Source organism: Pseudomonas sp. R37(2017), from assembly GCF_002113375.1.
In the GTDB taxonomy this organism is placed as follows: Bacteria; Pseudomonadota; Gammaproteobacteria; order Pseudomonadales; family Pseudomonadaceae; genus Aquipseudomonas.
The window spans coordinates 283,895-339,698 of sequence record NZ_NEHO01000002.1 but is presented as its reverse complement, the minus strand read 5'-3'; the positions used below and the strand labels follow the sequence as shown (position 1 = coordinate 339,698).

At 60.9% G+C, this 55,804-nt stretch carries 57 protein-coding genes, 1 other RNA gene and 1 pseudogene (2 of these 59 cut by a window edge); 23 read left to right on the top strand and 36 right to left on the bottom strand.

What is annotated here, in order from left to right; translation table 11 throughout:
- The 6 genes from CAG47_RS04725 to CAG47_RS04700 all read right to left on the bottom strand — a co-directional run.
- Positions 1-1,183: the 5' portion of an iron ABC transporter permease gene (locus tag CAG47_RS04725; protein WP_085723772.1), read on the bottom strand. It extends 434 nt beyond the left edge of the window; 1,183 of the gene's 1,617 nt are visible here — the first part of the coding sequence; its start codon is at positions 1,181-1,183; the stop codon falls past the left edge of the window.
- A 155-nt stretch (positions 1,184-1,338) separates the two neighbouring features.
- A complete protein-coding gene (locus tag CAG47_RS04720) occupies positions 1,339-2,343 on the bottom strand; it encodes an extracellular solute-binding protein (protein ID WP_085723771.1) in 1,005 nt (334 codons plus the stop codon).
- Between the two features lie 222 nt (positions 2,344-2,565).
- A complete protein-coding gene (locus CAG47_RS04715; protein ID WP_177408915.1) occupies positions 2,566-3,783 on the bottom strand; it encodes a 2-octaprenyl-3-methyl-6-methoxy-1,4-benzoquinol hydroxylase in 1,218 nt (405 codons plus the stop codon).
- Between the two features lie 118 nt (positions 3,784-3,901).
- The gene (gene ubiH, locus CAG47_RS04710) at positions 3,902-5,089 is read right to left on the bottom strand and encodes a 2-octaprenyl-6-methoxyphenyl hydroxylase (protein ID WP_085723769.1); all 1,188 of its coding nucleotides are present in this window, start codon (positions 5,087-5,089) and stop codon (positions 3,902-3,904) included.
- The gene (gene pepP / locus CAG47_RS04705) at positions 5,086-6,420 is read right to left on the bottom strand and encodes a Xaa-Pro aminopeptidase (protein ID WP_085723768.1); all 1,335 of its coding nucleotides are present in this window, start codon (positions 6,418-6,420) and stop codon (positions 5,086-5,088) included. Before pepP ends, ubiH begins: the two co-directional genes overlap by 4 nt.
- A gap of 27 nt (positions 6,421-6,447) precedes the next feature.
- Positions 6,448-7,005 (bottom strand): YecA family protein, encoded by a 558-nt coding sequence (locus tag CAG47_RS04700; protein WP_085723767.1) that lies wholly within the window; start codon positions 7,003-7,005, stop codon positions 6,448-6,450.
- 207 nt (positions 7,006-7,212) lie between these two features.
- On the opposite strand from CAG47_RS04700, the gene CAG47_RS04695 reads away from it, so the two are divergent.
- The 4 genes from CAG47_RS04695 to CAG47_RS04680 all read left to right on the top strand — a co-directional run bounded on the left by CAG47_RS04695 (position 7,213) and on the right by CAG47_RS04680 (position 8,637).
- On the top strand, positions 7,213-7,422 hold the full coding sequence (locus tag CAG47_RS04695; protein ID WP_007940359.1) for a TIGR02449 family protein: 210 nt from the start codon (positions 7,213-7,215) through the stop codon (positions 7,420-7,422).
- On the top strand, positions 7,419-7,736 hold the full coding sequence (locus CAG47_RS04690) for a cell division protein ZapA (protein ID WP_008055229.1): 318 nt from the start codon (positions 7,419-7,421) through the stop codon (positions 7,734-7,736). Before CAG47_RS04695 ends, CAG47_RS04690 begins: the two co-directional genes overlap by 4 nt.
- A 30-nt stretch (positions 7,737-7,766) precedes the next feature.
- Positions 7,767-7,945, top strand: a non-coding RNA gene (ssrS, locus tag CAG47_RS04685) — 6S RNA.
- A gap of 86 nt (positions 7,946-8,031) precedes the next feature.
- Positions 8,032-8,637 carry a 5-formyltetrahydrofolate cyclo-ligase gene (locus CAG47_RS04680; RefSeq protein WP_085723766.1) on the top strand — a complete coding sequence of 202 codons (606 nt, stop codon included), beginning with the start codon at positions 8,032-8,034 and terminating at the stop codon, positions 8,635-8,637.
- A gap of 35 nt (positions 8,638-8,672) precedes the next feature.
- Here CAG47_RS04680 and CAG47_RS28640 read toward each other — a convergent pair whose 3' ends face one another.
- Positions 8,673-8,828, bottom strand: a complete 156-nt coding sequence (locus tag CAG47_RS28640) for a hypothetical protein (RefSeq protein WP_007982896.1) — start codon at positions 8,826-8,828, stop codon at positions 8,673-8,675.
- A gap of 195 nt (positions 8,829-9,023) precedes the next feature.
- Here CAG47_RS28640 and CAG47_RS04675 point away from each other — a divergent pair, with 195 nt between their 5' ends.
- Positions 9,024-9,476 carry an EVE domain-containing protein gene (locus tag CAG47_RS04675; RefSeq protein ID WP_085723765.1) on the top strand — a complete coding sequence of 151 codons (453 nt, stop codon included), beginning with the start codon at positions 9,024-9,026 and terminating at the stop codon, positions 9,474-9,476.
- A gap of 125 nt (positions 9,477-9,601) precedes the next feature.
- On the opposite strand, the gene CAG47_RS04670 is transcribed toward CAG47_RS04675, so the two are convergent.
- Positions 9,602-10,012, bottom strand: coding sequence for a flagellar basal body-associated protein FliL (locus CAG47_RS04670; protein WP_085723764.1), 411 nt, complete (start codon positions 10,010-10,012; stop codon positions 9,602-9,604).
- Between the two features lie 150 nt (positions 10,013-10,162).
- Here CAG47_RS04670 and CAG47_RS04665 point away from each other — a divergent pair, with 150 nt between their 5' ends.
- On the top strand, positions 10,163-11,140 hold the full coding sequence (locus CAG47_RS04665) for an NADPH:quinone oxidoreductase family protein (protein ID WP_085723763.1): 978 nt from the start codon (positions 10,163-10,165) through the stop codon (positions 11,138-11,140).
- Between the two features lie 51 nt (positions 11,141-11,191).
- Here the strand turns inward: CAG47_RS04665 and CAG47_RS04660 are convergent, their stop codons facing one another.
- Positions 11,192-11,806, bottom strand: coding sequence for an energy transducer TonB (locus tag CAG47_RS04660; protein WP_085723762.1), 615 nt, complete (start codon positions 11,804-11,806; stop codon positions 11,192-11,194).
- A 326-nt stretch (positions 11,807-12,132) separates the two neighbouring features.
- Here CAG47_RS04660 and glpT point away from each other — a divergent pair, with 326 nt between their 5' ends.
- Positions 12,133-13,482, top strand: a complete 1,350-nt coding sequence (gene glpT, locus CAG47_RS04655) for a glycerol-3-phosphate transporter (RefSeq protein ID WP_085723761.1) — start codon at positions 12,133-12,135, stop codon at positions 13,480-13,482.
- On the opposite strand, the gene CAG47_RS04650 is transcribed toward glpT, so the two are convergent.
- The 5 genes from CAG47_RS04650 to trxA form a co-directional block, all read right to left on the bottom strand.
- Positions 13,458-14,126 (bottom strand): gamma-glutamylcyclotransferase, encoded by a 669-nt coding sequence (locus CAG47_RS04650; protein WP_085723760.1) that lies wholly within the window; start codon positions 14,124-14,126, stop codon positions 13,458-13,460. The genes glpT and CAG47_RS04650 overlap by 25 nt on opposite strands.
- A gap of 310 nt (positions 14,127-14,436) precedes the next feature.
- Positions 14,437-15,405: a CDP-6-deoxy-delta-3,4-glucoseen reductase gene (locus CAG47_RS04645; RefSeq protein ID WP_085723759.1), complete on the bottom strand. Its 969-nt coding sequence runs from the start codon at positions 15,403-15,405 to the stop codon at positions 14,437-14,439.
- A complete protein-coding gene (gene ubiD / locus CAG47_RS04640; protein ID WP_085723758.1) occupies positions 15,405-16,871 on the bottom strand; it encodes a 4-hydroxy-3-polyprenylbenzoate decarboxylase in 1,467 nt (488 codons plus the stop codon). The genes CAG47_RS04645 and ubiD overlap by 1 nt, the downstream gene beginning before the upstream one ends.
- 143 nt (positions 16,872-17,014) lie before the next feature.
- Complete coding sequence (gene rho / locus CAG47_RS04635; protein WP_003206716.1) at positions 17,015-18,274, bottom strand: transcription termination factor Rho; 1,260 nt, start codon at positions 18,272-18,274, stop codon at positions 17,015-17,017.
- A gap of 249 nt (positions 18,275-18,523) precedes the next feature.
- A complete protein-coding gene (gene trxA / locus CAG47_RS04625) occupies positions 18,524-18,853 on the bottom strand; it encodes a thioredoxin TrxA (protein ID WP_003206727.1) in 330 nt (109 codons plus the stop codon).
- A gap of 352 nt (positions 18,854-19,205) precedes the next feature.
- On the opposite strand from trxA, the gene CAG47_RS04620 reads away from it, so the two are divergent.
- Both CAG47_RS04620 and ppx read left to right on the top strand, forming a co-directional pair.
- Positions 19,206-19,856: an amino acid ABC transporter permease gene (locus CAG47_RS04620; protein WP_085723756.1), complete on the top strand. Its 651-nt coding sequence runs from the start codon at positions 19,206-19,208 to the stop codon at positions 19,854-19,856.
- Positions 19,857-19,968: 112 nt separating this feature from the next.
- Positions 19,969-21,471, top strand: coding sequence for an exopolyphosphatase (gene ppx, locus CAG47_RS04615; protein WP_085723755.1), 1,503 nt, complete (start codon positions 19,969-19,971; stop codon positions 21,469-21,471).
- A gap of 120 nt (positions 21,472-21,591) precedes the next feature.
- On the opposite strand, the gene ppk1 is transcribed toward ppx, so the two are convergent.
- On the bottom strand, positions 21,592-23,814 hold the full coding sequence (gene ppk1, locus CAG47_RS04610; protein WP_085723754.1) for a polyphosphate kinase 1: 2,223 nt from the start codon (positions 23,812-23,814) through the stop codon (positions 21,592-21,594).
- Between the two features lie 18 nt (positions 23,815-23,832).
- On the bottom strand, positions 23,833-24,846 hold the full coding sequence (gene hemB, locus CAG47_RS04605; protein WP_085723753.1) for a porphobilinogen synthase: 1,014 nt from the start codon (positions 24,844-24,846) through the stop codon (positions 23,833-23,835).
- 207 nt (positions 24,847-25,053) lie between these two features.
- Between hemB and CAG47_RS04600 the strand changes: the two genes are divergently transcribed.
- On the top strand, positions 25,054-25,686 hold the full coding sequence (locus tag CAG47_RS04600; RefSeq protein ID WP_085723752.1) for a DedA family protein: 633 nt from the start codon (positions 25,054-25,056) through the stop codon (positions 25,684-25,686).
- Here CAG47_RS04600 and CAG47_RS04595 read toward each other — a convergent pair.
- Positions 25,667-26,902, bottom strand: a complete 1,236-nt coding sequence (locus tag CAG47_RS04595) for a sterol desaturase family protein (protein WP_085723751.1) — start codon at positions 26,900-26,902, stop codon at positions 25,667-25,669. The genes CAG47_RS04600 and CAG47_RS04595 overlap by 20 nt on opposite strands.
- Before the next feature lie 115 nt (positions 26,903-27,017).
- Between CAG47_RS04595 and elbB the strand changes: the two genes are divergently transcribed.
- Positions 27,018-27,686, top strand: a complete 669-nt coding sequence (elbB, locus tag CAG47_RS04590) for an isoprenoid biosynthesis glyoxalase ElbB (RefSeq protein WP_085723750.1) — start codon at positions 27,018-27,020, stop codon at positions 27,684-27,686.
- A 171-nt stretch (positions 27,687-27,857) separates the two neighbouring features.
- On the opposite strand, the gene CAG47_RS04585 is transcribed toward elbB, so the two are convergent.
- From CAG47_RS04585 to CAG47_RS04570, 4 genes are all read right to left on the bottom strand, one after another.
- Complete coding sequence (locus CAG47_RS04585) at positions 27,858-29,756, bottom strand: cytochrome c/FTR1 family iron permease (RefSeq protein WP_085723749.1); 1,899 nt, start codon at positions 29,754-29,756, stop codon at positions 27,858-27,860.
- A 162-nt stretch (positions 29,757-29,918) separates the two neighbouring features.
- A complete protein-coding gene (rhtB, locus tag CAG47_RS04580) occupies positions 29,919-30,551 on the bottom strand; it encodes a homoserine/homoserine lactone efflux protein (RefSeq protein ID WP_085723748.1) in 633 nt (210 codons plus the stop codon).
- Positions 30,552-30,787: 236 nt separating this feature from the next.
- Positions 30,788-31,369 (bottom strand): mechanosensitive ion channel family protein, encoded by a 582-nt coding sequence (locus tag CAG47_RS04575; RefSeq protein WP_085723747.1) that lies wholly within the window; start codon positions 31,367-31,369, stop codon positions 30,788-30,790.
- Positions 31,369-33,279 (bottom strand): ATP-binding cassette domain-containing protein, encoded by a 1,911-nt coding sequence (locus CAG47_RS04570; RefSeq protein ID WP_085723746.1) that lies wholly within the window; start codon positions 33,277-33,279, stop codon positions 31,369-31,371. Before CAG47_RS04570 ends, CAG47_RS04575 begins: the two co-directional genes overlap by 1 nt.
- 50 nt (positions 33,280-33,329) lie before the next feature.
- Between CAG47_RS04570 and CAG47_RS04565 the strand changes: the two genes are divergently transcribed.
- Positions 33,330-33,794, top strand: a complete 465-nt coding sequence (locus CAG47_RS04565; protein ID WP_085723745.1) for a TIGR02444 family protein — start codon at positions 33,330-33,332, stop codon at positions 33,792-33,794.
- On the opposite strand, the gene CAG47_RS04560 is transcribed toward CAG47_RS04565, so the two are convergent.
- On the bottom strand, positions 33,791-34,906 hold the full coding sequence (locus tag CAG47_RS04560) for an AlgP family protein (protein ID WP_085723744.1): 1,116 nt from the start codon (positions 34,904-34,906) through the stop codon (positions 33,791-33,793). The genes CAG47_RS04565 and CAG47_RS04560 overlap by 4 nt on opposite strands.
- 192 nt (positions 34,907-35,098) lie before the next feature.
- Between CAG47_RS04560 and CAG47_RS04550 the strand changes: the two genes are divergently transcribed.
- A complete protein-coding gene (locus CAG47_RS04550; RefSeq protein WP_085723740.1) occupies positions 35,099-35,764 on the top strand; it encodes an FKBP-type peptidyl-prolyl cis-trans isomerase in 666 nt (221 codons plus the stop codon).
- Between the two features lie 60 nt (positions 35,765-35,824).
- On the opposite strand, the gene rsd is transcribed toward CAG47_RS04550, so the two are convergent.
- The 8 genes and pseudogenes from rsd to CAG47_RS29275 form a co-directional block, all read right to left on the bottom strand.
- Complete coding sequence (rsd, locus tag CAG47_RS04545; protein WP_085723738.1) at positions 35,825-36,283, bottom strand: sigma D regulator; 459 nt, start codon at positions 36,281-36,283, stop codon at positions 35,825-35,827.
- 176 nt (positions 36,284-36,459) lie between these two features.
- A complete protein-coding gene (locus CAG47_RS04540; RefSeq protein ID WP_085723737.1) occupies positions 36,460-37,011 on the bottom strand; it encodes a disulfide bond formation protein B in 552 nt (183 codons plus the stop codon).
- Positions 37,012-37,273: 262 nt separating this feature from the next.
- The gene (locus CAG47_RS04535; RefSeq protein WP_085723735.1) at positions 37,274-38,512 is read right to left on the bottom strand and encodes a heme biosynthesis protein HemY; all 1,239 of its coding nucleotides are present in this window, start codon (positions 38,510-38,512) and stop codon (positions 37,274-37,276) included.
- Positions 38,509-39,666 (bottom strand): uroporphyrinogen-III C-methyltransferase, encoded by a 1,158-nt coding sequence (locus tag CAG47_RS04530; RefSeq protein WP_085723733.1) that lies wholly within the window; start codon positions 39,664-39,666, stop codon positions 38,509-38,511. The genes CAG47_RS04535 and CAG47_RS04530 overlap by 4 nt, the downstream gene beginning before the upstream one ends.
- Before the next feature lie 16 nt (positions 39,667-39,682).
- Positions 39,683-40,450, bottom strand: a complete 768-nt coding sequence (locus CAG47_RS04525) for a uroporphyrinogen-III synthase (RefSeq protein WP_085723732.1) — start codon at positions 40,448-40,450, stop codon at positions 39,683-39,685.
- Positions 40,447-41,388 carry a hydroxymethylbilane synthase gene (gene hemC / locus CAG47_RS04520; RefSeq protein WP_085723730.1) on the bottom strand — a complete coding sequence of 314 codons (942 nt, stop codon included), beginning with the start codon at positions 41,386-41,388 and terminating at the stop codon, positions 40,447-40,449. Before hemC ends, CAG47_RS04525 begins: the two co-directional genes overlap by 4 nt.
- Before the next feature lie 138 nt (positions 41,389-41,526).
- Complete coding sequence (locus CAG47_RS04515; RefSeq protein ID WP_085723729.1) at positions 41,527-42,273, bottom strand: LytTR family DNA-binding domain-containing protein; 747 nt, start codon at positions 42,271-42,273, stop codon at positions 41,527-41,529.
- Positions 42,270-42,392: pseudogene (locus CAG47_RS29275) on the bottom strand (sensor histidine kinase); the annotation flags it as partial. The gene CAG47_RS04515 and the pseudogene CAG47_RS29275, both read right to left, overlap by 4 nt.
- A 344-nt stretch (positions 42,393-42,736) precedes the next feature.
- On the opposite strand from CAG47_RS29275, the gene argH reads away from it, so the two are divergent.
- Positions 42,737-44,131 carry an argininosuccinate lyase gene (gene argH / locus CAG47_RS04510; protein WP_085723727.1) on the top strand — a complete coding sequence of 465 codons (1,395 nt, stop codon included), beginning with the start codon at positions 42,737-42,739 and terminating at the stop codon, positions 44,129-44,131.
- Positions 44,132-44,255: 124 nt separating this feature from the next.
- Here argH and CAG47_RS04505 read toward each other — a convergent pair whose 3' ends face one another.
- Entirely contained in the window at positions 44,256-44,915 is a 660-nt protein-coding gene (locus CAG47_RS04505) for a glutathione S-transferase family protein (RefSeq protein ID WP_085723725.1), read from the bottom strand.
- Between the two features lie 124 nt (positions 44,916-45,039).
- On the opposite strand from CAG47_RS04505, the gene CAG47_RS04500 reads away from it, so the two are divergent.
- The 3 genes from CAG47_RS04500 to CAG47_RS04490 all read left to right on the top strand — a co-directional run bounded on the left by CAG47_RS04500 (position 45,040) and on the right by CAG47_RS04490 (position 48,821).
- Positions 45,040-45,324: a hypothetical protein gene (locus CAG47_RS04500; RefSeq protein WP_085723723.1), complete on the top strand. Its 285-nt coding sequence runs from the start codon at positions 45,040-45,042 to the stop codon at positions 45,322-45,324.
- Between the two features lie 216 nt (positions 45,325-45,540).
- Entirely contained in the window at positions 45,541-45,786 is a 246-nt protein-coding gene (locus CAG47_RS04495) for a TIGR02647 family protein (protein ID WP_085723721.1), read from the top strand.
- Between the two features lie 191 nt (positions 45,787-45,977).
- On the top strand, positions 45,978-48,821 hold the full coding sequence (locus CAG47_RS04490) for a class I adenylate cyclase (RefSeq protein WP_085723719.1): 2,844 nt from the start codon (positions 45,978-45,980) through the stop codon (positions 48,819-48,821).
- Between the two features lie 7 nt (positions 48,822-48,828).
- Here the strand turns inward: CAG47_RS04490 and rnk are convergent, their stop codons facing one another.
- The 3 genes from rnk to cyaY all read right to left on the bottom strand — a co-directional run bounded on the left by rnk (position 48,829) and on the right by cyaY (position 50,047).
- Positions 48,829-49,239, bottom strand: a complete 411-nt coding sequence (gene rnk / locus CAG47_RS04485) for a nucleoside diphosphate kinase regulator (RefSeq protein WP_008001484.1) — start codon at positions 49,237-49,239, stop codon at positions 48,829-48,831.
- A 249-nt stretch (positions 49,240-49,488) separates the two neighbouring features.
- Positions 49,489-49,710, bottom strand: a complete 222-nt coding sequence (locus CAG47_RS04480; RefSeq protein WP_085723717.1) for a DUF1289 domain-containing protein — start codon at positions 49,708-49,710, stop codon at positions 49,489-49,491.
- A 4-nt stretch (positions 49,711-49,714) separates the two neighbouring features.
- Positions 49,715-50,047, bottom strand: coding sequence for an iron donor protein CyaY (cyaY, locus tag CAG47_RS04475; protein ID WP_085723963.1), 333 nt, complete (start codon positions 50,045-50,047; stop codon positions 49,715-49,717).
- A gap of 207 nt (positions 50,048-50,254) precedes the next feature.
- Between cyaY and CAG47_RS04465 the strand changes: the two genes are divergently transcribed.
- The 6 genes from CAG47_RS04465 to CAG47_RS04440 are packed head-to-tail and all read left to right on the top strand — an operon-like array spanning position 50,255 to position 54,868.
- Positions 50,255-50,431 (top strand): lipoprotein, encoded by a 177-nt coding sequence (locus CAG47_RS04465; protein ID WP_007992225.1) that lies wholly within the window; start codon positions 50,255-50,257, stop codon positions 50,429-50,431.
- A 9-nt stretch (positions 50,432-50,440) separates the two neighbouring features.
- Complete coding sequence (gene lysA, locus CAG47_RS04460; RefSeq protein WP_085723716.1) at positions 50,441-51,688, top strand: diaminopimelate decarboxylase; 1,248 nt, start codon at positions 50,441-50,443, stop codon at positions 51,686-51,688.
- Between the two features lie 4 nt (positions 51,689-51,692).
- Positions 51,693-52,523, top strand: a complete 831-nt coding sequence (gene dapF, locus CAG47_RS04455) for a diaminopimelate epimerase (protein ID WP_085723714.1) — start codon at positions 51,693-51,695, stop codon at positions 52,521-52,523.
- 13 nt (positions 52,524-52,536) lie between these two features.
- Positions 52,537-53,262, top strand: coding sequence for a DUF484 family protein (locus CAG47_RS04450; protein ID WP_085723712.1), 726 nt, complete (start codon positions 52,537-52,539; stop codon positions 53,260-53,262).
- Positions 53,263-53,264: 2 nt separating this feature from the next.
- Positions 53,265-54,164: a tyrosine recombinase XerC gene (gene xerC, locus CAG47_RS04445; RefSeq protein ID WP_085723711.1), complete on the top strand. Its 900-nt coding sequence runs from the start codon at positions 53,265-53,267 to the stop codon at positions 54,162-54,164.
- Positions 54,161-54,868, top strand: coding sequence for an HAD family hydrolase (locus tag CAG47_RS04440; RefSeq protein ID WP_085723709.1), 708 nt, complete (start codon positions 54,161-54,163; stop codon positions 54,866-54,868). Before xerC ends, CAG47_RS04440 begins: the two co-directional genes overlap by 4 nt.
- Positions 54,869-55,054: 186 nt before the next feature.
- Here the strand turns inward: CAG47_RS04440 and sutA are convergent, their stop codons facing one another.
- Together sutA and CAG47_RS04430 are read right to left on the bottom strand one after the other, a co-directional pair.
- Positions 55,055-55,378 (bottom strand): transcriptional regulator SutA, encoded by a 324-nt coding sequence (gene sutA, locus CAG47_RS04435; RefSeq protein ID WP_085723707.1) that lies wholly within the window; start codon positions 55,376-55,378, stop codon positions 55,055-55,057.
- A gap of 101 nt (positions 55,379-55,479) precedes the next feature.
- Positions 55,480-55,804: the 3' portion of a secondary thiamine-phosphate synthase enzyme YjbQ gene (locus CAG47_RS04430; RefSeq protein WP_008015517.1), read on the bottom strand. It continues 101 nt past the right edge of the window; only the last 325 of its 426 coding nucleotides appear in the window; its start codon lies beyond the right edge, outside the window; it ends in the stop codon at positions 55,480-55,482.

The window sequence follows — 55,804 nt, the reverse complement described above, 5'->3', positions numbered from 1 at the left end:
TCGAGAGCGGGATCACCAGTTCGCGATCCAGATAACTGAACGCCAGCATGATCGACACCGCCAGCACCGAACCCGGCAAGGCGTAGCCCAGGTTGGCCAGACTGATCCCGGAACGAATGACCCGAGTAGGCGCCAGTCGTCGGGCAAACGCCAGTAACAAGGCAACGCTGACGGTGATCAACGCCGCCATCGCCCCCAGATACAGGGTATGAACGATCAACCCGGTGTAGCGCTCGTCCAAATCGAAACGCCCACGCTGCCAGAACCACACCGCCAATTGCAGCATCGGGATAACGAAAGCGCAGGCAAACACCAGCCCGCACCAGGTCGTGGCGGCCAGTGCCTTGAAGCCCCGCAGATGATAGAGCGCCTTGACCCGTGGTCGCTCGTTGCTCGCCCGGTTGGCACCGCGGGCACGCCGCTCTCCGTACAACACGAGCATCACCACCAGCAGCAACAGGCTGGCCAGTTGCGCAGCGGAAGACAGGCTGAAAAAGCCGTACCAGGTCTTGTAGATGGCCGTGGTGAAGGTATCGAAGTTGAACACCGACACTGCACCAAAATCCGCCAGGGTTTCCATCAGCGCCAATGCCACACCCGCACCGATGGCCGGCCGCGCCATGGGCAATGCCACCCGCCAGAACGCTTGCCAGGGCGATTGGCCAAGGACCCGCGCCGCTTCCATCAAACCTTTGCCCTGGGCGAGGAAGGCCGTGCGGGCCAGCAAATAAACATAGGGATAGAAGACCAGCACCAGCACCACGATCACACCACCCGTGGAGCGCACGCGCGGCAGCCGCAAACCACTGCCGAACCACTCGCGCAGCAGGGTTTGCACAGGCCCTGCGAAATCCAGCAGGCCAACGAAAACAAACGCCAGTACATAGGCCGGTATTGCGAAAGGCAACATCAGCGCCCAATCGAGCCAGCGCCGACCGGGGAATTCACAGAGGCTGGTCAGCCAGGCAAGGCTGACGCCCAACAAGGTGACACCCGCACCGACACCGAGCACCAGCGTCAGCGTATTGCCCAGCAGACGCGGCATCTGGGTGTCCCACAGATGGGACCAGATTTGGACATCGATGGCTTGCCAGGAAAGCAGCAGTACGCTCAGGGGCAACAAGACCAGCGCAGCGATGGCGAAGACGACTGGATACCAGCGGCGTTGGGCGGGATGGGCCACAGGCTTGGTTCTCTACTATCTGATGGATGAGGTCGACACACTGTAGGAGCGAGCAAGCTCGCGATTTTCGCGAGCTTGCTCGCTCCTACAGGGTCAGAGGCGTGTAGCGCAAAAACAAACGCCCCGCATAGGCGGGGCGCTGTGCATCGGGCAACTCAGTTCCAGCCAGCCTTGTCCATCAGGCGAATCGCTTCGGCCTGACGCTTGCCGGCAATTTCCACCGGCAAGGTGTCGGCGATGAATTTGCCCCAGGCCGCCACTTCTTCGGATGGCTGAACCGCGGGGTTCGCCGGGAACTCCTGGTTTACGTCGGCAAAGATTTTCTGCGCTTCGGGAGTGGTCATCCACTCCATCAGGGCCTTGGCCGCTTCCGGGTGCGGTGCATTCCTGGTCAGGCCGATGCCCGACAGGTTGATATGCACACCGCGGTCGACCTGGTTCGGCCAGAACAACTTCACCGGCAGATCCGGCTTCTGCTTGTGCAGGCGACCGTAGTAGTAGGTATTGACGATACCCACATCGCACTGGCCGGCGTTGATCGCTTCCAGTACGGCGGTGTCATCGGAGAACACGTCGGTGGAGAGGTTCTTGACCCAGCCCTTGAGGATGTCCTCGGTCTTGTCGGCGCCATGCACTTCGATCATGGTCGCGGTCAAGGACTGGTTGTAGACCTTCTTCGCGGAACGCAGGCACAGGCGGCCTTCCCATTGCTTGTCGGCCAGCGCTTCGTATGTGGTCAGCTCCCCCGGTTTCACCCGGTCAGTGGAGTAGGCAATGGTCCGCGCCCGCAGGCTCAGGCCGGTCCAGGCATGGGAGGCGGCCCGGTATTGCAGCGGAATGTTGGCGTCGATGGTTTTCGAGGTGAATGGCTGGAGGATACCCATCTGCTCGGCTTGCCAGAGGTTGCCGGCATCGACGGTGAGCAGAAGGTCGGCCGGCGTATTCGCGCCCTCGGCCTTGAGCCGCTGCATCAGCGGCGCTTCCTTGTCGGTGATGAACTTCACCTTCACGCCGGTCTTGGCGGTGTAGGCATCGAACACCGGCTTGATCAGCTCGTCGATTCGCGAGGAGTAGACCACCACTTCGTCAGCAGCCTGGGCGGCGGTGCTGCCGATCAGGGTCAAGGCCAGTGCGGTCAGTAGACGCTTCGGTGCCAACATGGGAGCGGTCCCTCGATTGAAAAAATGAGGCCAAATGATAAGGACTCACATTTGCCTTCTCAATCGAAGCTGGCTGTGGAGGAGTTACCAGATGTTGCACCAGCAGAAATAAAGGGCGAATGCGCCGCCGTATTCGCGAGCAGGCTCGCTCCCACATTTGAAATGCGTTACAGGGTGGGAGCGAGCCTGCTCGCGAAGAGGCCATCAGCCTCAACAGAAAACTCAGGGCTTGGCCAGCGCCGGCAAGTCCCCGGTCAACCCCAGCGCTTCACGCACGAACAACGCCTTGGCCTCGGGCATCTTCTCGACCATTTTCAACCCGGTGTTGCGCAACCAGCGCACCGGCAATGGATCGGCCTGGAACAACCGCTCGAACCCTTCCATCGCCGCCATCAGCGCAAGGTTGTGGGGCATGCGCCGACGCTCGTAACGGCTGAGAACTTTCACATCCGCCAGGCGTTCGCCACGGGTTGCCGCTTGTAGCAACACTTCGGCCAGCACGGCGGCATCGAGGAATCCGAGATTCACACCCTGCCCGGCCAACGGGTGAATGGTGTGGGCGGCGTCGCCGATCAACGCCAGGCCTTCAGCGACATAACGCTTGGCATGCCGCTGGCGCAGGGGTACGCACAGGCGCGGGTCGGCGCTCAGTACTTCACCGAGTCGCCCCTCGAAGGCGCGCTCCAGTTCCTTGCAGAAACCCTGCTCATCCATCGCCATCAGGCGTTCGGCTTCGCCGGGTGTGGTCGACCAGACGATAGAACACCAATCCTGCTGGCCGTCGCGTTCAAGGGGCAGAAACGCCAGCGGACCGTTGTCGGTGAAGCGCTGCCAGGCCGTCATTTGATGGGGTTTGGCGCAACGCACACTGGTGACGATGGCATGGTGCAGATAATCCCATTCCCGGGTCGCGACCCCAGCCAGGCGTCGCACCGCCGAGTTGGCGCCATCCGCCGCGATCACCAGTGGAGCGCGCAGGGTGCGGCCATCGGCCAATGTCAGCAGCCAGTCATCGCCGGAGCGGCGCATCTGTTCCAGCCGTGCATTGGCCAGCAACCCCAGGTCACAGTCGTGCAGGCGCTCGAGCAAGGCATCCTGGACCACGCGGTTTTCGACGATATGCCCCAGCGCCTCGGCATGCACGCTGGTCGCCGAAAAATGGATTTGCCCGGTGCCGCTGCCATCCCACACCTGCATGTCGGTATAGGGGCTGCTACGGCGCCCGGCGATGCCGTCCCACACGCCAAGGCGCTCGAGAATCCGCTGGCTGGCGGCCGACAAGGCACTCACCCGCGGTTCGAACGTAGCCTGGGCATTGAAGGGTTTGACGCTCATGGGGCTGCCGTCCAGCAGCAGGACTTCCAGTCCGCTGCCCTGCAACGCCAGCGCCAGGGCGCTGCCGACCATTCCGGCCCCGACAATCAGCAGATCTGCGCGCATTTCCATGCTTTAAGCCTGTCTCTCTTGCGGTTTGAGCCGCATGTAAAGGGTTTTCCCGGCCCGCGCGGCCGGCGCGTCGAGCAAGGTGTCGTCAATGGTGAACCGGCGAATCAGCCAGTCACGCATCCGGTCGCGTTCCCAGCCCCATCGCCTGCCGGGCGAACCAGCGCTTGGCCGGTGGCAGCAGATCCAGTCCGAGCAAGCCGATGTTGCGCCCCAGGGACACCAGCGGCTGAGTGCTGCCGAACAGGCGGGTGACCTGATCGGAGAAGCCTACGGTGAGGCTCTGATCGAGACGCTGGCGTTCGCGGTAGGCCTGCAACGTGGCGAAATCGCCCAAGGGTTTTTCGCTGGCGAGCAGGGCATCGGCCAGGGCCTGGGCATCGCGCAGGGACAGGTTGAACCCCTGGCCGGCAATCGGGTGCAGGCTGTGCGCCGCGTTGCCGAGTACCGCCAGATGCGGACGCACCTGCTCTTCGGCCTCGACCAGCGTCAACGGGTATAGATGCCGCGCCCCCACCTGTTTCAAGGTGCCAAGGCGATAACCGAACACACCCTGCAACTCGCCGAGAAAGCTGCGCTCATCCAGGGCCGCCAGGCGTTGAGCATCCATGCCCAGGCGGGTCCAGACCAACGCGCAGCGGTTTTCCGGCAGCGGCAGCAACGCCATCGGGCCTTCGTCGGTGAAACGTTCGAAGGCCATGCCATTGTGGGCTTCACTCGGGCTGATGTTGGCGATCAGCGCGCTCTGGTTGTACGGACGCTTGCGGATGCCAATCCCCAGTTGCTCGCGCAGGCCGGAACGGCCACCGTCGGCGAGTACCGCGAGGTCGCATTCCAGGGTGGTTTCATCGTTGAGGGTCAGGCGATAGCCATCGGTCAGCGGCTCCATGCGGGTGACTTCCGCCGGGCAACGCCAACTGATCACGTCCTTGTCCAGGCCTTGCCACAGGCATTGGCCGAGCCAGGCGTTTTCAACGACATAACCCAGCGCCGGAACACCCTCTTCCATCGCCGACAACCGAGCCGTCGAGAAACGCCCACGGTCGGAAACATGAATCTGCTTGATCGGCTCGGCGCGGCGGGAGACTTCCTGCCAGATGCCCAACCGTTGATAAATCTGCCGCGAGCCGAAAGACAACGCCGAAGAACGGGCATCGTAGCTCGGTTGATAGGTATCCCCCGGGGCGAACGGCTCGATCAGCACGATTTTCCAGCCTCGGGCCTTGGCCCCGGCCTGCAGCGCAAGGGCCAGGCTTGCACCGACCAGCCCGCCACCGATGATCGCCAGATTGACTCGACTCATGCCGCTCGTGTCCGTGCAGCGGCCATCAGGGCCTCGATCTCGGCGACGGTTTTCGGCACGCCGCCCGTCAATACTTCACAGCCGGTTTTGGTGACCACTACGTCGTCCTCGATGCGCACGCCAATGCCGCGCCATTTCTTCGCCACATTCTGGTTGTCCGGGGCGATGTAGATTCCCGGCTCCACGGTCAGCGCCATGCCGACTTCCAGCACGCGCCACTCGCCGCCGACCTTGTACTCGCCGACATCATGCACATCCATGCCCAGCCAATGACCGGCGCGGTGCATGTAAAACGCTTTGTAGGCTTCGCCGGCGATCAGTTCGTCGATGTCGCCCTGGAGCAGCCCCAGCTTGACCAGCCCGGCCGTGATGACCCGGACCGTCGCTTCGTGCGCCTGATTCCAGTGCTTGTTAGGGGCGATTTCGGCAAAGGCGGCTTCCTGGGCAGCCAGCACCAACTCGTAAATCGCTTTCTGTTCCGCTGAATACTTGCCGCTGACCGGAAAGGTCCGAGTGATGTCGCTGGCGTAGCAGTCGATCTCGCACCCCGCGTCGATCAGCACCAGATCACCGTCCTTGAGCACCGCGTCATTCTGCTGGTAATGCAGGATGCAACTGTTGCGCCCCGCGGCGACGATCGAGCCATAGGCCGGCATCTTCGCCCCGCCCTTGCGGAACTCGTAATCGAGCTCGGCTTCCAGGCTGAATTCGTGCAACCCGGCGCGGCAGGCCTGCATTGCCCGTACATGCGCCTGGGCGGAAATCCGTGCAGCCTCGCGCATCACTTTCACTTCTGCCGCCGATTTATACAGGCGCATGTCGTGCAGCAGATGATCCAGGGCAACGAATTCGTTCGGCGGCTGGGCACCGAGGTTGGCCTTGGAGCGGATCACGTTGATCCATTCCATCAGGTGGCGGTCGAATTCGGGATTGCTGCCCATGGCCGAATACACCCGGTCACGACCTTCGATCAGGCCCGGCAGGATGTCGTCGATATCGGTTATCGGAAAGGCGTCGTCGGCACCGAAATCGCGGATCGCGCCTTCCTGACCGGCACGCAGGCCGTCCCACAGCTCGCGCTCGGCGTTGCGTTCACGGCAGAACAGAATGTATTCGCCATGCACGCGCCCCGGCATCAACACCAGTACGGCCTGGGGCTCGGGAAAACCGCTGAGGTACTGAAAGTCGCTGTCCTGGCGGTAGACGTGCTCGACGTCGCGGTTACGAATGGCCACGGCAGCGGCGGGCAGGATGGCGATGCTGTTGGGTTCCATCTGCGCCATCAAGGCCTTGCGGCGGCGGCCGTATTCCGATTTCGGGATGTGGATCATGGGCAGATGGCGTTCCCTGGCAAACGATTAGTGCAGCGACGGTTTGGCAGCCGGTGCTGGCGGCTGTTTGGTCTCGGAGAACAGCAGCAGCGGTGCGATGCGCACGTACTCCATGACTTCCATGTAGTCGTTTTCACCATCGTCGGACTCTTCCAGAGCGTCTTGCACCTGGGAAATCGCCGCCAGATCCTGCAGCACTTCGCTGGCTTCGTTGCTCAGTGCACTGCTGTCACGGCAGTTCAGGCCGAAACCGCTGAGGAAACCCTGGCACCATTGGCCCAGCGCGGCGGCACGCTCGGTGAGCGGGGTGTCGTCGGCAGGCAACAGCAGAACGACGGTCACGTCATCGCCGGTGAGCTCGCCCTTGACCATTTCCTGCAGGCCTATCAGGGCGCTGCGAACGTTGTCCTCGGGCTCGTTCTCGAGCAGTTCGGCGGCGTCGATCAGCCAGCCTTCGGCATCGAAACCGGCACCGGCGCAGCTACGGCCGAGCAGCAGGCCGTGCAGTTCGGCAGGCGAGACGTTGTGGCCGCTGGAAGTCAGCAGGGTGGCGAAGGCATGGTACGGGGATTTCTGAATGGTCATGGGCAGCTAGGCGCCGGACGGCGCTATGTCTAGAATGAAGGCCTTGTATCCTACATCGACTACCCCTGTAGGAGCGAGCACGCTCGCGATGGTCGCCAACGATAACACTGGGTCGCTGACACCCGGCAGCGTTCTCGGGTTCATCGCGAGCATGCCGCAAGCGGGCACCCGCTCCTACAGTCCGACACCCATCAGACAGTGAAGACAATGGAAGACACCGACCTGCAAGCGCTGATGGCCAGACTCGAATTGCTGATTACCCGAGTCGAGCAACTTAAGAGTCAAAACGCACTCTTATTAGCTCAGGAAAAGACCTGGCGCGAGGAACGCGCGCACCTCATTGAAAAAAACGAAATCGCCCGGCGTAAGGTCGAATCGATGATTTCGCGCCTCAAGGCCCTGGAGCAAGACTCATGAGTTCAAGCAATAGCGTCACCGTGCAGATCCTCGACAAAGAGTATTCGATCATCTGCCCTCAGGAAGAGCGCAGTAATCTGGTCAGTGCCGCCCGTTATCTCGACGGCAAGATGCGCGAGATTCGCAGCAGCGGCAAAGTCATCGGCGCCGACCGTATCGCCGTGATGGCTGCGCTGAACATCACCCACGATCTGCTGCACAAGGAAGAACGCCCGGATATTCAGGCCAGCGGTTCGACCCGCGAACAGGTGCGCGACCTGCTCGATCGCGTCGATCTGGTGCTCGCCACCGATCCGGACGTCACCAAAGGCTGATTCGCATCGTCGCTTGCGGTATACTCCCCTCACTCCCTGGGGTGTTTGCCAGTTGGCGATGTCCCTGAGCCGATTTGCTATACCCTGGAGGTTGCACGTTGGGCTGGTGTGCATGTCCGCTAGACGGAAAGCCTTAAAGCCTACTGCATCTTCCACCTTGAACTTTCGGGTTCAAGGGCTAAGTCGACAGCGACACATTCGGGGAGCCTGATTCCAGTCCAATGCCGGTTTTGATACCGGCATTGGCGTTTTTACGGGTACGCTTCATGTATCCGCACTGCTGAAGCCCGAATCCATGACCGAACCTGCGCTGCTCCCCCGCCCGCAACTTCGACGCATGCTGCGCAAGGCCCGCCGCGCACTGACCTCCAGTCAGCAACGCCAGGCCGCTTGTGGGCTGTACAAGCAACTGGCCCAGCGACCGCTGTTCCGCCGCGCCAAACACATCTCACTCTATCTGCCGACCGACGGTGAAATCGATCCGCGCCTGTTGCTGCGTGCCGCACAACGCCGGGGCAAGGCCACCTACCTGCCGGTCCTGAGCGCCTGGCCGCGAACCAAAATGGTGTTCCAGCGCATCCGTCCCGGGGAAAAACTCAAACCCAATCGTTTCCGCATTCTCGAACCACGGGCCAACCTCGCCCGGCAACGCAAGATCTGGGCACTGGACCTGGTGTTGTTGCCATTGGTGGGTTTTGACGATGTCGGCGGACGCCTGGGGATGGGCGGTGGTTTCTATGATCGAAGCCTGGCCTACCTGGCGCGACGAAATGACTGGCGCAAGCCGACGCTGTTGGGGCTGGCCCATGAATGTCAGAAGGTCGAGCGATTGGCTCAGGCGAGCTGGGATGTGCCGCTGCAAGGAACGGTGACAGACAAGGCCTGGTATTACGCAGGCTAGGCGCCACGTCGATCAGTGGCGCCGAGGCAACAGGATCAGCGCTTGAAGGCGGTCGACTGTTGCTGCAATTGGGCTAGCTCGACCGGTGCATCGGTCTTGTTGGCCCACAGGCTTTGGGCATAGCCAGTGGTCACGACGCCAAGGCCAAACAAAATGACCAAAATCCATAGTAAGTCCGGTTTGCGTTTCATCGATTGCCCCCCAAAGGCATATCAACACGATGACAGCAGCGGTTTCCATTTGCAGGCCGTGCAGCAGCGTCAATCTTTAAAGGCCGGCATTTTGCGACAACGTGAACCGCTGCGCAAATGCTGACGTCAACCGACTGTCGGTTTGTCATAAAATCGCCGACAGGCTGCTCAATCACCACGCAAGGAGCACAAGACATGGCCTATTGGCTGATGAAATCCGAGCCCGACGAGCTCTCGATCAACGGGCTGCAAAAGCTCGGCAAAGCGCGCTGGGACGGGGTTCGCAACTATCAGGCACGCAATTTCCTGCGAGCCATGGCGGTGGGGGACGAGTTCTTTTTCTATCACTCCAGTTGCCCTGAGCCGGGCATCGCCGGCATCGGCAAAATAGTCGAAGCCGCGTATCCGGACCCGACGGCACTCGAGCCAGAAAGCCATTATTTCGACCCGAAGGCTACCCCGGACAAAAACGCCTGGAGTGCGATCGATGTCGCTCATGTCGAGACCTTTGCCCGGGTGCTGAAGCTGGACTACCTGAAGCAGCAGACGGCGCTGGCCGAGTTGCCGCTGGTGCAGAAAGGTTCGCGGTTATCGGTGATGCCGGTTACCCCCGAGCAGTGGGCGGCGTTGATTGCACTCAAGCCGTAAGATTTGCACCGTCGTTCAGAATGCTATCGCGAGCAGGCTCGCTCCTACAGGGGATCTCCATTCTCTGACGATCCCCAGTAGGAGCGAGCCTGCTCGCGATGAGGCCCGCAAGAACAGCAAAAGACTTACTGAATGATCAGGTTGTTGAACAGCAGATCCTCGACCACCGGCTTTCCGGTTTCATCGTTCATCACCTGCTGGGTCTGCTTCAGGGCTTCATGACGCAGCTTTTCCTTGGCTTCGACGTTGTTCATCGTCTCGGTAGACTGCTGGGCGAACAGCGCGACCAATTGATTGCGGATCAAAGGTTCATTGGCCTTTACTGCCTTGGCCGCCTCGTCACCGGTCACCCGCAACGCCACATCCGCCTTGTAGACCTTGAGCTTGGGCGTGCCGTCCAGCCCGTAGTTACCCACGAAAGGCGGGCTCAAGGTGATGTAGTTGACCTTTGGCGCAGCTTCACCCTCTTTCGCTTCTTCGCCCACCGCTGCAACAGGCAGAGACAGGGCCAGCAACAACATGATCCACGCTTTCACAATTCGCTCCTTATCCGGTTTGCGGCCTAGCATAGCGACCCACCACGCCAGCACAAGCTTATGGCTGACTATCAGGGCCAGGCATGCTCGTTGACCCGTCAATTCACACACCTACACTTATCGGCCATCACTCCCAAAGGAATAGCCCTGATGAAAGCCGTGCTGTGCAAAGCCTTCGGCCCTGCCGAATCGCTGGTGCTGGAAGACATCGCCAGCCCTGTCGCGAAGAAGAATGAAATCCTGCTGGACGTGCACGCCGCCGGGGTCAACTTCCCCGACACGCTGATCATCGAGGGCAAGTACCAGTTCAAGCCGCCCTTCCCGTTTTCTCCGGGTGGCGAAGCCTCAGGCGTGGTCAGCGCCGTGGGCGAAAAGGTCAGCCACTTGAAAGTCGGTGACCGGGTCATGGCCCTGACCGGCTGGGGCAGCTTTGCCGAACAGGTTGCCGTGCCAGGCTACAACGTGTTGCCGATTCCGCCGTCCATGGACTTCAACACCGCCGCCGCCTTCAGCATGACCTATGGCACCTCGATGCATGCCCTCAAGCAACGCGGCAACCTGCAGCCGGGCGAAACCCTGCTGGTCCTTGGCGCCTCCGGCGGTGTCGGCCTGGCCGCGGTGGAAATCGGCAAGGCCATGGGAGCCCGTGTGATTGCCGCTGCCAGCAGCGCGGAAAAACTCGCCGTGGCCAAGGCCGCCGGTGCCGATGAGCTGATCAACTACAGCGAGAGCAGCCTGAAAGACGAAATCAAGCGCCTGACCGACGGCCAGGGCGCTGACGTGATCTACGACCCGGTCGGCGGCGACCTGTTCGACCAGGCCATCCGCGCCATCGCCTGGAACGGCCGTCTGCTGGTGGTCGGCTTCGCCAGTGGGCGCATTCCCGAATTGCCGGTGAACCTGGCACTGCTCAAAGGCGCGGCGGTACTCGGCGTGTTCTGGGGCTCCTTCGCCCAACGCCAACCGCAAGACAACGCGGCGAACTTCCAGCAACTGTTTGGATGGTTTGCCGAAGGCAAGTTGAAGCCGCTGGTGTCACAGGTCTATCCGCTGGGCAATGCGGCGCAGGCGATCAATGATCTTGGCCAGCGTAAAGCGGTGGGGAAAGTGGTGGTACAGGTTCGCTAAAGCTCTATCTGCAAAAAAGCGCGGCCATCGAGCCGCGCTCTTTTTTTGCCGTCAAAGCAACACCCGAATCTCCTCCGGCAAAAAATGCACGTACCGGCTCGCCGGATGCACATTACAGCGCTGCACGATCGAATGAGCGCTGGCATTGAGCTTGGCAATCAGCGCCAAACGTTTCTCCTCCGGCAATTGAGTCGGCGAAAGCGAGTGGGTCAGATAACTGCGAGTCCATCTGAAAACCGGCAGGTCTACCCACGAGGAAGTGGCGATGTTCAACGACGCCCGTGCGATAGCACTGCATTTCAGCCGCTCCAACTCCTTGTTCACATGGAAGGGATGTTCACTGTCCAGCCTGAAATCCATGGGTGCGATCACGCTGACTTGCGCAGGCTGGTCCTCGGTAATCTTCCATGGCTTGAACCGCCATTGACTGACGGCTGCCACTGACGCCTCACCGAGTTCGGGATGCGCATCCTCCAAAATGACAACCTTGCTGACGGAACCATCGGCCTGCACGGTCAGGCTGACACGTACCTTGCCGATAACACCGGCGCGGTAAAGCGCCACTGGATAAACCGGCTTGGGATTATTCTCGGGTATCAGGAAGACTTCCCCGGCCCTGACATCCACGGACACCATCAACAAAAACACGCAAACCCACCACCGCATATCCCTCTCCCTTCGCCTGCAACGCCAGACCTGGCAACAGAACAAAGGTTAAAGCGCCGAATCATTCGGCATAACGCCATGACTTCCGGTTTAAATGAAGGACCTTTCCTAAAGACCTGCCCTATTTCAGGTCCATCAAGCGCCTGCCAGCCAAACAGGTAACGCTTCCTACAATGCCCCTCACTTGCACTTGAGCGACATGTTCATAAAGGAGCGCGCGATATCCAACATTTCCGCTGTTTTGCCGATGAGAATCGGTGCTATTTTCGGTAACGAAACTGTAATATTCGTATCCGCAGTCAAAACAAGAAATCTGGAGCTCTTTAATGTTTGCTTTCTTTCGTCCTGCCGCACATCAGGCTCCCTTGCCTGAAGAAAAAATAGACAGCACTTACCGGCGCCTGCGCTGGCAGATTTTCGCCGGCATCTTCATTGGCTATGCCGGTTACTACCTGCTGCGCAAGAACTTCTCCCTGGCCATGCCGTACCTGATCGATGAGGGCTACTCCCGTGGCCAGTTGGGCCTGGCGATGTCTGCCATCGCGATTGCCTACGGCCTGTCGAAGTTCCTCATGGGCCTGGTGTCCGACCGCTCCAACCCACGCGTCTTTCTGCCATTTGGCCTGCTGGTGTCGGCTGGGGTGATGTTCATTTTCGGTTTCGCGCCATGGGCGACGTCCAGCGTGACCATGATGTTCATTCTGCTGTTCATCAACGGCTGGGCGCAGGGCATGGGTTGGCCACCGAGCGGCCGGACCATGGTGCACTGGTGGTCGCAGAAGGAACGTGGCGGCGTGGTGTCCGTGTGGAACGTGGCACACAACGTAGGCGGCGGCCTGATCGGCCCGCTGTTCCTGATCGGCATGGGCCTGTTCAATGACTGGCACGCGGCGTTCTACGTGCCCGCCGCGGTGGCGCTGGCGGTTGCGGCGTTCGCTTTTGTGACCATGCGCGACACCCCGCAATCCGTTGGCCTGCCGCCGATCGAGCGGTACAAGAACGACTACCCGGAAGGCTACGACGCCAGCCACGAAGAGGAGTTCAGCGCCAAGGAAATCTTCGTCAAATACGTACTGCGCAACAAAATGCTCTGGTACATCGCCCTGGCCAACGTGTTCGTCTATCTGCTGCGCTACGGCGTGCTGGACTGGGCGCCGACCTACCTCAAGGAAGCCAAGGGTTTCACTGTGGATAAAACCTCGTGGGCGTATTTCTTTTACGAGTGGGCGGGTATTCCGGGCACGCTGCTGTGCGGCTGGATGTCGGACAAGATCTTCCGTGGCAATCGCGGCCTGACCGGCATGGTGTTCATGGCATTGGTGACGGTCGCGACGCTGGTGTATTGGCTCAACCCTGCCGGCAACCCAATGGTGGACATGATCGCGCTGCTTTCCATTGGCTTCCTGATCTACGGCCCAGTGATGCTGATCGGCCTGCAGGCACTGGAGTTGGCACCGAAGAAAGCTGCCGGCACGGCGGCGGGCTTTACCGGGCTGTTCGGTTACCTGGGTGGTTCGGTCGCGGCCAGCGCAGCGATGGGCTACACCGTGGACCATTTCGGCTGGGACGGCGGTTTCGTGCTGCTGGTCGGCGCCTGCCTGCTGGCGATGGCCTTCCTTGCCCCGACGCTACGGCACAAACAAGTCGCCAGTCAGGGCCGCGAAGCGCTCGCTTGATCGGCCTTTGATTTACAACGCTTGAGCCGCGCCTCCAGATTCCGGTCTGGCATGGCGTGGCTGCGCAGGGCGTGCGCGGTCTGCTCGACATAATCGCGAGTAGTGCCGTACCGCCCGCAAGCGTTTTCGAACACATGACTCAGTACATGGTCCGGCAGGTTGCCGGCATAACTGGGCAGGTGTCGCTCCAGAACGAAGCCCAAGGCCTGAACCTGGTTGCCATCTTCAAGCCGGCAGTTGAGCCAGTGCGGGCGATACGAAGGAAATGGCATCTCGCGCTGCCAAAGTGCGTACAGCGAGGCTTCGAGTTGCTCCTCGGGCAGGCGATAGGCGAAACCGCTGCAAGAGCCGCCGCGATCCAGGCCAAACACCAGTCCGGGCATTTCCGGGGTGCCGCGATGTTCGTGGGACCACAGGTACAGACCGCGATGGTAGCCATGCACCCGGCCGCGAACCCGTTCAACAGCCGTGCATTCAGGGCGCCAGATCAACGAACCATAGGCAAACAACCATACCGGCCCACCCTTGTGACGGGCCATGGTCGACTGCATCGAGCTGAGCAATTGTTCGTGAGTGAGCTGCGGCCCCAGATCGAGCCGCGGAGGGTATGCCAGATTCAAAAAAGCAGATTCAATGGCGCTCATGGCGAATAGCGTTCAGCTCCCCGAGGGTGAAGAATTACTTAATAGAACGCACGGCTGTAACAATAAGGCACATAAGTTTCAAGGCAATTTAAATGTTGTGGCACAGTTCTTAAATAGTTGCCTGGACGGGATATAACCTATCGGCATTTATATATTTTTATAAATACCGATGGGCTATATAGGGCGTTATAAACCTGTAGGAGCGAGCAAGCTCGCGATGGTCGTTAACGATTACGCGGTAAGTCAGGCTGCCCGCAGCGCTCTTGAGTGCATCACGAGCATGCTCGCTCCTACAGGATGGAGGGGCAGCTCAAGAGCGTGGTGCGTAGGCAAACACGTCGGCGCGCATCTGGTGCGCGTCCATCCCTGCTTCCACCAGCGCGTCCAGCGTGCCATAGACCATGGCCGGAGAGCCGCTGGCGTATACGTGCAGGGGCTTGAGATCAGGGAAGTCTTCACAGACCGCTTCATGCAACATGCCGCGGCGCCCTTCCCAGCCACATTGATCGCTGACGACTTTGTGCAGGAACAGATTGGGCAGCTTCAACCAATCGTCCCAATGCTCGACCTGGTAAAAATCCTCAGGACGACGTACCCCCCAATACAGATGCACCGGATGTTTGAAACCCGAGGCCCGGCAATGTTCGATCAGGCCATGGATCTGGCCCATGCCGGTGCCAGCGGCGATCAGCACGAGAGGGCCGTCCGGCAACTCCTCCAGGTGAGTATCGCCAAACGGCAATTCGACCCGAACCATGCTGTTGCGCTGGAGCTGTCCGATCAGGCTCAACGCACTGGATTCGCGCGCCAGGACATGGATTTCAAGGTCGCGCCCCGCATGCGGGGCCGAAGCCAGGGAGAAAGCGGACTTTTCGCCGTTCTCGCGCTCGATCATCAGGTACTGACCGGCGTGATAACGCGGCGGTTTGCCGGCCGGAGCGCGCAGACGCACGCGCCAGGTGTCGCCACCCACGTCCTTGCACTCAATGACCTGACACGACACGCTGCGCACCGGCAGTTCTCCCAGCGCGAGCACGCCATCCCACAGCACGATGCAGTCTTCCAGCGGCTCCGCTATGCAAGTGTAGAACTCGCCATGGTCACGCACATCGCCGGCCTGCTCGACCCGCCCTTCCACCAGCAGCGCCGCGCACACGTGGCAATTGCCGTTGCGGCAGCTTTGCGGGCATTCGTAGCCCAGCCGTCGCGCGCCATCGAGAATCCGCTCGCCGGGCAATATCTCAAGCACTGCTCCGGAGGGCTGCAAGGTTACACGCATCAATCTATTCCTAACTGATTCCAGATGGCATCGATCCGCTGGGTCACGGCGTCGTCCTTGACGATGACGCGGCCCCATTCGCGGGTGGTTTCGCCTGGCCATTTATGGGTGGCATCGAGGCCCATTTTCGAACCCAGGCCGGACACCGGCGACGCGAAGTCCAGGTAGTCGATCGGCGTGTTTTCGATCATCACCGTGTCGCGCTTGGGGTCCATGCGCGTGGTGATGGCCCAGATCACGTCGTTCCAGTCCCTGGCGTTGACATCGTCGTCGGTGACGATAACGAACTTGGTGTACATGAACTGTCGCAAAAACGACCAGACACCCAGCATTACCCGCTTGGCATGGCCCGGGTACGACTTCTTCATGGTCACGACAGCCATGCGGTACGAACAACCTTCAGGCGGCAGATAGAAATCGGTGATCTCCGGGAACTGCTTCTGCAGGATCGGCACGAACACTTCGTTCAACGCCACGCCGAGGATCGCCGGTTCATCCGGCGGCCGGCCAGTGTAGGTGCTGTGGTAGATCGGCTTGATCCGATGGGTGATGCGCTCGACGGTGAATACCGGGAAGCTGTCGACTTCGTTGTAGTAACCGGTGTGGTCGCCATACGGCCCTTCATCGGCCATCTCGCCGGGATGAATCACGCCTTCGAGGATGATTTCGGCGGTGGCCGGCACTTGCAGGTCGTTGCCGCGGCACTTCACCAGCTCGGTGCGATTGCCGCGCAACAGGCCGGCGAAGGCGTATTCGGAAAGGCTGTCGGGAACCGGGGTCACGGCACCGAGAATGGTTGCCGGGTCGGCGCCCAGCGCAACGGCAACAGGGAACGGTTGGCCCGGATGCTTTTCGCACCACTCGCGGTAATCCAGGGCACCGCCACGATGGCTCAGCCAGCGCATGATGACTTTATTGCGGCCAATCACCTGCTGACGGTAGATACCGAGGTTCTGTCGGTCCTTGTTCGGCCCCTTGGTGACAGTCAGGCCCCAGGTGATCAGCGGCGCGACGTCGCCTGGCCAGCAGGTCTGCACCGGCAGTTTCGCGAGGTCAACGTCGTCGCCTTCGATGACCACCTCCTGGCAGATCGCGTCTTTGACCACCTTGGGTGCCATCGAGATGATCTTGCGGAAGATCGGCAGCTTGGACCAGGCGTCTTTCAGGCCCTTCGGCGGCTCGGGTTCCTTGAGGAACGCCAGCAGCTTGCCGATTTCGCGCAGCTCGCTGACCGCCTCGGCGCCCATGCCCAGCGCCACCCGCTCGGGGGTGCCGAACAGGTTGCCGAGCACGGGGATGTCATGGCCGGTGGGCTTTTCGAAAAGCAAGGCCGGGCCCTTGGCGCGCAAGGTGCGGTCGCAGACTTCGGTCATTTCGAGCACTGGGGACACCGGAATCTGGATGCGCTTTAGTTCGCCGCGCTGTTCCAGCCCGCTGATAAAGTCGCGCAAGTCGCGATACTGCATGCGTGAGCCTCATGTTGGCCGTGGCGTTCGGGGGGCTGGCAGTTTAGCGCCGAACCCCTCGGTTCAGAACCACGAACTGGCAGTAGATCAAAAATCAGATAACAAAAAGCCGGGTTTCCCCGGCTTTTCAAGTCTTCCGCGATTTACTTGCGTTTCATCGACAGGAAGAACTCATCGTTGGTCTTGGTCGTTTTCAGCTTGTCGACCAGGAACTCGATGGCAGCGACTTCATCCATCGGATGCAGCAGCTTGCGCAAAATCCACATGCGCTGCAGCTCGTCATCGGCAGTCAGCAACTCTTCACGGCGGGTGCCGGAACGGTTGATGTTGATGGCCGGGAACACACGCTTTTCAGCGATGCGACGATCCAGAGGCAGCTCCATGTTGCCGGTGCCTTTGAATTCCTCGTAGATCACTTCGTCCATCTTCGAACCGGTTTCAACCAGTGCGGTGGCGATGATGGTCAGCGAGCCGCCTTCCTCGATATTCCGCGCGGCGCCGAAGAAACGCTTCGGTTTCTCCAGGGCGTGGGCATCGACACCACCGGTGAGCACTTTGCCGGAGCTCGGGATCACGGTGTTGTAGGCACGGGCCAGACGGGTGATGGAGTCGAGCAGGATCACCACGTCTTTCTTGTGCTCGACCAGGCGCTTGGCCTTCTCGATCACCATCTCGGCAACCTGCACGTGGCGGGTTGGTGGCTCGTCGAATGTCGAGGCAACCACTTCGCCGCGCACGGTGCGCTGCATTTCGGTTACTTCTTCCGGACGTTCGTCGATCAGCAGCACGATCAGATGAACTTCAGGGTTGTTACGCGCGATGTTCGCGGCAATGTTCTGCAGCATGATCGTCTTGCCCGCTTTCGGCGGTGCAACGATCAGACCACGCTGACCTTTACCGATCGGGGCGCACAGGTCGATGACTCGACCGGTCAAGTCTTCGGTGGAACCGTTGCCGGCTTCCATCTTCATGCGCACGGTCGGGAACAGCGGGGTCAGGTTTTCGAAAAGAATCTTGTTCTTCGCGTTTTCCGGACGGTCGAAGTTGATGGTGTCGACCTTGAGCAGCGCGAAATAACGCTCGCCTTCCTTTGGAGGGCGGATCTTGCCAACGATGGTGTCACCGGTGCGCAAGTTGAAACGACGGATCTGGCTCGGCGAGACGTAGATATCGTCTGGACCTGCGAGATAGGAAGCGTCAGCGGAGCGCAGGAAGCCGAAGCCGTCCTGGAGAATCTCCAGCACGCCATCACCGGAGATTTCCTCACCGCTTTTCGCGTGCTTCTTGAGCAGGGAGAAAATCACGTCCTGCTTGCGCGAACGGGCCATATTTTCTATGCCCATCTGTTCGGCCAATTCGAGCAGTTCGGTAATCGGCTTTTGCTTGAGTTCAGTCAGATTCATATAGGAATGACGTAATCATTTATGGAGGGGGGGGAAATTAAGCTTTTGGCTTAATGAGGCCGCGCCGCGGAGAAGGCGACAGGATCGCGTACTTATTCGAAAAGGAGTGCGTCGGCGACGGCTTGCAGGGGGCAATGGAGAAACCAGTGCGGGGCCGAATGTATCACCTGAGTTTGGGAGCGTCTAGCCCTGAATACGCAAAAAGCCCCGCTATTTGCGGGGCTTTTTCGGGACACCTTGCAGCGACGCTTAGATGTTGGCGTCGAGGAAAGCAGCCAGTTGCGACTTCGACAGGGCGCCGACCTTGGTCGCTTCAACGTTGCCGTTCTTGAACAGCATCAGAGTCGGGATACCACGCACGCCATGCTTGGCCGGGGTTTCCTGGTTCTCGTCGATGTTCAGCTTGGCAACGGTCAGCTTGCCTTTGTAAGTCTCGGCAATTTCGTCCAGAACCGGAGCGATCATTTTGCAAGGGCCGCACCACTCTGCCCAGTAGTCGACCAGTACAGCGCCTTCGGCCTTGAGTACGTCAGCCTCGAAGCTAGCATCGCTAACGTGTTTGATAAGATCGCTGCTCATGGAATTCTCCAGGTTGTAAGCAAAAAAACGTGGCCCATCATAGCCGCCCTTCCCTCGTTCAGGAAGGTGCAGATGATTGAGTCTCGCTATGGTGTTTCATGAGTCTGTGTATAGCCAAGGTCCCGCAGTGTGGCGTTCTGGCTGATCCTGGTGACCGCTCGGCCCGGATGAACGGTCTTTTCCGTTTCCGGCCCCAAAGGCGTTCACAGCACATCGACAATGCGCTATTGCGGTGCACGTCGCATGGCTATTAATAGTCCGATAGCCCGTGTGGTGCGCTCGGACACAGGCTGGCATGGCACGTGCTGTATCGAATCGCAGATCTCACTTGCGGCCGATTCGAGGACACACCATGGCTTATCAGTCCGATTTCCTGCCAATGGTGGGCAACACTGAACTGCTGTTGCGCGGCGCGCAGTTCACCCTCGAGCTGACGGCCATCGGCGCGGTGCTCGGGCTGAGCATCGGCGCCCTTGGTGCGCTGGTGCGGGCGAGGAACATCCGCCCGTTCGCTGCGATTTTCGGCGTCTATGTCGAGCTGATTCGCAATACGCCGTTCCTGATGCAACTGCTGTGCATCTTCTTTGGCCTGCCAGCCCTCGGCGTGCCGATCTCACCTTGGCAGGCCGCGGCATTGGCGATGGTAATCAACCTGGGTGCACATGCCACGGACATCATCCGCGACAGCCTCCAGACCACTCCCCGGCCTCGCGTCGAAGCCCTGCGTCCCGCCCTGAGCAACGCCTGGCCGGCCCTGAGCAACCAGATCATCATCGTCATGCTCGGCTCGTCGGTGTGTTCCCTGATCTCTACCCAGGAGCTGAGCTTCGTCGCCGATGTCATTCAATCGCGCAATGCGCGCGCCTTCGAAACCTACGCCCTGACCGCACTGATGTACCTGTGCATGGCACTGATAACGCGCCAGCTGCTGAACTGGATCGGTCAGCAGCTGTTCGCCCAGAACACCACAACCCGATGTGGGAGCGAAACTGCTCGCGATTAACCGAGCATCAGTCCGCGTTGTAACTGCCCAGGATCAAGGCTTTGAACACTGCGCGTTGGCGGCAGCCTTTGATCGTGGCACGATGTCGAGGTTATCGACCGAGACCCCGACCATGCCGCAATCCCAAGCCAAGAATCTGTCCCTGATCGCTGCAATCGACCTGGGCTCCAACAGTTTTCACATGGTCGTGGCCAAGGCCCAGAACGGCGAGATCCGTATTCTCGAGCGTCTCGGGGAGAAGGTTCAGCTGGCCGCTGGCATCGACGAAGAACGCCACCTCAGCGAAGAATCGATGCAGCGCGGGCTCGACTGCCTCAAGCGCTTCGCCCAACTGATCAGCGGCATGCCCTCCGGCGCCGTTCGCATCGTCGGCACCAACGCCCTGCGCGAAGCCCGCAACCGCGCCGAATTCATCCATCGCGCCGAAGAAATCCTCGGCCACCCGGTGGAAGTCATCTCCGGTCGTGAAGAAGCGCGCCTGATCTACCTCGGCGTGTCCCACACCCTCGCTGACACCCCGGGCAAGCGCCTGGTGGCCGACATTGGCGGCGGCAGCACCGAATTCATCATTGGCCAGCGCTTCGAACCGCTGCTGCGCGAAAGCCTGCAGATGGGCTGCGTCAGCTATACCCAGCGCTATTTCAAGGACGGCAAGATCACCCCGGCCCGCTACGCCCAGGCGTACACTGCGGCGCGGCTGGAGATCATGAGTATCGAGCACGCCCTGCACCGCCTGACCTGGGATGAAGCCATCGGCTCCTCGGGCACCATCCGCGCCATCGGTCTGGCGCTGAAGGCTGGCGGCCACGGCACCGGCGAGGTCAATGCCGAAGGCCTGGCGTGGCTCAAGCGCAAACTGATCAAGCTGGGCGACGTCGAGAAAATCGATTTCGACGGCATCAAGCCGGATCGCCGGGCGATCTTCCCGGCGGGCCTGGCGATCCTCGAAGCGATCTTCGACTCCCTCGAACTGCAACGCATGGATCACTGCGAAGGCGCCCTGCGCGAGGGCGTGCTCTATGACCTGCTGGGCCGCCATCATCACGAAGACGTGCGCGAACGCACCCTCACTTCGCTGATGGAGCGCTACCACGTCGATCAGGAACAGGTGGTTCGGGTCGAGCGCAAGGCGTTGCATGCGTTCGACCAGGTGGCCGCGGACTGGGATCTGGAAGACGGCGTCTGGCGCGAACTGCTCGGCTGGGCGGCCAAGGTCCATGAGGTTGGCCTGGACATCGCTCACTACCAGTACCACAAGCATGGCGCCTACCTGATCGAGCACTCCGACCTCGCCGGCTTCTCCCGCGAAGACCAGTTGATGCTCGCGCTACTGGTGCGCGGCCACCGGCGCAACATTCCCAAGGACAAGTTCGCCGAGTTCGGCGACGACGGCACCAAGCTGATTCGCCTGTGCGTGCTGCTGCGCTTTGCGATCCTGTTCCACCACATCCGCGGCACCCAGCAAATGCCCCAGGTGGAACTGAACGCCCATGACAACCACCTGGAAGTGGTGTTCCCGGAAAACTGGCTGGACGAAAACCAGCTGACCCAGGCCGACTTTGAAATTGAAGCGCAATGGCTGACACGGGTTGATATCGTGCTGACCGCCCGCTAGCCCCCCTGTAGGAGCGAGCATGCTCGCGATGGCGTCGGATCAGCCAACATTGATGTCAACTGACACTCCGCTATCGCCAGCATGCCGCAAGCGGGCACCCGCTCCTACAGGGTTTATGCGTTACCGCACAGCCAGGATCGGGCTACCCAAGCGCTCCAGCAATGTCGCCTGGGCACTGCGTGGGTTCTGGTTGCCGGTCGGTGTATTACGGATGTAACGACCGTCCGACTGCAGGCTCCAGCTGTGGGTGTTATCGGTCAGATACAACTCCAGCTCTTTCTTGACCCGCATGATCAGCTTCTTGCCCTCCACCGGGAAGCACGTCTCGACACGCTTGTCGAGGTTGCGCTCCATCCAGTCGGCACTGGACAGGAACATCTGCTCGTCGCCGCCGTTGAGGAAGTAGAAGACCCGGGTGTGTTCCAGGAAGCGGCCGATGATCGAGCGCACGTGGATGTTGTGGGAAACCCCGGCGATGCCCGGCCGCAGGCAGCACATGCCGCGCACCACCAGGTCGATGCGCACGCCCGACTGGCTGGCCTTGTACAGCGCGCGGATGATCTTCGGATCGGTCAGCGAGTTGAACTTGGCGATGATGTGCGCCGGCTTGCCGTCGAGGGCGAACTGGGTTTCGCGGGCAATCATGTCGAGCATGCCCTTCTTCAGGGTGAACGGCGCGTGCAGCAACTTCTTCATGCGCAGTGTCTTGCCCATGCCGATCAGCTGGCTGAACAGTTTGCCGACGTCTTCGCACAAGGCGTCGTCGGAAGTCAGCAGGCTGTAGTCGGTGTACAGGCGCGCGTTACCGGCATGGTAGTTACCGGTGCCGAGGTGCGCGTAACGGACGATTTCACCCGCTTCGCGCCGCAGAATCAGCATCATCTTGGCGTGGGTCTTGAAGCCGACCACGCCGTAGATCACCACCGCACCGGCCGCTTGCAGGCGGCTGGCCAATTGCAGGTTGGACTCTTCGTCGAACCGCGCACGCAACTCGATCACCGCAGTGACTTCCTTGCCGTTGCGTGCCGCATCCACCAGCGCATCGACGATTTCCGAGTTGGCGCCGGAGCGATACAGGGTCTGGCGCACCGCCAACACATGCGGATCCTTGGCGGCCTGGCGAAGCAGGTCGACCACTGGGGTGAACGATTCGAACGGGTGCAACAGCAGGATGTCCTGCTTGCTGATCACGCTGAAAATGTTCTCGCTGTTCTGCAGCAGCTTCGGAATCTGCGGGGTGAACGGCAGATGCTGCAGTTCACGCTGGCTGTCCAGCCCCGTGATGCTGAACAGACGCGTCAGGTTCACCGGACCGTTGACCTGATACAGCTCGGTCTCGCCCAGGTTGAACTGCTTGAGCAGGTAGTCGGAGAGGTGTTTCGGGCAGGTGTCGGCCACTTCCAGGCGAACTGCGTCACCGTAGCGACGGGAGAACAGTTCACCGCGCAAGGCGCGGGCCAGGTCTTCTACGTCTTCGGAGTCCAGTGCCAGGTCGGCGTTTCGGGTCAGGCGGAACTGGTAGCAGCCCTTGACCTTCATGCCCTGGAACAGGTCATCGGCATGGGCGTGGATCATCGACGACAGGAACACATAGTTGTCGCCAGAGCCACCGACCTCTTCCGGAACCTTGATGATCCGCGGCAGCAGGCGCGGTGCCGGAATGATCGCCAGACCGGAGTCGCGACCGAAGGCATCGATACCTTCGAGCTCGACGATAAAGTTCAGGCTCTTGTTCACCAGCAACGGGAACGGGTGAGTCGGGTCGAGGCCGATCGGAGTAATGATCGGTGCGATCTCGTCGCGGAAATAGCGACGGACCCAGGTTTTCAGTTTGGTCGTCCAGTGGCGGCGACGGATGAAACGGACCTGATGTTTCTCCAGTTCCGGCAACAGAATGTCGTTGAGGATCGCGTACTGACGGTCGACGTGACCATGCACCAGTTCGCTGATGCGCGCCAACGCCTGATGCGGTTGCAGACCATCGGCGCCCGCCTGTTCACGGGCGAAGGTGATCTGCTTCTTCAGGCCGGCGACGCGAATCTCGAAGAACTCGTCCAGGTTGCTGGAGAAGATCAGCAGAAACTTCAGCCGCTCCAGCAATGGATAGGACTCGTCCAGCGCCTGTTCCAGCACGCGGATGTTGAACTGTAGTTGCGACAGCTCGCGGTGGATGTACAGGCTGCTGTCATCCAGACCGGGTATGGCAATCGCCGGTGCCGCCGCAGCGGCTTCGGCTACCACCACTGGCGAAGCAGGCTCCAGTTCCGGCGGGGTCTCGGCGATTTGCTCTACCACGGGTTGAGCATCTTGTACGGCAACTTCAGTGAGTCCTTCGGTATTCATCACATGTTCCTGGGAGGGCTATTTCTGCTCTCGTAACAATTGAGCGGCACGAACGGCAAAGTACGTCAGGATGCCATCAGCGCCTGCACGTTTGAAAGCGGTCAGGGATTCGAGGATAACCCCTTCGCTCAACCAGCCATTCTGGATCGCCGCCATGTGCATGGCATATTCGCCGCTGACTTGATAGACAAAGGTCGGCACTTTGAATTCTTCTTTTACCCGGCACAGGATGTCCAGGTACGGCATGCCTGGCTTGACCATGACCATGTCTGCACCTTCTGACAAGTCCGCCGCCACTTCGTGCAGTGCTTCGTTGCTGTTGGCCGGGTCCATCTGATAGGAGGCCTTGTTGGCCTTGCCCAGATTCAGCGCCGAACCGACCGCATCGCGGAACGGGCCATAATAGGCACTGGCGTACTTGGCCGAATAGGCCATGATCCGCACATTGACGTGACCGGCCACTTCGAGGGCTTCGCGGATCGCCTGGATGCGACCGTCCATCATGTCGGATGGAGCCACGACCTGAGCGCCAGCTTCGGCATGGGACAGGGCCTGCCTGACCAGTGCGTCGACGGTGATGTCGTTCTGCACATAGCCTTCTTCATCAAGAATGCCGTCCTGGCCGTGGGTGGTGAACGGGTCCAGGGCAACGTCGGTGATCACGCCCAGCTCAGGGAATCGCGCACGCAGCGCACGGGTCGCGCGTTGGGCGATGCCTTGCGGGTTCCACGCTTCGGCGGCGTCCAGGGACTTGAGTTCCGCGGGTGTCACCGGGAACAGCGCCAGTGCCGGTATCCCCAGCTCGACCCACTTGGCCGCCTCTTCCAGCAACAGGTCGATGGTCAGGCGTTCGACACCTGGCATCGAGGCTACCGCTTCACGACGGTTTTCACCGTCCAGCACGAACACTGGCAAGATCAGGTCATCGACCGTCAGGACGTTTTCACGGACCAGGCGACGCGAGAAGTCGTCGCGACGGTTGCGGCGCAGGCGGGTTGCGGGGAACAAACGGTTGGCGGGGGTAAAGCTCACGGCAGACTCCTCAGCCCGCGCTTACGGGCGAGCGTGACAGTTATAAGCGGCTATTATGACTAACGTATTACAGTTATGTGCACGATGTGACACGTAGCCGCATTCCATTGTCGTTGTAGGAAATGTTCACGTCGAGACACATTTGGACACTTTCCTGAATGTGTCCGAAGGGTTAGGCTTCGCGTTCATTTCGCCAGCACCCAGACAATGCTCCAACAATTTCTGCATGACTTCGGCTACTTTGCCCTCTTTCTAGGCACGTTCTTCGAAGGCGAAACCATCCTGGTACTCGCGGGTTTCCTCGCGTTCCGTGGATACATGGACTTGAACCTGGTGATGATCGTGGCCTTCTTCGGCAGCTACGCCGGCGACCAACTGTGGTATTTCCTGGGGCGCAAGCACGGCCGCAAGCTGCTGGCGCGCAAGCCGCGCTGGCAAATGATGGGTGACCGGGCACTGGAACACATTCGCAAGCATCCGGACATCTGGGTGCTGAGCTTCCGCTTCGTCTACGGTTTGCGCACGGTCATGCCGGTGGCCATCGGCCTGTCGGGCTATCCGCCGGGCCGTTACCTGCTGCTCAACGGCATCGGTGCGGCGATCTGGGCTGCGGCATTGGCGGCGGCCGCGTACCATTTCGGCGCAGTGCTCGAAGGCATACTCGGCAGCGTGAAGAAGTATGAACTCTGGGTGCTCGGCGCCCTGCTGGTCCTGGGCTTTGTACTGTGGTTGCGTCGGCGCCTCAAGAATGCCCGCCTGGCCAAACAGATCTACGCCGACGAGCAAGCCATGAAGGCCGAACGAAGCAAGATCGAAGGTCCTACGACGCCAACCGAGTGATGCGGTTTCTACAACAGTAGAGGCCGATACCGCTCAACAGACTGTAAGCGAGCAGGCCGATCCAGCCCACCGCGCTGGCCGGCCACAGCCCCACCAGCGGAGCCAGCCATGCCAATGGCAGATTCGATGCCAGCCGCAGCAGCTCCAGCTTCAACGCCCACGGGCGATTTTCCAGGGCCACGCCCAGCACAAACAGACCGAACGCCACTGAGCTCCAGCCCAACACCAGGGCGGTGACTGGCAGCTTCGGCTCAAGGCTCATCAGATAACTGCCCAGCGCGATGTAGACGCAGAACTGCAACAGCACGTAGAGCTGCTGACGTCCGTCCAGCGGCACCTCGAATTTGCGGAAAAGGCTCAGGTCCGGCTTGTGCATCGGGTATTTGGCGGCCACGTCCGCCGGACGCCAACCGGTGCGCATGAACCAGATCCGAAGTTTGTCCCAGGTGCTGTCGGCACGCCGTGCATCCGCCCACAACTGCGCATAGAACTGCACATTCGCCCACACAGGATTCCAGCTCGCCAACGGTGTGGTCACGCCGAAGATCACCGGCTCGTTGTCGTCTTCTTCCTGGAACGAGCCGAACAGACGGTCCCAAACAATGAACACACCACCGTAGTTGCGATCCATGTAGAGAGCGTTCTGTGCATGGTGAGCCCGATGATTGGATGGCGTGACGAAGAACCATTCGAACCAGCCAAGCTTGGGAATGTGTCGGGTGTGCACCCAGAACTGATACAGCAGGTTCAGCGCCGCAACACTGACGAACACCAACAGCGGCACGCCAGACACGGCCATCGGCAGATAGAAGATCCAGCTCAGGAGGAATCCGGTGCTGGTCTGGCGCAACGCCGTGGACAGGTTGTAGTCCTCGCTCTGGTGATGCACCGAATGCGCGGCCCAGAGGATGTTGCGTTCGTGGCCCAAGCGATGCAGCCAGTAGTAGCAGAAATCGTAGAAGACGAAGGCAAACACCCAGGTCCAGACACTGTCGGCCGACAACTCGAACAGCGCCACATGCTTGAGGGCGAACGCGTAGGTCAGCAACCCCACGCCTTTGGTCAGCAAGCCCGTGGTGGTCGACAGCACGCCGGTGCTGATGCTGTTGATCGCGTCCGCCAGCCGATAATTGCTCACCCCGCGCCAACGGTCGGCCAACAGTTCGACGGCGATCAGCACGAAGAAGAACGGCACCGCATACAGAATGAACTCCATGGCGCGCCCTGGTCGGAATCTTGAAGACCGACATTATGTGCAAGCGTGAATCAACGCTATGGCAACGAGTGACAAATTAGTGGACATTTGACGCCATGAATCTGGAGAAAAGCCCATGAGCAAAAAAGTTGCAGTGATACTTTCCGGTTGTGGCGTGTACGACGGCGCCGAGCTCCACGAGAGCATCATCACCTTGCTGCGCCTGGACCAGCGCGGAGCCCAGGTGCAATGTTTCGCACCGAACATCGAGCAGTTGCATGTGATCAATCACCTGACCGGCGAAGAAATGCCCGAATCGCGCAATGTGCTGGTGGAATCGGCGCGGATTGCCCGGGGCAACATCAAGGATATCCGTGACGCGGACGTCGATGAATTCGACGCGCTGATCGTGCCCGGCGGCTTCGGCTCGGCCAAGAACCTGTCCAACTTCGCCATCGAAGGTGCCGGCTGCACCGTTCAAGCGGATGTCCTGGCGCTGACCGAAGCCTTTGCCGAGGCCGGCAAACCGGTAGGCCTGATGTGCATTTCCCCGGCCCTGGCAGCGAAGATCTATGGCCCCGGCGTTACCTGCACCATTGGTAATGACACCGACACCGCTGCCGCGATGAACAAGATGGGTGCGACCCATACCGATTGCGCGGTCAATGACATCGTCGAAGACAAGGCGCGCAAACTGGTGAGCACCCCGGCTTACATGCTGGCGCAATCGATCAGTGAAGTGGCATCCGGGATCAACAAGCTGGTCGACCGGGTACTGGAGTTGACCCACGAAAACGATGCCTGACACGGTTCAGGACTTGTAGGAGCGAGCATGCTCGCGATGGAAGACCAGACACCGTGGAGTGTCAGGTTGCCTGTGTCATCGTTGACGTCCATCGCGAGCTTGCCGCAAGCGGGCACCCGCTCCTACAGTTTGCGGGCTAGCCGCGTGAGTATCCGATCCAGCGAGTGCTGTTCAAGAAACCTGCACCCGCTGCCGCTCAGCCACCCGACTACGCCCATAAAGCAGGACAATCGCAAGGATCGCCACAGCCTGGGCACTCAGCGAATAGGCATCGGCGTGGATCCCCAGCCAGTCGAATTCAAAGAACGGCACAGGCCGAGTGCCGAAGATCCCGGCTTCCTGCAGCGCTTTCACGCCATGTCCGGCAAACACCACCGACAAGGCGCACAACAGACCAGCGTTGATGCTGAAGAATAGCGCCAGCGGCAGCTTCGCCGAACCGCGCAAAATCACCCAGGCCAGGCCGATCAGCAGCACCAGCGCCGTGGCCCCACCGGCCAGCACCGCGTTATGCCCCGCTGGCCCCGCCTGCAGCCACAGGGTTTCGTAGAACAGGATCACTTCGAACAGTTCGCGATACACCGAGAAAAACGCCAGGATCGCGAAGCCGAAACGCCCGCCGCCGCCCACCAGGCTGGTCTTGATGTAATCCTGCCAGGCCGCCGCGTGACGACGGTCATGCATCCACACGCCCAGCCACAACACCATGACGCTGGCAAACAGCGCTGTCGCGCCTTCCAGCAATTCACGCTGCGAGCCGCTGACATCAATCACATAGGCTGCCAGCGCCCAGGTACCCAGCCCCGCCAGAAAGGCCAGGCCCCAACCGACGTTGACGCTGCGCACCGCCGCCTGCTGACCCGTGTTACGCAGGAAAGCCAGGATCGCCGCCAGCACCAGAATCGCTTCCAGGCCTTCGCGCAGCAGAATCAGCAAGCCGGAGATGTAACTCAGCGACCAGCTCAAACCGTCGCTGCCCAACAGATCGGCTGACGCCTTCAACTTGGCCTTGGCCGCGTCCAGACGCTGCTCGACGTCTGTCACCGGCAGGCCATCCTGTAACGACTGACGGTAGGCCATCAGGGATTTTTCGGTGTCTTTACGGACGTTGGCGTCAATGTTGTCCAGCGAGCTTTCGACCAGCTCGAAGCCTTCCAGATACGCCGCTACCGATAAGTCATAAGCCTGGTCGTGCTCGCCGGCGCGATACGCCGCGACGCTCTTGTCCAGCGTGGCTGCGGTGTAGTCGAGCAATTGTGCCGGGCCACGCTTGGCCTGCGGTGGCTGCGCGCGCTGGGCACGAAACGTCGCGGCGGCTTGCGGGCCTTCTACAGCCTGCACTTCGGCCGGGGTCCGACGAGCCAGGTCGGCAATGTTGTAGGTCTTCTCAGCCTGGGCTGTCGCCGGGTCGACACTGAAGCTGGCGATGTAGGTGGCCAGGTCCCAACGCTGGCGATCATCCAGTTGGTCGGCAAAGGCTGGCATGTCCGTACCTTCAATGCCCTGGCCCAAGGCGCCGTAGAGCGCGTAGAGACTTAGTCGATCCAGCCGCGCGGCATCGCGCAGATTGGATGGCGCTGGCGTCATGCCGACACCTGCCGGGCCGTCTCCGGCGCCCGTGTCGCCATGGCAGACCGAACAATGCTGAGCGTACAGCGGCGCCCCACGCGACGGGTCTGGCGTAATGATCGGGGCCTGACTGACTTCATAGGCCACGGCCAGCTTCGCACCCAGTTGCCGGGCCTGGCGAGTGACGTCGGCACCGTCCTGACGGGCGCCGATTGAATTCCCCAGCGTGACCAGGCTTTGCTCCAGTGCAGTTTTTTCCGGTTTGGCCGGCAGGCCCGCCATCAAACTTCCCAGCGTCTTGACCGACTCTTGCTGCGCGTGAAATCCGGCCTGGTCCATGATGCTGCCCGCCTGCACCGTGTCCGGGTAATCCGCGCCGATGTAATCGAGCAAGTGCAGCGCCTGCGGCGCACCTTCGGCAGGTGCGGCCAGTGACTGAAAGCTGCACACCGCGAACAGCGGCAGCACCAGCCAGGCCAGAAAACGGGAGGGGGCAACCATGAATGAATCTCAATGTGAAAAACGAAGTTACATATTGTTAACGCCCAGCCGGTTTCGCTCAAGTGTTGTCGGGACTTCCCGCGACATCGCAGGTATTCCAAGGTACTGATACTCCAATAAAAAAGGCGACCGCTTGGGTCGCCTTTTCGGGTTTCAGCCGATTCAGACTGCGGCTCTGCGCAACGTAGCCATAAACGCCGCCGCGCCAATGAACAGCCCGGCAAAGGTCCGGTTCATGCGTTTTTGCTGTTTCGGTGTACGCAGCATACGCAGCACCCTGGACGCCAGACCGGTGTAGCCGGCCATGACGATCAGGTCGACACAGATCATGGTCACGCCGATCACCAGATACTGAATCAGCAGCGGAGCATGGGGATCGATGAACTGCGGCAACACCGCCAGCATGAACACCAGCGCCTTGGGGTTGCTGACGTTCACCAGGAAGCCACGGAACACCAGGGCCATCGGCTTGCCGATCTGGCGCACGGCCGCGTCATCGCTCATGTCGCTGGGCAGCGCGCGCCATTGCTTGATGGCGAGATAGACCAGATACGCCACGCCGAACCATTTGATCGCGTAGAAGGCTGTGGCCGACGCTGTAAGAATCGCGCCCACACCGGCACCGACAATGGCGATCTGCAAAGCCAGGCCCAACTGCAGGCCCAGGGCGTTCCAATAACCGCGCCAGAAGCCGTACTGCAGACCACTGGACATCGACGCAATGGCGCCGGCACCGGGGGACAGACTGATCACCCAGCAGGCGGCAAAAAACGCCAGCCATGTTTGAAGCTCCATTGCACACCTCGACTCAGACTCGTGACAGACGTCTAAGCTAATGCGGCTTTGGGCCGATGACTACCGATTTTTTGCAGGACACAAGGGTTGCCGACCAGCGTTCGCGGCGGCGGGCCCCTTCGCGAGCAGGCTCGCTCCCACATGGGCTGTCAGGCGCTCACAAAATTTGTGTCCACTGAAGATCAACGGTGGGAGCGAGCCTGCTCGCGAAAGCAATCTGACAGGCAATAGAAGGCTTACTTTTCAAACCCGCTGGAAGGAAACACTTCCGTCCCGCGCCAGCGCCGCACCGAACGCTGGAAGAACAGACTGTTGGGCACCTGCACCATGGCGCTGCCTGTGCCGAGCTCTTCGGCCTCGATCAGCGTGGTGTAAAGGAGGTTGATCGCCACCACCCGGCCTTTGACGCCGGGCTTGTCGGTGGTGTCCACCAACTCGACCACGTCACCCAGGCGGAACGGGCCGACGGTAAAGATCAGGATCGCGCACAGCAGGTTTGACAGCACGCTCCACATGGCGAAAAACGCCACCGCCGCGACCGCGACAAAACCGGACAACGCAGTCCAGAGCACTGTGGCCGATACACCGAGCCGCTCCAGGACGAAAATCAGCGCGCTGCCCATGATCAGCCAGCGCAAACCGCCCCGCAGCGGCATCATCAGCTGCGGTGGGAACGGGTAACGCTCACCGAGGCGGGTCAGGCCTTTGGCAACGAAGCGCTGGGTGAAATAGCCGGCGAGCAGGATCAGCAAAATTTGCACGCCAAGCCAGATCGGCTCCGCCCACTCCACCGGCAGCGGCAGCTTGAAGGCATCCATCAGGACAGCGACTCCAGCTCCGCCTGCATGCTTTCCAGCAACTCCAGGGCTTGCATCCATGCTTCTTCCAGCTCCGCCTCACGCACCTTCAGTTTGGCCTGTTCGGCCAGCAGATCACGCAACTCGTTCTTGCGTGCCGGCTCGTAGATGTCACTGTCGCCGAGGCTGGCATCGATCTTCGCCAGTTTTTCGTGGAGCTTGCCCAACTCGTTTTCAAGCTTGTCAGCTTCGCGTTTGTGCGGTGCCAGTTGCTGACGCAATGCAGCAGCGACCTGACGCTGGGCTTTCTTGTCGGTCTTGTCCGGGTTGACCGGGGTGTTGCTGACCGGCGCATTGCGCTGACGGTAGTCCACCAGCCAACGGGTGTAGTCTTCCAGGTCGCCGTCGAACTCTTCGACCTTGCCGTCGGCCACCAGATAGAAATTGTCGGTGGTGCTTTTAAGCAGATGACGGTCGTGAGAGACCACCAGTACCGCGCCACTGAACTCCTGCAGGGCCATGGTCAGCGCCAGGCGCATTTCCAGGTCCAGGTGGTTGGTCGGTTCGTCGAGCAGCAACAGGTTCGGTCGATCCCAGGCGATCAAGGCCAACGCCAGGCGCGCCTTTTCACCACCGGAGAAATTCAGCACCGGCTCGTCGACCCGTGCCCCACGGAAGTCGAAACCTCCGAGGAAGTCGCGCAGGGTCTGCTCGCGCTCGGTCGGCGCCAGGCGCTGCAAGTGCAGCAACGGGCTGGCCTTGGAATCCAGAGAGTCGAGCTGGTGTTGGGCGAAGTAACCGACCACGGTGTTCTCGCCACGGGTCAAGCGACCGGTCAATGGCGAGAGCTCACCGGCAAGGTTCTTGATCAAAGTCGATTTACCGGCGCCGTTCGGTCCGAGCAGACCGATTCGCGCACCCGGGGTCAGTTGCAGCTTGACCTTCTCCAGCACGGCTTTGTCGCCGTAGCCCAATCGGGCATCGGACAGATCGATCAGCGGGCTGGAAATCTTCTGCGATTCGCGGAAGACGAAATCGAACGGCGAATCGACATGGGCCGCGGTCAGCTCTTCCATCCGCTCAAGGGCCTTGATCCGGCTTTGGGCCTGGCGGGCCTTGGTGGCCTGGGCCTTGAAGCGGGCGATGTAGCTTTCCATGTGCGCACGTTGCGCCTGTTGCTTCTCGTAGGCCTGCTGTTGCTGGGCCAGGCGTTCGGCACGGGCGCGCTCGAAGGCGCTGTAGCCACCGCGGTACAGGGTGATCTTGCGCTGATCGACGTGAGCCACGTGATCGACCACGGCGTCGAGGAAGTCGCGGTCGTGGGAAATCAGCATCAAGGTGCCGGGATAGCTCTTGAGCCATTCCTCAAGCCAGATGATGGCGTCGAGGTCGAGGTGGTTGGTCGGCTCGTCGAGCAGCAACAGGTCCGATGGGCACATCAAGGCCTGGGCCAGGTTCAGACGCATCCGCCAGCCACCGGAGAAATCCCCGACCTGACGATCCATCTGCTCGTTGGTGAACCCAAGGCCGGCCAGCAACTTGCGGGCCCGGGCGTCGGCGGTGTACCCGTCGGCGCTGTCGAGTTCCGAGTGCAGACGGGCCTGTGCGGCACCGTCATGGGCCGCTTCGGCTGCCGCCAGGTCGCGTTGCACCTGGCGCAGGCGCAGGTCGCCATCGAGCACGTAGTCGACCGCCAGGCGTTCGAGGGTATCGACCTCCTGGCGCATGTGGGCGATACGCCAGTCGGCCGGCAGGAAGCAATCACCCGAGTCCGGGTGCAGCTCACCCCGAAGCAAGGCGAACAGGCTCGATTTGCCGGCGCCGTTGGCACCGATAAGGCCGGCTTTCTGGCCGGCGTGCAGGGTCAGCTCGGCGTCTTCTAGCAGACGTTGCGGGCCACGCTGTAAAGTCAGGTTCTGAAGTCGAATCATAATGGCGGCGGAGTCTACCAGCTTCGCTCGCAACTGGCGCGAGTAGCACTATGTCCTCTGACCTGTGGAGCTTTTCCCTGAGCACCTATGCCCGACCGGGCGTTGAGCAGGCATGCCTGCAATTGCAGTCGGCGGGGGTCAACGTGTGTCTGCTGCTGTGTGCTGCCTGGCTGGGACAACGAGGCGTGGCCTGCAATGAGCAGCGCTTGCAGCAACTGCGCAGTGTGGCCGCCCCTTGGGACAGCGATGTCGTGCTTCCGTTGCGAGCCTTGCGCACACAATGGAAGGCCACAGCCATGGTAGACGCCGATTTGCACAACCTGCGCGAGCAATTGAAAGCACTGGAGCTGGAAGCCGAGCGGCATCTGTTGTTGCGGCTCGAGAGTGCGACGCAGAGTTGGCCGCAAGATGCCCGGACCGATCTATCGGCCTGGCTGGAAGGTGCGGCGGCGGGTACCGCCCACCTGCACCGCGACGCGCTGCATCAGCTGCGCGTCGCGGTAACCGGCACTTAGGAAGCGCTGGTTGGGGTGGTTACAACGCTCGACGTTGCGGCAGGCGCTGGTGCTGGCGCGGCTGTCGAGGTAGTGACTGCCGGAGCAGGTGTTGCTGGCGCAGCTGGAACGACTGGCTTGGCAACAGGTGCGGCGGCTGGCTTGGCGGCAACCGGCTTTCTCACTGCAGGTTTGGCCGCTGGTTTTGCAGCAGCAGGTTTGGCTGCAACTGGCTTGGCAGCTGCCGGCTTGGCGGCCGCTGGTTTGGCTGCAGCTGGTTTTGCGGCTGGCTTGGCAGCAGGTTTGGCAGCCGCTTTTACAGCAGGTTTTGCCGCTGGCTTGGCTGCTGGTTTTGCAGCGACGGGTTTGGCCGCCGGCTTGGCGGCAGGTTTTGCAGCAGCAGTCCGGACAGCCGGTTTAGCGGCCGGTTTTGCCGCTGGTTTTGCAGCCGGTTTGGCGGCGGCGGTTTTAGCCACGGCTGGTTTGGCAGCAGCTGTTTTTGCAGCAGCAGGTCGTGCAGCGGCTGGCTTGGCAGTTGTGGTTTTAGCAGCGGGTTTTGCGGCGCTGGCAGCAGCCGGTTTTCTCGCAGCCGGTTTTGCAGCAGGTTTGGCAGCTGCAGTTTTCGCTACTGGTTTGGCAGCGACTGGCTTGGCAGCAGCAGGCTTGGCCGGTGCTTTTGCAGCAACCGGTTTGGCGGCGGCTTTCTTCGCAGGAGCCGCGGCTGGCTTGGCCGCACGCAGGGACAACGCCTTGCCGACAGCCTCTTGTACACGACCAACGCCCTGGGCCAGTTTCAGGCTTTCCTGGGCATCGCGCTTGAGTTGCAGAATGTAGCCGCGGGTTTCCGACTGACGATCCTTGAGGGCGTCGAGCAGTTCCTCAAGATCAGCCACTGCGGCCTTGGCCTTGGCTTGTGCCTTGGCTTTTCCGGCCGCCGCAGCGTCCTGCAATTTGGTGCGGGACTTGTGCAGTTTTTCTTGCGCTTTTCCGCGCTGCTTTTCCAGTTTGGCGAGCAGTTTTTCAGCATCAGCCAAGGCTTCGGAACAAGCGGTTTCCAGATGCTCGAGCAAGCTGCCCGAGAGTTGTTGGAGCAGATGCAATGGAGTGTTTACTGGCTTCTTGGTGGCCGACATGGTTTACCTCCTGGCTGAAGTGAGTGCGGCTCATACTAGACCTCTGCTGCAACCGCCGCTAGGGCATGTTGACACTATCGAAAGCGTTGCGTTGCAAAGGACTGAAAAACTTCTGCGTCGTTGCGAAAGCAGTTCTCCGTTGTGCGCTTTCTCGCTGGCATAATCGCCCGCAATTCAGGTCGGAGAGTGCCCATGTCGCGCTACCTTTTTTTATCGCTGAGCGTGTTTTTTTCGGCGGCTCAAGCCGCGGGAACAACACAGGAAAATGAAGCCCACGATCTCGCCTACAGCCTGGGTGCAAGCCTTGGCGAACGCTTGCGCCAGGAGGCTCCCGACCTGCAACTCCAGGCACTGGTCGAAGGGTTGCAGCAGGCCTACCAGGGCAAACCGCTGACGCTGAAGGACGAGCAGATCCAGCAGATATTGACCGAACATGAAGCGCGGATCGCCATGCAGTCAGCCGAGCCGCAAAGCGAAATGGCACTGGAAAAAGAACAGCGTTTTCTCGCCGCAGAAAAAGCCAGACCCGGCGTACGCGAACTGCCTGATGGCGTGCTGCTGACCGAATTGACACCAGGCACTGGCGCCAAAGCCGGACCGAACGGCAAGGTGCAGGTGCTGTACATCGGGCGCTTGCCCGACGGCACAGTGTTCGATCAGAACAGTCAGCCACAATGGTTCAGTCTCGACAGCGTGATCGCCGGATGGCGCAGCGCATTGCAAAACATGCCGGTCGGAGCGAAATGGCGACTGGTGATTCCATCGGCCCAGGCCTATGGCGCCGATGGTGCCGGTGACGTGATCGCACCGTTCACGCCACTGGTGTTCGAAGTTGAATTGCGCGGTGCAACCAGCTGATCGCGGAAATGAAAAACGGCGTGCCGTGGCACGCCGTTTGAGGGTCTTGCGGGAAGCGACTCATGCCTGAACCGAATCGGCTTCCTTGTGAGCGGTGTGCAGCACTTCGATCAGGCAATCTTCCAGTTCGAAGCGTTCGTGCAACAGGCCACCCAGCTCCTTGAACTTCTCCGCAACGCATTTGCCTTCGTCGCAAAGGTCATTGAACGCAAGCAGCTTTTCAGTGATGACATCGATGCGCGGGTAGAGGGTCTCGGCGAGTTCCAGCCCACGCTTGTCGTTGAAGGCCTTGGCCTCCCCCGTCAGTTGCTCGTAGATTTCGAAATGCCCGGCCGATACGTAATCGACCAGCACGCCGCAGAACTCCTGCAAGGGTTTACGATCCTCACCGAGCGCCTCAGGCTTTGCGCCAAGCTTGTCGTAGGCATCGATCAGCTCTTTGCGCTCCTGTAACCAGCGATCGATCAGCAGGTGCACTCCACCCCAGCGTTCCTGAGCATTCTGACAACTTTCGAGCATGGTGATCTCTCTTCCCTTGTGGGTCAGCTGCTCTATGCCCGTTCGCCTCTTGTAACGTCGGTGGGCGGTCAGGCAGAGCGTCATCGAGCAACATAATTCCAATGACACGTGCGGGCAGATTATGCCCGCGCGACATTGGCTTCAAGGTACGCAGGCGATAAAGTTCATACAAGTGTTTAATCGCCCGCAAAGGCCCGGTGCGACGACTCGCCGCCGAGTGGTCGCTGATAGCTGATCCAGACCAGTCGCAACGATTGGTAAACGGCCAGGACCATCATCGCGACGAAGAACAGCAGACTCCACTCGGTGAGACTCATATCGAACAGCGTCCAGGAAATTTCCACACAATCGGCAGCGCCCTCGAACACTTGCTGCAGGACGGATAGCCACGGAGAACTGGCGAACAGATCCGCCAGATGGGTCGAGCATGCCGCTGCGTGCTCCATTGGAAGATTTTGCAGCAGGACTTGCCACCACGCCGTGACCGCGCCGGCCAGGCTGCAACCAAGACCGAGCAGCCAATACAGAACGTTGCCGGCGCGACCAGGGCCATGGACCGAAGCCATCAGGCAGACAGCGGTCAGGAGCGCCAGGCAAAATCGTTGCGCAAGACACAAGCCGCAAGGCCGCAGGCCGACCGCATATTCAAGGTAAAAGGAAACGCCCATCGCCAGGGCACTTCCAACGAAAGCCATGAAAAACAATGAACGTGAGCAGGCCAATGACATGGCTTTTCCGTAAAAGTAGTGACAGACCGTTACGGTAGAGGAAAGCGCGACGGCCTTTCAAGGCAAGTGCCCACAGAGACTTCAGCGCAGATGTAGGGAAATCTCGACGCACGCGAGAGGATAAAATGCAGTCCTTTGTAGGACTTTGTCTGCGACGAGATTTGGCGACTGAATTTCACCCATTATCGTACTGCGGCAAGGGCGATGGCTCCCTCGCCACAGCTCGTCGATCAGACGCCCGAGCCTGGCGCCAGTGAACGGCTCAAGCTCGCACGGCTACAGGCAGAGGCGCTGCGAGCAAGCGCTCATCCAGCAACCCCAGGCCTTCCTGAAACAGCTGGTTGCTGCGCTCGGTATCGCCCATTTGCGCCAGCAAGCGTGCCAGCTCCGCACAGGCTTCCGGATTGCGTTGTACTCGCAGGCTGCTTTCCAGGTAGTCCCGTGCCTTGCCCCACAAACTGTTTTGCAGGCACAGGCGACCCAATGTCAGCAGCAGGCCCGGATCGGCCGGATGGTCCTTGAGCCAACCTTCGGCGGCCTGTAGCTGGCGGGTCGGATCATTGCCGCGAACCAGTCCATAGAGACGTGCCAGATGGCTGTCGTAGTCGCGCTTCAGAGCGGTGCGCAGCACTTCTTCGGCCTCGACATGAGCACCCAGCTGCCGCAGTTGCTCGGCATACGCGAGCACCAGCTGCGGCTCCTGGCGTTGTGCCGAGGTCAGTTGCTGCCAGGCACGTTCGAGCGATTGCTGCCCCACCGCACCATCGTCTTCCCGTTGCGCCGCCAGAGACAGGTTCGCCCCCCAGGCCCGACGCTCAAGCTCGACGAGTTCGGCCGCCGACAGGATTTTGTCCTTGCGCAGCTCCGGCAGCAGGCGAATCAGAGCCGACCAGTCGCCACGCTGCTGAAGCAGGCGCTGCAACTGACGCAGGGTCTGTGCGTTATGCGGGTGGCGCTCACGCATGGCCTGCAGGGTAGTGAGGGCACCTTCGGTATCACCGCGGTCAGTCTGCAGCTGGGCGTGGTTCAAGGCGATCGCCAACTCGGCCTGGGGCTGACGCTCCAGGGCACGCTCCAGCAGGTTGTCGCTTTCTTCGTATTTGCCCAGTTCGTTCGCGGCACGGGCCGCGCCGAGGTAGTAAAGCAGCGGCTGGCGTTCAGCTTCGGCGGCCCTGTGCAAGTGCCGTTGCGCACTGGCCCAGCGACCCTCGGCCAAGTCCAACTGACCGTGTTCGATCGCCACCTGCACCCGACGACTGCGGTTACGCCGCGACCACGGATTGACCACGCCACTGGAAGCCATCACCAGTTCGACCAGCGACTTGATGCCCCAGACCACCAGCCAGAGCACAGCCACCAGGGCCAAAGTAGCCCACAGGCTCGACTCATAGCGGAAGGTCTTGTAGGCAATCAGTACGTAACCGGAATGCTGGGCAATCGCCAACCCCAGCGCAGCGGTAGCGGCCACAACGAGGAACACGATCACATAGAGGCGTCTCATGGCGTGGCCTCCGGCGCGGTGTTCGCGGCGGGCTTGGCCAGTGGCTTGACCGAGTCCTCGGCGTTGACGTTGCGCCGCTCCAGATACCCCTGCACCGCGCTCAGTGTTCCGGTCATGTCCGGTGTGACGACGGTGACGGGTTGCTTGCTCAACTCGGCCACCTGCTCAAGCATGGCTTTGCTTTGCCCGTTATCCGGATTGAAGTTGCCCTTGAGGATATCTTGAGCTTCGTCCAGCACCTGTGAGTAAACCGCAGCCTGGCCGTTGAGTGCGGCCCATTGCGCCTGTTCCAGCGCCAGACTCAGGGCCAGGCGGACCTGACTCAGGCTCTGGCCAGCCAGCAATGGGCGAACGTTTTTGTCGGCATTGAAATCGATACGGATATAGCGCGAAATCTGATCCCACCATTGCGCCCAGCGACTGGCACCATCGCCATCGGCGGTCAGGCCCAGCAACGAATCGCCACGGTCCTTATACTCCGGTGCCAGTTCGGTGAGGCCGGTCACTTGATCGCGCAGCGCGCCCAGACGCAGGAACAGCCCGGTGCGATCCGGTTGTTCGGTACTGCGCAAGGCGATCAGGGTCTTGGCCACCTGCTCGCGAGCGGCGAAGGAGCCCGGATCATTCTGTTCGCGCAGTATCTCGTCGGCCCCCTGGACCAATGCCAGGGCGCTGCTGATGTCCTGCAAGGCAGACAGTCGCAGGCTGGCCAGACGCAACAGGTGCTCAGCCTCGGCCAGACGCCAGTCCTTGCGGCTGGCGCCGAGGACGGTTTCCAGGCGCTGGTTCAAACGCTGCTGATCTCCTTGCAACTGGATCACCAGGCGACTGCGCGCCTCCAACTCATCGGCGGCAGGCATTTGCGCCAGGCGCGCGCTCAGGCGTTCCTCATTGAGCTTGAGGTTCTGCGCCTGGTCGTTCAATGCCTGAACCTGGCTCAGTTGCTGCAGGTTGTTGGCCTGCAGGTGACGCACCTGCCAGACACCCCAACCGCCCACCGCGACACCGGCCGCGCCCAGCAGCAGCGCGAGGATTGCCAGACCGTTGCCTCGACGCTGCTCGGCAGCTGGCGGCGGCACTACATCAAAAGGAGCATCAACAGGTGCATCAAGCACCGGTCGCGAGTCATCTTTCGGCAAGGCTGTTTCGCTCACGTATCCATCCTTTGCATCAGAAAACGGGTACGGGATGCTCCCGTAACGCCGTCAGCAAGGCCGCGGCACTCGCGCCGCGACAATCCACAACTGTTTTGGCCCCGGCGGCACGCGCCAGCTCGGCAACCCTTGGGCTTGGTACAAACAACGGCAACCGCGCCAACTGCGGCCAGGCATCGCCAGCCAGTTGATGCAGGTGCTCGAAACCTTGTCCACTGCTGACCACCAGCCCGTTCAGGCGTTCCGCCTTCACCCGTTGCTGCAACGTTGCTGGTGGGTAAATCGGCAATGCCCGGCGATACAACTCCAAATACTCGACACTAACACCAAGCTCACGCAAACGCTCAGCCAGCAACTCGCGCCCACCCTCCCCACGCAAGATCAGCACTCGCGAATCGGGGCATGCGATGGCCTCGCGCAGCCGGGAAAGCTCGAGCAAGGCTTCACTGTCATCGCCTTCTGCCGGGAAGCTCACGTCCAACCCGTGATCCTTGAGGATCTGCGCAGTTGCCGCGCCGACGCTGAACCACTCCACACCGGGTGGCGTTGGCCAATGTTGCTCAAGCAGTTCGACGCCGATCCGGGCTGCTGGTTTGCTGACCACGATAACGGCGCAGAACTGATTCAGTTCCAGAATCACCTGGCGCATTGTGTCAGTGGCCGCAATGGGCATGATGTCCAAAAGCGGCAGACTGTTACTGAATATCCCCTGCTCGGCCAATAGACTGCCGAGCGCCGCCGCTTCTTCGGCGGGACGCGTCAGCAACAAGCGCCAACCGGTCACTCGTGGCCAGCCTCGCCATACACCTTCTTGAGAATGGCGTCGGCACCCTGGCTGAGAAGGTCTTCGGCCACCCGTACGCCGAGCGCCTCGGCATCGCCACGAGGGGCTCGGGCCTGTGCGCCAAGCAGCAGGCCACCGGCTGGATCGCCCACCAGCCCGCGCAGCCAGAGCTGCTCGCCCTCCAGGACCGCGTAGCAGGCAATCGGCACCTGGCAGCCACCATTGAGGCGCTTGTTGAGGGCACGCTCGGCAGTCACGCGGGCGGCAGTGTCCTGGTGATGCAGGGGCGCCAGCAGCGCATGGATTTCACTGTCGGCGCTGCGGCATTCGATACCCACCGCGCCCTGACCACCGGCCGGAAGACTGTCATCGACACTGATGGCCGAAGTGATGCGACCCTCAAAGCCCAGACGGATCAGGCCGGCAGCGGCGAGGATGATGGCGTCGTATTCGCCAGCATCGAGCTTGGCCAGGCGGGTGTTGACGTTGCCGCGCAGGAAACGGATTTCCAGGTCCGGACGGCGGGTCAGCAATTGAGCCTGGCGGCGCAGGCTGGAGGTGCCGACGATGCTGCCCGGGGGCAACTCGTCCAGACTGGCGTAGGTGTTGGAAACGAAGGCATCGCGCGGGTCCTCGCGCTCGCAAATGCAGAACAGACCCAGGCCTTCGGGGAAGTCCATCGGCACGTCCTTCATGGAGTGCACAGCGATGTCGGCTTCATTTTCCAGAAGCGCGGTTTCGAGTTCCTTGACGAACAGGCCCTTGCCGCCGATTTTCGACAGCGGTGAGTCAAGCAGCTTGTCGCCACGGCTGACCATGGGGACGAGCGTCACCAGCAGGCCCGGGTGAGCTGCTTCAAGACGGGCTTTGACATATTCGGCCTGCCACAGGGCGAGTGCGCTTTTGCGGGTGGCGATGCGGATTTCGCGAGAGGACATGGATCAATCCGTACTGAATAGATACGGCGGATAATAACAGGTCAGCCAAATCCACTTTGACTTGTATCAGATACTACTCGGCCTCCCTGGCCCCGGATGTCCGGCAATCGGGTGTGAAATTCGCCTGCGGACAGCTGTTTAGAGCTGTTGCATCATCTTGCGCACGCCAGCCACATGACGCCGACTGACGATCAACGCATCACCATTGAGGCCCTTGAGGAACAACTGAAAATGCCCCAGGGGGGTGCGCTGCAGTCGCTCGATACGCTCGCGAGCGACCAGTGCATTGCGATGGATCCGCACGAAACGGTCGCCGAATTCATCTTCGAGGGCCTTTAGCGGTTCATCGAGCAGCACTTCGCCGGCCTCGTGGCGCAAGGTCACGTATTTGTGGTCGGCAATGAAATAAACCACCTGATCCAACGGAATCAGCTCGATCCCTTTACGGGTCCGGGCGCTGATATGGCTGCGCGGGCCGCTGCCGCTGTCGGCGGCAGGGCGGGTCAGGGCGGCGAGCTGGGCACGACTGGGGCGCTCGGCTCTCTTTAATGCGTCATGTAATTGTTCAGTTCTCACAGGTTTCACCAGATAGCCTACGGCGCTGGCCTGTAAGGCTTCCACGGCAAATTCATCGGGCCCGGAGCAGAACACCACGGCGGGCGGAGTTTCGCGTTCACACAATCGCGCAGCCACTTGCAGGCCATCCAGACCGGGCATGCGGATATCAAGCAGCACGATATCCGGCTTGTGGCTGTCGATCAGTGCCAACGCCTCTTCGCCATTCGTGGCACTAGGCTCCAGGACACTGTATCCCTCGAGTTCGCCAACCATTCGGCACAGGCGCTCGCGGGCCAAGGGTTCGTCATCAACGATCAGGACATTCATATTGCGCTGGATTCCTGCGTGAGTCTCGCACAAGGATAGCGTAGACAGGTGAAGTGACGTCTGTCACCGCGATCCACGCTAAGACTAGCGCGAGCGTCAAAAAGTGCCGCTGGTCCGGCGGCTAAATTTTCATCTGCCGGGCGATTGGCGGCCCATGCCCGCATTGGCGACAGATCGCCACAGGGTTTGTTGATACGCAATATGAACACCCCCCTCTTCCTTATAGTCAGCGGCTGCACCGAGAAGTGCGCTGATCCTATTGTCCAACTGTAGACGGTTGCCGGGACGATATGGCTCAAATGGAAAATATCGTTCGGCAAAAAATGTACGGCCCTGCCCGGGTCATGACGCACTCCCCGGTAAAAACGTATCGACCAGTGTCAGCGACAGGATTGGCAACCCTGTTATTATCCGCGCCAGCGTTACACGCCTTCTCTTTCTTCAAGCCGATACGAGCGAATTCATGAGCACTGACAAGACCAATCAGTCCTGGGGCGGCCGCTTCAGTGAACCCGTCGACGCCTTCGTCGCCCGCTTCACCGCCTCAGTCACCTTCGACCAGCGCCTGTATCGCCACGACATCATGGGCTCGATCGCCCACGCCACCATGCTGGCCAAGGTCGGCGTGCTGACCGATGCCGAGCGCGACAGCATCATCGATGGCCTGAAGACCATCCAGGGTGAAATCGAGGCCGGCCAGTTCGACTGGCGCATTGACCTCGAAGACGTCCACATGAACATCGAGGCGCGCCTGACCGACCGCATCGGCGTGACCGGTAAAAAACTGCACACCGGCCGCAGCCGCAACGATCAGGTCGCCACCGACATCCGTCTGTGGCTGCGTGACGAAATCGACCTGATCCTGGCCGAAATCACCCGCCTGCAAAAAGGCCTGCTGGAACAGGCCGAGCGCGAAGCCGCCAGCATCATGCCGGGATTCACCCACCTGCAGACCGCACAGCCGGTGACGTTCGGGCACCACATGCTGGCCTGGTTCGAAATGCTCAGCCGCGACTACGAACGCCTGGTCGACTGCCGCAAGCGTACCAACCGCATGCCGCTGGGCAGCGCCGCACTGGCCGGCACCACCTACCCGATCGATCGCCAATACACCGCCCAATTGCTGGGTTTTGACGCCGTTGGCGGCAACTCGCTGGATAATGTCTCCGATCGTGATTTCGCCATCGAATTCTGCTCGGCCGCCAGCATCGCGATGATGCACCTGTCGCGCTTCTCCGAAGAACTGGTGTTGTGGACCAGCGCGCAGTTCCAGTTCATCGATCTGCCGGATCGTTTCTGCACCGGCAGCTCGATCATGCCGCAAAAGAAAAACCCGGACGTGCCGGAGCTCGTGCGCGGCAAGACCGGCCGTGTATTCGGCGCGCTGATGGGCCTGCTGACCCTGATGAAAGGCCAGCCACTGGCCTACAACAAGGACAACCAGGAAGACAAGGAACCACTGTTCGACGCCGCCGACACCCTGCGCGACTCGCTGCGGGCCTTCGCCGACATGGTTCCGGCAATCAAGCCCAAGCACGCGATGATGCGCGAAGCGGCCCTGCGCGGCTTCTCTACCGCCACCGACCTGGCCGACTACCTGGTGCGTCGCGGCCTGCCATTCCGTGATTGCCACGAAATCGTTGGCCATGCCGTGAAATATGGCGTGGACAGCGGCAAGGACCTGGCGGAAATGAGCCTGGAAGAACTGCGCAAGTTCAGCGACCAGATCGACCAGGATGTGTTTGCCGTGCTGACCCTCGAAGGCTCGGTCAATGCCCGCAACCACATCGGCGGCACCGCGCCGGCGCAGGTGAAGGCTGCTGTGGCGCGCGGTCAGGCCTTGCTCGCCAGCCGTTAAAAGCCAAAAGCTTCGCGAGCAGGCTCGCTCCCACAAAGGCATGCGTCAGACACAGGTTTTGTGTGTGACGCAGAACCCTGTGGGAGCGAGCCTGCTCGCGAATACGATCTTAAGCGCAACAGAGCTACTTCCTGGCTGCGATCATCGCCATGAACGCTGGCATCGCCGCCTCCCTGTCCGCCGCCACTCGCTGAACGTTCCGGTTTTCCCCCAACCGCTGCAACAGCGCCTTGGCTGCTGGCAACTCAGCCAACAGATCGATATCAAACAGCTTCTTCGCCACACCACACGCCAGCGGCACGCTGTACAGGAAATACAAATCGGCAATGCTCAAGCGGTCGCCAGCCACGTAAGGGCTGAATTTGCCGTGACGGCCCAGCGCCGCCATCCCCAGTTGCAGCTCGGCCCTGGTTTTTTCCTTGATGGCCTCCGGCAGGGTCATGCCAAAAAAGGCTTCGCCGTAACAGGCCCGCCCCGGCAATTCGATGTACAACTCGATTTCCCTGGCCAGCGCCAGCACCTGCGCGCGCTCGAACGGATCGCTCGGCAGCAGCGGCGTGCCTGCCTGACTTTGCTCGATGTATTCGAGGATCACGCTGGTCTCGTTGATGAAGCCCTGCTCTACCTGCAGGACAGGGACCTTTCCACGCGGGCTGATCGCCAGGGCCTCTGGGCTGGTACCGGCGTAAAACGGTACTTCTTCGAAGGGCAGTCCTTTTTCCAGCAGCGCCAGTTTGACCATGTTGTAGTAGTTACTGACGGAGAATCCATAAAGCTTGATCATCACAAAGCCTCCAGGCCGTGCGGGGTGGGCAGTGCCTGTTTATAGAACGCCGCCGGGATTCCTGCCAGCAGCATCACGCCGCTGAATACGGTTAAACTGGCCACCTTTCCCTGAGGAGCCAGCCATGAGCGAGCCGAGCGATATCGACAACGACGACGAAGAGTTCGCCGAAAATACCCTGATCCAGGCCATCGAAAACCAGATCGAGAGCGACAACCCGCCAGCAGCCAAGGCGACCTTCAACAAGCTGACGCTGGTGGGCTACGAGCGGGAAGAGATCCTCAACCTGATGGCTCACGTTTTAGCGGTAGAAATCGACGCGATTCTCGAAGAAGACCGCGCGTTCGATACCCAATGGTACGAAGCGGCATTGCGGGCCCTGCCGGAACTGCCCCCGGAAAAGCAATGACCCAACACCTGTAGGAGCGGGTGCCCGCTTGCGGCATGCTCGCGATGGTCGCCAACGATAACGCTGGCAGCCTGACTTCCGCGGTGTCCTGTCGTGCATCGCGAGCATGCTCGCTCCTACGGGAACTCGATTTCTTTCACCGGCACTGGACATGCCGCAGCGGCAGGTTCACCTTAGGGGCGCTGTCGTCCCATTCCAAGAAAGTATGGAGTCCTTATGTCGTTTACCCCTGAGCTGGTTGCCGAACTGGAAATCCTTGCACTCTACAGCCTGGAAAACTCCCAGGAAGGTCTGAAAATTCACCATACCGCTGCCCCCCAAGCCATTGCCGCCGCCAAACGCCTGCACGAAAAAGAACTGATCACCCAGCCCGATGGCGGTTACCTGACCAGCCTGGGGCGCGATGCCGCTGAACACGCTCAATCCCTTCTGACCATCCTGACGACTCAGGAAACGGCCTGACCGTATCGTATCGCCCACGGAAAACCCGAAACGGAACATCCGTGGGCCTGTTCGGCTGGCTGACCTTTTCCAACGTTGTAAATCTGACGCCAAAAAACCAAATTCAGCTTAAATGTCTCCGGTCCGAGGCGCTAAACTGCCATCACCCGAGAGCCTCCACGTCCGAGCCCTGCGAGCCGGTTTGAGCTGACATGACGCGCACCCATGAAATCCGCCCAGATCTGGACGAAGGAATCGACCGCAAGGTTCTCGGCCAACTGCGCGCACGCTTTCTGAAACTCAACGAAGGACGCATGGCCCGCGCCATGGAGGGGTTGTCGCCCCGTCAGCAAGGGGTCCTGACCTTGCTGCCGCTGTTTTTCCACGTTAATCATCCGTTGTTGCCCGGCTATGTTTCCGGCAGTACACCGGCCGGGCTGTCGAACTTCGAGCCGGATACCAATGTCCTCGCTGAAGCCCAACGCCTGACCCGTTCGTTTTCCTACAAACCGCGCCACGGCAGCAACCCGCCACGGCCGATTCACGGACTGTTCCTGATGGGCAGCCTCGGCACCCTGGCCCAGGCCGACCAGAGCGACATGGATGTGTGGGTCTGCCACGGGCCGGACCTGACCGAAAACGAACTCGCCGAACTGCGCAAAAAATGCCAATTGCTGGAAATCTGGGCCGCCAGCCAGGGTGCCGAGGCGCATTTCTTCCTGATCGACCCAAGCCGTTTCGTCCGTGGCGAACGCGATACCCGGTTGAGCTCGGAAGATTGCGGCACCACCCAGCACTACCTGTTGCTGGACGAGTTCTACCGCACCGCGATCTGGCTTGCCGGGCGGACACCGATCTGGTGGCTGGTGCCGGTCTACGAGGAATCGAGCTACGACCGCTACACCCATACCCTGATCTCCAAACGCTTCATCCGTGCCGATGAAACCCTCGACCTCGGTAACCTCGCCTACATCCCGCCCGGCGAATTCATCGGTGCCGGGCTCTGGCAGTTGTTCAAGGGCATCGAATCGCCCTACAAGTCGGTGCTCAAGCTGCTGCTGACCGAGGTGTACGCCAGTGAACACCCCAGGGTTCATTGCCTGAGCCTGCGTTTCAAGCAAGCGGTGTTCGCCAACCGGCTCGACCTCGACGAGCTGGATCCGTACGTCGTGGTGTACCGGCGCATCGAGGAATACCTGATCGTCCGCAACGAACCGGAACGCCTGGAGTTGGTCCGCCGCGCGCTGTACCTCAAGGTCAATCGCAAACTGACCGGCAACAGCCGCACCCAGAGTTGGCAACGCGCATTGCTCGAGCGCCTGGCCCACGAATGGCGCTGGGACCAGCGTCAACTGACCCTGCTCGACAGCCGCAGCCAGTGGAAAGTCCGCCAGGTCAGTTCCGAGCGGCGGGCGCTGGTCAACGAGTTGAACTACAGCTACCGCTTTCTCACCCAGTTTGCCCGCCACGAACAAACCGTCAGCCGCATCAACAAGCGCGACCTGAGTGTGCTCGGTCGTCGGCTGTACGCCGCGTTCGAGCGCAAGGCCGGCAAAGTCGAATTCATCAACCCCGGCATTGCCCTGGACCTGGCGGAAGACACCCTGACACTGGTGCACGCACCGAACAGGAAAGAACCACAGCAAGGCCAGTGGGGCCTGTACAACGGCAACCTGACGGCGCTGGAGTGGGAACATTTCGCGCCGATCAAACGCAGCCGCCACTTGCTGGAACTGCTGACCTGGTGCCACCGCAATGGCGTGATCGACAGCAGCACCCGCCTGGCCTTGCACCCCGGCACCAGCGACTTGAGCGAATTCGAACTGTTCAACCTGCTCGGCAGCCTGCAACAGACCATTGCCCTGCCCTTGCCCACCGTCGCCGAAGAACCTCTGCTGCGCGCCAGCGTGCCGAGCGAAGTGCTGATTCTGGTGAATGTCGGCGTCGATCCACTCAAGCACCATCGCGACCTGAACATCCTGATGACCACCGAGCGCACCGATTCCCTGAGCTACGCCGGTGTCCGGGAAAATCTGGTGCTGACCCTGGACCAGGTCACGCTCAACAGCTGGAACGAGGTGCTGGTCAGTCGCTACGACGGCCCACACGCTTTGCTCGACTGCATCGGCGACTACCTCAACAATCTGCCGGCCGGGCCGCAACAGCCGAAGCTGCGGGTGCGTTGTTTCTGCCATAACCGTGCGCAATTCATCGCCCAACGGGTCGACGACATCCTCGAAACCGCGCAGAACCTGTTGCTGAGCCGACTCAATCATCGCTACCTGATCCAGGTCCAGCAGCACTACCACGTGCTGGAGTTGGTGCCGGGCCAGGTCCGGCACATCGCGCTGGCCACGCTGCCGGCGCTGATCGATTACCTCGGCAAGGAAATGGCCAGCTACAGCCCTCTGCACCTGGATCCGAAGGCACTGGAAGACCACGACCTTGCGCTGTTCCTGCCGACGGGCCAGCCGGACTGCATTCAAGTGTTCTATCGGGTCAACGACGATCAGGCTGATCTGTATGTGCTCGATGAGTTCAATGCCCTGTGGCATCAGCGCCTGCCCTGGCATGATGAGCAAAGCCTGCTGGTGCCTCTGCAACGCTTCCTGCAATCGATCCAGTACCGTCGCGATGCCCTCTTGCCAATGGACGCGGCCGCCCCCCTGAACCTCGACACCCTGTTTTGTCAGTTACTGCCGCCAGGCCCTGGCCGGGCACGCCGCATCGAAGCCCGACCAGTACCGCTGACACCCGTGAACAAACCGTTCTACGACGTGCAGGCGATCGTCGGCAAAGCCGCACCGGGTCAGGCGCAGGTGACGTTGTATTGCAATCAACGGGAGTTTTCCGAGCTGGAACATGGCGACCAGCTGTTCAGCGTAGTCGCCCGGGAAATCGTCGGACAGCGCCGGGAGAGCGAACGCTACCGCTGCTACATCACCGACCTGGACCTGTCAGGCCTGCTCGGCGAAGGGCAGAGTTCCACCCATCTGTACCTGCGCTACAAGGCTGACCTGGAGCACGCACTGAACGAGGCGCTCGATCAGGCCTGAGGGGATGTCACTCGGGGAAGTCGCCGCCATTGGCCGGCTGCGATTCGACTTCCAGCAGCGTCAGCTTCAGGGTCTTGCCGCCCGGAGCCGGCCAATCGATATGCTGGCCAACCTTCAGGCCGAGCAGCGCGCTGCCCACCGGCGCCAGGATCGAAACCTTGCCTTCGTCGGCGTTCGCATCCTTGGGGTACACCAGGGTCAGGTGGTAGTCCTTGCCACTGCCTTCTTCACGGCAATGCACACGGGAATTCATGGTCACGACATCCGCCGGCACTTCATCGTGGCCGACCACAGTATCGGCGCGATCCAGCTCGGTTTGCAGCGCAATAACGCCTGGCAGCGTGTCGTCCAGGCTGTCGATCAGACGCTCCAGACGCTGGACGTCCAGACGGGTAAGGGTTATGGAAGGTGCGGTCATGATCTGGGCAGACTCCTTTCTTCTGCACGAAAAAAGCAAAACCCCGCCAGAAAAAGGCGGGGTTTTCATCAGCCTCGATGGGTTGAGGCATTCCCGGACACTATCACAGCTCAAAAAATAAACAAGCCGTGCCCACCCCCCTGTAGGAGCGAGCATGCTCGCGATGGCCGCCAACGATAACGCTGACAGCCTGACACCCCGCGGTGTCTTGTCGTGCATCGCGAGCATGCCGCAAGCGGGCACCCGCTCCTACAGGGGAACGTTTCGACGTTGAGCGGCTTGGGCACAGATGACCCGCCGCCGCTCGTCATCCGCCGAACGCCACTCGCGGATGTCTTCGACATGGCGGAAACACCCCAGGCAGACTTTGTGCTCATCCAGCCGACACACATTGCAGCAGGGCGAGGGCACCGCCGGGCTGACATTGCTGTAGAGCGGCTTGGGCGGACGGACGGGAGCAGACTCGGTCACGATCTCACAGACCTTCGAAATCGAATTCGACACCCGCCTGTTGCCGGACGATTCGCTCGAGCATTTCACCCAGTTGCTCTTCGCTCTTGTCGCACATCCAGCGCTCGCTTTCTTCGTCGTAGTCGAAGTGGAAACCGCCGGACACCGCCGCCAGCCACAGCTGGCGCAGCGGCTCCTGGCGACTGAAGATCAACTGGCTACCGTTCTCGAACTTGACCGTCAGCACACCGGCCGAGCTTTCGAGGTCGATATCCAGGTCGCTGTCGTCAAAGATGTCCTCCAGGGTTTGCTGGGTGGCATCGACCAGGTCATGGAAACGCGCTTCGGACAAACTCATTACGGCAACCTCAAAAAGTGTCTGATCAGGCTCAAGCGCCGCAAGATACGACCGAGCCCCGTCGATTGCAAAGGATAACGACCTGCGGGACCCACAGGGATTGCGTGATACCGGCCAACCCCCGCCAGACGGGCGTCCGTTGCATAGGCAAGCTGCCGGGTGGCCGGTATACTCCGGCGCAATTAATGCATTTTCAAGGATTTCGCCATGAAGCGCCTGATCTCTTCCCTTGCTGCGCTCCTCGCGGTTGCCTGCCTTGTGTCGGCCTGCGGTCAAAAAGGCCCGCTGTACCTGCCCGATGAAGACCAGGACCCTGCCGAGCAGGCCAAGTCGTCGCAGCAGCAGCCTGCCTCGAAAGCACACAAGCACGACGTCTACCAATAAGGGAACCTCATGGACGCTTTTAACTACCGTGACGGTGAACTGTTCGCGGAAGGTGTTGCCCTGTCTGCCATCGCCGAGCGCTTTGGCACACCGACCTACGTTTACTCGCGCGCACACATCGAAGCCCAATACCTGGCTTACGCCGATGCACTGGCTGGCATGCCGAGCCTGGTGTGCTTTGCGGTCAAGGCCAACTCCAACCTGGGTGTCCTGAACGTTCTGGCGCGCCTGGGCGCCGGTTTCGACATCGTCTCCCGCGGTGAGCTGGAACGTGTCCTGGCCGCTGGCGGCAGCGCCGACAAGATCGTGTTCTCCGGCGTCGGCAAGACCCGTGACGACATGCGTCGCGCCCTGGAAGTCGGCGTGCACTGCTTCAACGTCGAATCCACCGACGAGCTGGAACGCCTGCAAGTGGTCGCCGCCGAACTGGGCGTTCGCGCACCGATTTCGCTGCGCGTGAACCCGGACGTCGATGCCGGCACCCACCCGTACATTTCCACCGGCCTCAAAGAGAACAAGTTCGGCATTGCCATCGCCGATGCCGAAGACGTGTACGTGCGTGCCGCGCAACTGCCGAACCTGGAAGTGGTCGGCGTCGATTGCCACATCGGCTCGCAACTGACCACCCTGCCGCCGTTCATCGACGCTCTCGATCGCCTGCTGGGCCTGGTCGACCGCCTCGGCGATTGCGGTATCTACCTGCGCCACATCGATCTCGGTGGTGGCCTGGGTGTGCGATACAAGGACGAGGAGCCGCCACTGGCTGCCGACTACATCAAGGCCGTACGCGAGCGTCTCGACGGTCGTGACCTGGCGCTGGTGTTCGAGCCGGGTCGCTTCATCGTCGCCAACGCTGGCGTTCTGCTGACCCAGGTCGAGTACCTCAAGCACACCGAGCACAAAGACTTCGCCATCGTCGATGCGGCCATGAACGACCTGATCCGCCCGGCGCTGTACCAGGCCTGGATGGACGTCAGTGCCGTGCGCCCGCGCACCTCTGCCGCCCGCGCCTACGACATCGTCGGCCCGATCTGCGAGACCGGCGACTTCCTGGCCAAGGATCGTCAGCTGGCCCTGGAAGAAGGCGACCTGCTGGCCGTGCATTCGGCCGGCGCCTACGGGTTTGTCATGAGTTCCAACTACAACACCCGCGGTCGTACCGCCGAAGTGTTGGTGGACGGTGATCAGGCATTTGAAGTGCGTCGCCGTGAAACGGTAGCCGAGTTGTTTGCTGGCGAAAGCCTGCTGCCGGAGTAAAACCATGCTGCTGCGTTTTACCAAGATGCACGGCCTGGGCAATGACTTCATGGTCCTCGACCTAGTCAGCCAGCACGCGCACATTCTGCCCAAGCATGCCAAGCAATGGGGCGACCGGCACACCGGCATCGGATTCGACCAGTTGCTGATCGTCGAAGCACCGAGTAACCCGGACGTGGATTTCCGCTATCGGATCTTCAACTCCGACGGTTCCGAAGTGGAACAGTGCGGCAACGGTGCGCGCTGCTTCGCTCGTTTCGTGCTCGACAAACGCCTGACCGCCAAACGGCTGATCCGCGTCGAAACCAAAAGCGGCATCATCGAACTGGATGTGCGTAACGACGGACAGATCAGCGTCAACATGGGCGCCCCGCGCCTGGTGCCAGCGGATGTTCCGTTCCAGGCGCCGGAGCAGGCCACCAGTTATCAGGTCGATGTCGACGGCACCCCGGTCGATCTGGCCGCCGTGTCCATGGGCAACCCCCATGCCGTGCTGCGAGTGAGCGATATCAACAACGCACCGGTGCATGAGCTGGGGCCGAAAATCGAACACCACCCGCGCTTCCCGGCACGGGTCAATGTCGGTTTTCTCCAGGTCATCGACCGGAGCCGTGCGCAGTTGCGCGTCTGGGAGCGTGGAGCCGGGGAAACTCAGGCCTGCGGAACTGGCGCCTGCGCTGCCGCAGTGGCTGCGATCAGCCAGGGGTGGATGGATTCGCCACTGTTGATCGACCTGCCTGGCGGGCGCCTGTCCATCGAATGGGCAGGCCCAGGCCAGCCGGTGATGATGACCGGCCCGGCAGTGCGCGTATATGAAGGACAAGTGCGTCTTTGAGTGAGCGAACCCCATGACCGACAAGCCTCAGGTACCCGCACGACAAGCTGACGAATCACCGTCCGAAAGCCTGGAGGCGGCGGCTGTTGCCGCGTACCTGGAGGCTCATCCGGACTTCTTCGTCGAGCACGAAGAACTGCTCCCGTCCCTGCGCATTCCTCATCGGCGCGGCGATACCGTGTCGCTGGTGGAGCGTCAGATGACCATCCTGCGCGAACGCAACATCGAGATGCGCCATCGCCTCTCGCAGTTGATGGACGTGGCCCGGGACAACGACAGGTTGTTCGAAAAGACCCGTCGCCTGATCCTGGCGCTGATGGATGCCACCAGCCTGGAAGACGTGGTGATGAGTGTCGAAGACAGCCTGCGCCAGGAATTCCAGGTGCCCTTCGTCAGCCTCATCCTGCTCGGTGACAACGCCATGCCGGTCGGCCGCTGGGCCACTCACGCCGAAGCACAAGTGGCCATCGGCGGCCTGCTCTCGGAAGACAAAAGCGTCAGTGGCAGCCTGCGCGAGCACGAACTGGACTTCCTGTTCGGCGAAGAACAGCGCAAGCAGATCGGCTCCACCGCGGTCGTTGCCATCAGTCACCAAGGCATCCACGGCATCCTGGCCATCGCCAGTCGCGATCCGCAGCACTACAAAAGCTCGGTGGGCACCTTGTTCCTGAGCTACATCGCCGAAGTCATGGGTCGCGTGCTGCCACGGGTCAACAACTCCCTGCGCTCGGTACGCTGAACATGGAACGGCAACTGGACGCTTACTGCGAACACCTGCGCAGTGAGCGACAGGTGTCGCCACACACGCTATCGGCCTATCGCCGCGACCTCGATAAAGTGCTGGGCTGGTGCGTCAAACAAAATATCGGCAGTTGGGCGGCGCTGGACATCCAACGCCTGCGTAGCCTGGTTGCCCGCCTGCACGCCCAAGGCCAATCGTCCCGCAGCCTGGCGCGATTGCTATCGGCCGTTCGCGGGCTCTATCACTACCTCAACCGCGAAGGCCTGTGCGACCACGATCCGGCCAATGGCCTCTCGCCGCCCAAAGGCGAACGCCGCCTGCCGAAAACCCTCGACACCGATCGCGCCCTGCAACTGCTTGAAGGCGGAGTTGAAGATGACTTTCTGGCACGTCGGGACCAGGCGATTCTGGAGTTGTTCTATTCCTCCGGCTTGCGGCTGTCGGAGCTGACGGGACTCAATCTCGATCAACTCGACCTCGCAGACGGCATGGTCCAGGTGCTCGGCAAAGGCAGCAAGACCCGCCTGCTGCCGGTCGGAAAAAAGGCTCGCGAAGCACTGGAACAATGGTTGCCGCTGCGGGCAATGGCCAATCCGGCAGACGATGCGGTGTTTGTCAGCCAGCAAGGCCGACGTCTCGGCCCACGGGCGATCCAGGTGCGGGTCAAGGCTGCCGGCGAGCGCGAACTGGGACAGAACCTGCACCCGCACATGCTGCGGCACTCCTTCGCCAGCCACTTGCTGGAATCCTCCCAGGACCTGCGCGCGGTGCAGGAACTGCTCGGACACTCGGACATCAAGACTACGCAAATCTACACCCACCTGGACTTCCAGCACCTGGCCACGGTCTACGACAGCGCCCACCCACGGGCCAAACGCATGAAAGGCGACGATTCATGAGCATTCAGTTGATCACCTTCGATCTCGACGACACCCTGTGGGACACCGCCCCCGTCATCGTCAGCGCCGAAGCCGTTTTGCGCGAATGGCTGACCGAGCACGCACCCAATCTGGGGGCCGTGCCGGTGGAACATCTGTGGACTATTCGTGAGCGTGTCTTGAGCAACGAACCAGGCCTCAAGCACCGCATCAGCGCACTGCGGCGGCGGGTGCTGTTCCATGCGCTGGAAGAGTCCGGTTATGGGCATGACGAGGCGTCGGACCTGGCGGGCAAGGGCTTTGAAGTGTTTCTTCACGCCCGCCATCAGATCGAAGTGTTTCCGGAGGTCGAACCGACCCTGGAAATCCTCTCCAATCATTACGCCCTCGGCGTCGTCACCAACGGCAACGCCGATGTGCGTCGACTGGGCCTGGCGGACTACTTCAAGTTTGCACTGTGCGCCGAAGACATCGGCATCGCCAAACCCGATGCGCGACTGTTCCAGGAGGCATTGCAGCGCGGTGGCGCGACCGCTGATACGGCGGTGCACATCGGCGATCATCCAGGTGATGACATTGCCGGGGCGCAACAGGCGGGAATGCGGGCAATCTGGTTCAACCCGGCAGGCAAAATCTGGGAGGCTGAACGCCTGCCGGATGCGGAGATCCGCAGCTTGACCGAGCTGCCTGCGTTGTTGGCGCAGTTGAACAAGACTTCGGCCTGACCCGATTCCTGTGGGAGCGAGCCTGCTCGCGAAAGCGATGGCTCAGCCGACATTGATTTTGAATGTCCCGGCCTCTTCGCGAGCAGGCTCGCTCCCACAAAGGGGGTCGAACTCAAGAATTTTGTTTCATCAGGCATGAAAAAGCCCGCAGCGACGGCGGGCTTTTTGGGCAAGCGGCTAGCAGGCTCAGATAGGCCGGCTGCCATACTTGTTGTCAGGCTTCTTGGGAGGATCGGCGACCACATTGGCCTCCACTTCCTGCACCTTGCCACCGCGAGCCAGGAACTCTTCCATGGCCTTGGCCAGGGCGTCGCGTTCCTTGTTCTTGGCTTCGACACTCGGCAGCTCATCGACCGATACCGCTGCCTTGGCCTTGCCTTTGGCGGTCGTAACCGGCGCATCACCGCCGTCGTCTTCAGCGACGTCGTCCGCCGCTGCTTCCAGACCTTCTTCGGTTTCGTCTTCGTCGCCTACTTCGAGGTCGTCGTTTTCCAGATCATCGTCGCTCATGTTCTACCTCATGACTTGCGAAAAGCAGATTAGTTATAGCCCAGCTTTGCCCTCTGTCGAAGGCCACCGGAAAAAAATCAATAGCCGCTGCTGACCAGCGGTTATGCCTCTTCACCGTGCACGGTGGCGAGGACTTTACGGGCACCGCCATGATCACGGTGCTCGCCCAGGTAAACGCCTTGCCAGGTCCCCAACGCCAACCGGCCTGCCGAAATCGGCAAACTGAGCTGACAGCCAAGCACGCTGGCCTTGAAGTGCGCCGGGAGGTCGTCCAGGCCTTCGTCGTTATGCTCATAGCCGTCTGTTCCTTGTGGGATCAGACGATTGAAAAATCGTTCGAAGTCGCGACGTACCGCCGGATCGGCGTTCTCGTTGATGGTCAACGACGCCGAGGTATGCTGCAGCCACAAATGCAACAGACCGACC

Coding starts and splice junctions, on each gene's coding strand:
- CAG47_RS04720 (WP_085723771.1), bottom strand. CDS start 2,343: ATGTTGGCACCGAAGCGTCTACTGACCGCACTGGCCTTGACCCTGATC.
- CAG47_RS04715 (WP_177408915.1), bottom strand. CDS start 3,783: ATGCGCGCAGATCTGCTGATTGTCGGGGCCGGAATGGTCGGCAGCGCC.
- ubiH (WP_085723769.1), bottom strand. CDS start 5,089: ATGAGTCGAGTCAATCTGGCGATCATCGGTGGCGGGCTGGTCGGTGCA.
- pepP (WP_085723768.1), bottom strand. CDS start 6,420: ATGATCCACATCCCGAAATCGGAATACGGCCGCCGCCGCAAGGCCTTG.
- CAG47_RS04700 (WP_085723767.1), bottom strand. CDS start 7,005: ATGACCATTCAGAAATCCCCGTACCATGCCTTCGCCACCCTGCTGACT.
- CAG47_RS04695 (WP_007940359.1), top strand. CDS start 7,213: ATGGAAGACACCGACCTGCAAGCGCTGATGGCCAGACTCGAATTGCTG.
- CAG47_RS04690 (WP_008055229.1), top strand. CDS start 7,419: ATGAGTTCAAGCAATAGCGTCACCGTGCAGATCCTCGACAAAGAGTAT.
- CAG47_RS04680 (WP_085723766.1), top strand. CDS start 8,032: ATGACCGAACCTGCGCTGCTCCCCCGCCCGCAACTTCGACGCATGCTG.
- CAG47_RS28640 (WP_007982896.1), bottom strand. CDS start 8,828: ATGAAACGCAAACCGGACTTACTATGGATTTTGGTCATTTTGTTTGGC.
- CAG47_RS04675 (WP_085723765.1), top strand. CDS start 9,024: ATGGCCTATTGGCTGATGAAATCCGAGCCCGACGAGCTCTCGATCAAC.
- CAG47_RS04665 (WP_085723763.1), top strand. CDS start 10,163: ATGAAAGCCGTGCTGTGCAAAGCCTTCGGCCCTGCCGAATCGCTGGTG.
- CAG47_RS04660 (WP_085723762.1), bottom strand. CDS start 11,806: ATGCGGTGGTGGGTTTGCGTGTTTTTGTTGATGGTGTCCGTGGATGTC.
- glpT (WP_085723761.1), top strand. CDS start 12,133: ATGTTTGCTTTCTTTCGTCCTGCCGCACATCAGGCTCCCTTGCCTGAA.
- CAG47_RS04650 (WP_085723760.1), bottom strand. CDS start 14,126: ATGAGCGCCATTGAATCTGCTTTTTTGAATCTGGCATACCCTCCGCGG.
- CAG47_RS04645 (WP_085723759.1), bottom strand. CDS start 15,405: ATGCGTGTAACCTTGCAGCCCTCCGGAGCAGTGCTTGAGATATTGCCC.
- ubiD (WP_085723758.1), bottom strand. CDS start 16,871: ATGCAGTATCGCGACTTGCGCGACTTTATCAGCGGGCTGGAACAGCGC.
- rho (WP_003206716.1), bottom strand. CDS start 18,274: ATGAATCTGACTGAACTCAAGCAAAAGCCGATTACCGAACTGCTCGAA.
- trxA (WP_003206727.1), bottom strand. CDS start 18,853: ATGAGCAGCGATCTTATCAAACACGTTAGCGATGCTAGCTTCGAGGCT.
- CAG47_RS04620 (WP_085723756.1), top strand. CDS start 19,206: ATGGCTTATCAGTCCGATTTCCTGCCAATGGTGGGCAACACTGAACTG.
- ppx (WP_085723755.1), top strand. CDS start 19,969: ATGCCGCAATCCCAAGCCAAGAATCTGTCCCTGATCGCTGCAATCGAC.
- ppk1 (WP_085723754.1), bottom strand. CDS start 23,814: ATGAATACCGAAGGACTCACTGAAGTTGCCGTACAAGATGCTCAACCC.
- CAG47_RS04600 (WP_085723752.1), top strand. CDS start 25,054: ATGCTCCAACAATTTCTGCATGACTTCGGCTACTTTGCCCTCTTTCTA.
- CAG47_RS04595 (WP_085723751.1), bottom strand. CDS start 26,902: ATGGAGTTCATTCTGTATGCGGTGCCGTTCTTCTTCGTGCTGATCGCC.
- elbB (WP_085723750.1), top strand. CDS start 27,018: ATGAGCAAAAAAGTTGCAGTGATACTTTCCGGTTGTGGCGTGTACGAC.
- CAG47_RS04585 (WP_085723749.1), bottom strand. CDS start 29,756: ATGGTTGCCCCCTCCCGTTTTCTGGCCTGGCTGGTGCTGCCGCTGTTC.
- rhtB (WP_085723748.1), bottom strand. CDS start 30,551: ATGGAGCTTCAAACATGGCTGGCGTTTTTTGCCGCCTGCTGGGTGATC.
- CAG47_RS04575 (WP_085723747.1), bottom strand. CDS start 31,369: ATGGATGCCTTCAAGCTGCCGCTGCCGGTGGAGTGGGCGGAGCCGATC.
- CAG47_RS04570 (WP_085723746.1), bottom strand. CDS start 33,279: ATGATTCGACTTCAGAACCTGACTTTACAGCGTGGCCCGCAACGTCTG.
- CAG47_RS04565 (WP_085723745.1), top strand. CDS start 33,330: ATGTCCTCTGACCTGTGGAGCTTTTCCCTGAGCACCTATGCCCGACCG.
- CAG47_RS04560 (WP_085723744.1), bottom strand. CDS start 34,906: ATGTCGGCCACCAAGAAGCCAGTAAACACTCCATTGCATCTGCTCCAA.
- CAG47_RS04550 (WP_085723740.1), top strand. CDS start 35,099: ATGTCGCGCTACCTTTTTTTATCGCTGAGCGTGTTTTTTTCGGCGGCT.
- rsd (WP_085723738.1), bottom strand. CDS start 36,283: ATGCTCGAAAGTTGTCAGAATGCTCAGGAACGCTGGGGTGGAGTGCAC.
- CAG47_RS04540 (WP_085723737.1), bottom strand. CDS start 37,011: ATGTCATTGGCCTGCTCACGTTCATTGTTTTTCATGGCTTTCGTTGGA.
- CAG47_RS04535 (WP_085723735.1), bottom strand. CDS start 38,512: ATGAGACGCCTCTATGTGATCGTGTTCCTCGTTGTGGCCGCTACCGCT.
- hemC (WP_085723730.1), bottom strand. CDS start 41,388: ATGTCCTCTCGCGAAATCCGCATCGCCACCCGCAAAAGCGCACTCGCC.
- CAG47_RS04515 (WP_085723729.1), bottom strand. CDS start 42,273: ATGAATGTCCTGATCGTTGATGACGAACCCTTGGCCCGCGAGCGCCTG.
- argH (WP_085723727.1), top strand. CDS start 42,737: ATGAGCACTGACAAGACCAATCAGTCCTGGGGCGGCCGCTTCAGTGAA.
- CAG47_RS04505 (WP_085723725.1), bottom strand. CDS start 44,915: ATGATCAAGCTTTATGGATTCTCCGTCAGTAACTACTACAACATGGTC.
- CAG47_RS04500 (WP_085723723.1), top strand. CDS start 45,040: ATGAGCGAGCCGAGCGATATCGACAACGACGACGAAGAGTTCGCCGAA.
- CAG47_RS04495 (WP_085723721.1), top strand. CDS start 45,541: ATGTCGTTTACCCCTGAGCTGGTTGCCGAACTGGAAATCCTTGCACTC.
- CAG47_RS04490 (WP_085723719.1), top strand. CDS start 45,978: ATGACGCGCACCCATGAAATCCGCCCAGATCTGGACGAAGGAATCGAC.
- rnk (WP_008001484.1), bottom strand. CDS start 49,239: ATGACCGCACCTTCCATAACCCTTACCCGTCTGGACGTCCAGCGTCTG.
- cyaY (WP_085723963.1), bottom strand. CDS start 50,047: ATGAGTTTGTCCGAAGCGCGTTTCCATGACCTGGTCGATGCCACCCAG.
- CAG47_RS04465 (WP_007992225.1), top strand. CDS start 50,255: ATGAAGCGCCTGATCTCTTCCCTTGCTGCGCTCCTCGCGGTTGCCTGC.
- lysA (WP_085723716.1), top strand. CDS start 50,441: ATGGACGCTTTTAACTACCGTGACGGTGAACTGTTCGCGGAAGGTGTT.
- dapF (WP_085723714.1), top strand. CDS start 51,693: ATGCTGCTGCGTTTTACCAAGATGCACGGCCTGGGCAATGACTTCATG.
- CAG47_RS04450 (WP_085723712.1), top strand. CDS start 52,537: ATGACCGACAAGCCTCAGGTACCCGCACGACAAGCTGACGAATCACCG.
- xerC (WP_085723711.1), top strand. CDS start 53,265: ATGGAACGGCAACTGGACGCTTACTGCGAACACCTGCGCAGTGAGCGA.
- CAG47_RS04440 (WP_085723709.1), top strand. CDS start 54,161: ATGAGCATTCAGTTGATCACCTTCGATCTCGACGACACCCTGTGGGAC.
- sutA (WP_085723707.1), bottom strand. CDS start 55,378: ATGAGCGACGATGATCTGGAAAACGACGACCTCGAAGTAGGCGACGAA.